General features: G+C 73.1%; 51 protein-coding genes (1 of these 51 only partly in view). 11 read left to right on the top strand and 40 right to left on the bottom strand.

Going from position 1 to position 57,453, the window contains the following annotated elements; all coding sequences use genetic code 11:
- Together BMX65_RS26830 and BMX65_RS26825 are read left to right on the top strand one after the other, a co-directional pair.
- Positions 1-630 carry the end of an MFS transporter gene (locus tag BMX65_RS26830; protein ID WP_075002943.1) on the top strand. 720 nt of this gene lie to the left of the window's left edge, so only the last 630 of its 1,350 coding nucleotides appear in the window; its start codon lies off the left edge, out of view; its stop codon occupies positions 628-630.
- Positions 631-762: 132 nt separating this feature from the next.
- Positions 763-2,145 (top strand): uracil-xanthine permease family protein, encoded by a 1,383-nt coding sequence (locus BMX65_RS26825; RefSeq protein ID WP_075002942.1) that lies wholly within the window; start codon positions 763-765, stop codon positions 2,143-2,145.
- Here the strand turns inward: BMX65_RS26825 and BMX65_RS26820 are convergent.
- Positions 2,127-2,714, bottom strand: a complete 588-nt coding sequence (locus BMX65_RS26820; protein WP_075002941.1) for a GNAT family N-acetyltransferase — start codon at positions 2,712-2,714, stop codon at positions 2,127-2,129. The genes BMX65_RS26825 and BMX65_RS26820 overlap by 19 nt on opposite strands.
- Before the next feature lie 126 nt (positions 2,715-2,840).
- On the opposite strand from BMX65_RS26820, the gene BMX65_RS26815 reads away from it, so the two are divergent.
- Both BMX65_RS26815 and BMX65_RS26810 read left to right on the top strand, forming a co-directional pair.
- A complete protein-coding gene (locus tag BMX65_RS26815; protein ID WP_075002940.1) occupies positions 2,841-3,548 on the top strand; it encodes a DUF5995 family protein in 708 nt (235 codons plus the stop codon).
- Positions 3,549-3,673: 125 nt separating this feature from the next.
- Positions 3,674-4,600: a TIGR03619 family F420-dependent LLM class oxidoreductase gene (locus BMX65_RS26810; protein WP_075003014.1), complete on the top strand. Its 927-nt coding sequence runs from the start codon at positions 3,674-3,676 to the stop codon at positions 4,598-4,600.
- A gap of 43 nt (positions 4,601-4,643) precedes the next feature.
- Here the strand turns inward: BMX65_RS26810 and BMX65_RS26805 are convergent, their stop codons facing one another.
- From BMX65_RS26805 to fmt, 10 genes are all read right to left on the bottom strand, one after another.
- On the bottom strand, positions 4,644-6,365 hold the full coding sequence (locus BMX65_RS26805) for a flavin monoamine oxidase family protein (RefSeq protein WP_075002939.1): 1,722 nt from the start codon (positions 6,363-6,365) through the stop codon (positions 4,644-4,646).
- Between the two features lie 62 nt (positions 6,366-6,427).
- The gene (locus BMX65_RS26800) at positions 6,428-7,207 is read right to left on the bottom strand and encodes a carbon-nitrogen hydrolase family protein (RefSeq protein WP_075002938.1); all 780 of its coding nucleotides are present in this window, start codon (positions 7,205-7,207) and stop codon (positions 6,428-6,430) included.
- Between the two features lie 138 nt (positions 7,208-7,345).
- Complete coding sequence (locus BMX65_RS26795) at positions 7,346-7,801, bottom strand: Lrp/AsnC family transcriptional regulator (RefSeq protein WP_019356172.1); 456 nt, start codon at positions 7,799-7,801, stop codon at positions 7,346-7,348.
- A 221-nt stretch (positions 7,802-8,022) separates the two neighbouring features.
- Positions 8,023-9,459 carry a GuaB1 family IMP dehydrogenase-related protein gene (locus BMX65_RS26790; protein WP_075002937.1) on the bottom strand — a complete coding sequence of 479 codons (1,437 nt, stop codon included), beginning with the start codon at positions 9,457-9,459 and terminating at the stop codon, positions 8,023-8,025.
- Between the two features lie 156 nt (positions 9,460-9,615).
- The gene (locus BMX65_RS26785; RefSeq protein WP_075002936.1) at positions 9,616-10,887 is read right to left on the bottom strand and encodes a cation:proton antiporter; all 1,272 of its coding nucleotides are present in this window, start codon (positions 10,885-10,887) and stop codon (positions 9,616-9,618) included.
- A gap of 97 nt (positions 10,888-10,984) precedes the next feature.
- On the bottom strand, positions 10,985-11,461 hold the full coding sequence (locus BMX65_RS26780) for a cation:proton antiporter regulatory subunit (RefSeq protein ID WP_075002935.1): 477 nt from the start codon (positions 11,459-11,461) through the stop codon (positions 10,985-10,987).
- 21 nt (positions 11,462-11,482) lie between these two features.
- Positions 11,483-12,484 (bottom strand): sugar-binding transcriptional regulator, encoded by a 1,002-nt coding sequence (locus BMX65_RS26775; RefSeq protein WP_177214355.1) that lies wholly within the window; start codon positions 12,482-12,484, stop codon positions 11,483-11,485.
- A gap of 117 nt (positions 12,485-12,601) precedes the next feature.
- Positions 12,602-13,291 (bottom strand): ribulose-phosphate 3-epimerase, encoded by a 690-nt coding sequence (gene rpe, locus BMX65_RS26770; RefSeq protein WP_075002933.1) that lies wholly within the window; start codon positions 13,289-13,291, stop codon positions 12,602-12,604.
- Between the two features lie 34 nt (positions 13,292-13,325).
- Positions 13,326-14,774 carry an RsmB/NOP family class I SAM-dependent RNA methyltransferase gene (locus BMX65_RS26765; RefSeq protein ID WP_075002932.1) on the bottom strand — a complete coding sequence of 483 codons (1,449 nt, stop codon included), beginning with the start codon at positions 14,772-14,774 and terminating at the stop codon, positions 13,326-13,328.
- Between the two features lie 95 nt (positions 14,775-14,869).
- Positions 14,870-15,823, bottom strand: a complete 954-nt coding sequence (gene fmt / locus BMX65_RS26760) for a methionyl-tRNA formyltransferase (RefSeq protein WP_075002931.1) — start codon at positions 15,821-15,823, stop codon at positions 14,870-14,872.
- A 311-nt stretch (positions 15,824-16,134) separates the two neighbouring features.
- On the opposite strand from fmt, the gene BMX65_RS26755 reads away from it, so the two are divergent.
- Positions 16,135-16,830 (top strand): hypothetical protein, encoded by a 696-nt coding sequence (locus BMX65_RS26755; protein ID WP_075002930.1) that lies wholly within the window; start codon positions 16,135-16,137, stop codon positions 16,828-16,830.
- Positions 16,831-17,076: 246 nt separating this feature from the next.
- Here BMX65_RS26755 and BMX65_RS26750 read toward each other — a convergent pair whose 3' ends face one another.
- Positions 17,077-19,242, bottom strand: coding sequence for a primosomal protein N' (locus BMX65_RS26750; RefSeq protein ID WP_075002929.1), 2,166 nt, complete (start codon positions 19,240-19,242; stop codon positions 17,077-17,079).
- Positions 19,243-19,700: 458 nt separating this feature from the next.
- Here BMX65_RS26750 and BMX65_RS26745 point away from each other — a divergent pair, with 458 nt between their 5' ends.
- From BMX65_RS26745 to BMX65_RS26730, 4 genes are read left to right on the top strand one after another with little or no spacing between them, the layout of a single operon-like run.
- A complete protein-coding gene (locus BMX65_RS26745) occupies positions 19,701-20,990 on the top strand; it encodes a helix-turn-helix domain-containing protein (RefSeq protein ID WP_075002928.1) in 1,290 nt (429 codons plus the stop codon).
- Between the two features lie 52 nt (positions 20,991-21,042).
- Positions 21,043-21,783: a toll/interleukin-1 receptor domain-containing protein gene (locus BMX65_RS26740; RefSeq protein ID WP_075002927.1), complete on the top strand. Its 741-nt coding sequence runs from the start codon at positions 21,043-21,045 to the stop codon at positions 21,781-21,783.
- Positions 21,780-23,714, top strand: coding sequence for a hypothetical protein (locus BMX65_RS26735; protein ID WP_075002926.1), 1,935 nt, complete (start codon positions 21,780-21,782; stop codon positions 23,712-23,714). Before BMX65_RS26740 ends, BMX65_RS26735 begins: the two co-directional genes overlap by 4 nt.
- A gap of 47 nt (positions 23,715-23,761) precedes the next feature.
- Entirely contained in the window at positions 23,762-24,889 is a 1,128-nt protein-coding gene (locus BMX65_RS26730) for a hypothetical protein (protein ID WP_143081892.1), read from the top strand.
- Positions 24,890-25,004: 115 nt separating this feature from the next.
- Here the strand turns inward: BMX65_RS26730 and metK are convergent, their stop codons facing one another.
- The 13 genes from metK to pyrR form a co-directional block, all read right to left on the bottom strand.
- A complete protein-coding gene (gene metK, locus BMX65_RS26725) occupies positions 25,005-26,213 on the bottom strand; it encodes a methionine adenosyltransferase (RefSeq protein ID WP_075002924.1) in 1,209 nt (402 codons plus the stop codon).
- A 371-nt stretch (positions 26,214-26,584) separates the two neighbouring features.
- Positions 26,585-27,838 carry a bifunctional phosphopantothenoylcysteine decarboxylase/phosphopantothenate--cysteine ligase CoaBC gene (gene coaBC / locus BMX65_RS26720; RefSeq protein ID WP_075002923.1) on the bottom strand — a complete coding sequence of 418 codons (1,254 nt, stop codon included), beginning with the start codon at positions 27,836-27,838 and terminating at the stop codon, positions 26,585-26,587.
- 104 nt (positions 27,839-27,942) lie between these two features.
- Positions 27,943-28,221, bottom strand: coding sequence for a DNA-directed RNA polymerase subunit omega (rpoZ, locus tag BMX65_RS26715; RefSeq protein WP_019356160.1), 279 nt, complete (start codon positions 28,219-28,221; stop codon positions 27,943-27,945).
- 68 nt (positions 28,222-28,289) lie between these two features.
- Positions 28,290-28,886 (bottom strand): guanylate kinase, encoded by a 597-nt coding sequence (gene gmk / locus BMX65_RS26710; RefSeq protein WP_075002922.1) that lies wholly within the window; start codon positions 28,884-28,886, stop codon positions 28,290-28,292.
- A 37-nt stretch (positions 28,887-28,923) separates the two neighbouring features.
- Entirely contained in the window at positions 28,924-29,247 is a 324-nt protein-coding gene (locus tag BMX65_RS26705; RefSeq protein ID WP_019356158.1) for an integration host factor, read from the bottom strand.
- 317 nt (positions 29,248-29,564) lie between these two features.
- Entirely contained in the window at positions 29,565-30,434 is an 870-nt protein-coding gene (pyrF, locus tag BMX65_RS26700; RefSeq protein ID WP_075002921.1) for an orotidine-5'-phosphate decarboxylase, read from the bottom strand.
- Complete coding sequence (locus BMX65_RS26695) at positions 30,431-31,546, bottom strand: quinone-dependent dihydroorotate dehydrogenase (protein ID WP_075002920.1); 1,116 nt, start codon at positions 31,544-31,546, stop codon at positions 30,431-30,433. Before BMX65_RS26695 ends, pyrF begins: the two co-directional genes overlap by 4 nt.
- A gap of 163 nt (positions 31,547-31,709) precedes the next feature.
- On the bottom strand, positions 31,710-35,030 hold the full coding sequence (gene carB / locus BMX65_RS26690) for a carbamoyl-phosphate synthase large subunit (RefSeq protein WP_075002919.1): 3,321 nt from the start codon (positions 35,028-35,030) through the stop codon (positions 31,710-31,712).
- Positions 35,023-36,177 carry a glutamine-hydrolyzing carbamoyl-phosphate synthase small subunit gene (gene carA / locus BMX65_RS26685; protein ID WP_075002918.1) on the bottom strand — a complete coding sequence of 385 codons (1,155 nt, stop codon included), beginning with the start codon at positions 36,175-36,177 and terminating at the stop codon, positions 35,023-35,025. The genes carB and carA overlap by 8 nt, the downstream gene beginning before the upstream one ends.
- On the bottom strand, positions 36,177-36,776 hold the full coding sequence (locus BMX65_RS26680) for a PH-like domain-containing protein (protein ID WP_075003013.1): 600 nt from the start codon (positions 36,774-36,776) through the stop codon (positions 36,177-36,179). Before BMX65_RS26680 ends, carA begins: the two co-directional genes overlap by 1 nt.
- A gap of 14 nt (positions 36,777-36,790) precedes the next feature.
- Positions 36,791-38,086, bottom strand: coding sequence for a dihydroorotase (locus tag BMX65_RS26675; RefSeq protein ID WP_075002917.1), 1,296 nt, complete (start codon positions 38,084-38,086; stop codon positions 36,791-36,793).
- Position 38,087: 1 nt separating this feature from the next.
- On the bottom strand, positions 38,088-39,143 hold the full coding sequence (locus tag BMX65_RS26670) for an aspartate carbamoyltransferase catalytic subunit (protein ID WP_075002916.1): 1,056 nt from the start codon (positions 39,141-39,143) through the stop codon (positions 38,088-38,090).
- A 183-nt stretch (positions 39,144-39,326) separates the two neighbouring features.
- Positions 39,327-39,977 carry a bifunctional pyr operon transcriptional regulator/uracil phosphoribosyltransferase PyrR gene (pyrR, locus tag BMX65_RS26665; protein WP_075002915.1) on the bottom strand — a complete coding sequence of 217 codons (651 nt, stop codon included), beginning with the start codon at positions 39,975-39,977 and terminating at the stop codon, positions 39,327-39,329.
- A gap of 239 nt (positions 39,978-40,216) precedes the next feature.
- Between pyrR and bldD the strand changes: the two genes are divergently transcribed.
- The gene (gene bldD, locus BMX65_RS26660; protein WP_019356149.1) at positions 40,217-40,717 is read left to right on the top strand and encodes a transcriptional regulator BldD; all 501 of its coding nucleotides are present in this window, start codon (positions 40,217-40,219) and stop codon (positions 40,715-40,717) included.
- Positions 40,718-41,093: 376 nt separating this feature from the next.
- Here bldD and nusB read toward each other — a convergent pair whose 3' ends face one another.
- From nusB to rpsD, 14 genes are all read right to left on the bottom strand, one after another.
- Entirely contained in the window at positions 41,094-41,519 is a 426-nt protein-coding gene (gene nusB, locus BMX65_RS26655; protein ID WP_075002914.1) for a transcription antitermination factor NusB, read from the bottom strand.
- A 2-nt stretch (positions 41,520-41,521) separates the two neighbouring features.
- Entirely contained in the window at positions 41,522-42,088 is a 567-nt protein-coding gene (gene efp, locus BMX65_RS26650; RefSeq protein ID WP_075002913.1) for an elongation factor P, read from the bottom strand.
- Between the two features lie 84 nt (positions 42,089-42,172).
- The gene (locus BMX65_RS26645) at positions 42,173-43,330 is read right to left on the bottom strand and encodes an aminopeptidase P family protein (RefSeq protein ID WP_075002912.1); all 1,158 of its coding nucleotides are present in this window, start codon (positions 43,328-43,330) and stop codon (positions 42,173-42,175) included.
- 190 nt (positions 43,331-43,520) lie between these two features.
- Positions 43,521-44,504 carry an AAA family ATPase gene (locus BMX65_RS26640; protein ID WP_075002911.1) on the bottom strand — a complete coding sequence of 328 codons (984 nt, stop codon included), beginning with the start codon at positions 44,502-44,504 and terminating at the stop codon, positions 43,521-43,523.
- A 235-nt stretch (positions 44,505-44,739) separates the two neighbouring features.
- The gene (aroB, locus tag BMX65_RS26635) at positions 44,740-45,840 is read right to left on the bottom strand and encodes a 3-dehydroquinate synthase (RefSeq protein WP_075002910.1); all 1,101 of its coding nucleotides are present in this window, start codon (positions 45,838-45,840) and stop codon (positions 44,740-44,742) included.
- Entirely contained in the window at positions 45,837-46,370 is a 534-nt protein-coding gene (locus BMX65_RS26630) for a shikimate kinase (RefSeq protein ID WP_075002909.1), read from the bottom strand. Before BMX65_RS26630 ends, aroB begins: the two co-directional genes overlap by 4 nt.
- Positions 46,367-47,551 carry a chorismate synthase gene (gene aroC / locus BMX65_RS26625; RefSeq protein WP_075002908.1) on the bottom strand — a complete coding sequence of 395 codons (1,185 nt, stop codon included), beginning with the start codon at positions 47,549-47,551 and terminating at the stop codon, positions 46,367-46,369. Before aroC ends, BMX65_RS26630 begins: the two co-directional genes overlap by 4 nt.
- Before the next feature lie 178 nt (positions 47,552-47,729).
- Positions 47,730-48,614 (bottom strand): shikimate dehydrogenase, encoded by an 885-nt coding sequence (locus BMX65_RS26620; RefSeq protein ID WP_075002907.1) that lies wholly within the window; start codon positions 48,612-48,614, stop codon positions 47,730-47,732.
- Positions 48,614-50,482: an endolytic transglycosylase MltG gene (mltG, locus tag BMX65_RS26615; RefSeq protein WP_075002906.1), complete on the bottom strand. Its 1,869-nt coding sequence runs from the start codon at positions 50,480-50,482 to the stop codon at positions 48,614-48,616. Before mltG ends, BMX65_RS26620 begins: the two co-directional genes overlap by 1 nt.
- A 140-nt stretch (positions 50,483-50,622) precedes the next feature.
- A complete protein-coding gene (ruvX, locus tag BMX65_RS26610; RefSeq protein WP_075002905.1) occupies positions 50,623-51,120 on the bottom strand; it encodes a Holliday junction resolvase RuvX in 498 nt (165 codons plus the stop codon).
- Positions 51,120-53,795, bottom strand: a complete 2,676-nt coding sequence (gene alaS, locus BMX65_RS26605; RefSeq protein WP_075002904.1) for an alanine--tRNA ligase — start codon at positions 53,793-53,795, stop codon at positions 51,120-51,122. Before alaS ends, ruvX begins: the two co-directional genes overlap by 1 nt.
- Positions 53,795-54,208, bottom strand: coding sequence for a DUF6167 family protein (locus BMX65_RS26600; protein ID WP_075002903.1), 414 nt, complete (start codon positions 54,206-54,208; stop codon positions 53,795-53,797). Before BMX65_RS26600 ends, alaS begins: the two co-directional genes overlap by 1 nt.
- 6 nt (positions 54,209-54,214) lie before the next feature.
- On the bottom strand, positions 54,215-54,655 hold the full coding sequence (locus tag BMX65_RS26595; protein ID WP_075002902.1) for a DUF948 domain-containing protein: 441 nt from the start codon (positions 54,653-54,655) through the stop codon (positions 54,215-54,217).
- Between the two features lie 248 nt (positions 54,656-54,903).
- Positions 54,904-55,515: a 30S ribosomal protein S4 gene (gene rpsD, locus BMX65_RS26590; protein WP_075002901.1), complete on the bottom strand. Its 612-nt coding sequence runs from the start codon at positions 55,513-55,515 to the stop codon at positions 54,904-54,906.
- A 55-nt stretch (positions 55,516-55,570) separates the two neighbouring features.
- Here rpsD and BMX65_RS26585 point away from each other — a divergent pair, with 55 nt between their 5' ends.
- On the top strand, positions 55,571-56,374 hold the full coding sequence (locus tag BMX65_RS26585) for a DUF2470 domain-containing protein (RefSeq protein ID WP_239501875.1): 804 nt from the start codon (positions 55,571-55,573) through the stop codon (positions 56,372-56,374).
- Positions 56,375-56,566: 192 nt separating this feature from the next.
- Here the strand turns inward: BMX65_RS26585 and BMX65_RS26580 are convergent.
- A partial coding sequence (locus BMX65_RS26580; protein ID WP_075002900.1) for an AAA family ATPase occupies positions 56,567-57,453 on the bottom strand: 887 nt, incomplete at its 5' end.

Here is a 57,453-nt window from a genome sequence, read left to right as displayed (position 1 = left end):
ACCCCGGACCGGGAACCGCCCGGACAACCGGAGAGCGCTCGGGTGGGCAGCGCGAAGCGCGAGGACGAGGCGCCCCCGCGCTTCGCGCCGCCCACCCGCGGGGTCGTGGCGATCGGGCTGCTCGGCTTCTGCGCCGTCTTCGCCGAAGGCGCCTCGATGGACTGGTCCGGCATCTACCTGGCGGACGTGACCGGGGCCGGGCCCGGGCTCGCCGCCTCCGCCTACACGGCGTTCGCCTGCACGATGGCGCTGGCCCGGCTGTCGGGCGACGCCGTGGTGCGGCGGTTCGGGCCGGTGGCCACCGTACGCGCGGGTGGGGCGCTGGCGGCGGCGGGCGGCGCCCTGGTGGTCGCGGCACACACGCCGCCCGCGGCCGTCGTCGGGTTCGCACTGATCGGGGTGGGGATCGCCGTGGTGGTCCCGCTGTGCTTCGCCGCCGCGGGCCGCACCGCGGCGGCAGCCCCCGGGCAGGCCATCGCGGGGGTGGCCACCCTGGCCTATGCGTCCGGCCTGGCGGCGCCCGCCGCGGTCGGCTGGATCGCCGAGTCGACCACCCTGTCGGCCTCCTTCGGCGTCGTCACCGTCCTGCTGCTGGGGCTGGTGGCGGGGGCGCGGGTGCTGCGCACCTGAGGGCCGGGCGGATCCGGCGCGGTGCGGCGCCCGGTCCCGGGGGCGTCGAGGGAGCCGTACAGAGGCACCGCGCTGGTCGAACTAGTATGTGGGCCGATCAGAATCAGCCAGGCAGCGAGCGGGAGTGAACACATGGGCGGCGGGCTCGGCGTGCGGTGGAAGGTGCACGGCGACGGTCGGGTCCCGGCGCCCGGCGCGGTGGTACGGCCCGACGAACGGCTCTCCTGGCCGCGGACGGCGGGCCTGGGCGCCCAGCACGTGGTGGCCATGTTCGGCGCCAGCTTCGTGGCACCGGTCCTCATGGGGCTGGACCCGAACCTGGCGATCATGATGTCCGGCCTGGCCACGATGCTCTTCCTGCTGGCCACCCGCGGCCGGGTACCGAGCTACCTGGGATGCAGCCTCTCCTTCGTCGGAGTGGCCGCGGCCATCCGCGGCCAGGGCGGCGGCAGCGCCACGGTGACCGGGGCGATCCTGGTGGTCGGGGCCGTGCTGCTGCTCGTCGGGCTGGCCGTGCAGAAGTTCGGCGCACAGATCATCCACGCGGTGATGCCGCCCGTGGTGACCGGCGCGGTCGTCATGCTGATCGGCTTCAACCTGGCGCCCGTCACCGCCTCGACCTACTGGCCCCAGGACCAGTGGACGGCGCTGCTGACCATGCTGCTGACCGGTCTCGCCGTGGTGTGCCTGCGCGGCTTCTGGTCCCGGATCGCGATCTTCCTCGGGCTGGTCGCCGGCTATCTGATGTCCTGGGCGTTCGACACGCTCTTCGGCCGGATCCACTCGCCGGACGCGAGCGGCAGGACGGTCGACCACTGGCGGCTGGACCTGTCCGGCGTGGGCCGGGCCGACTGGTTCGGGCTGCCGTCCGTGCACGGCCCCGACTTCTCCTGGTCGCCGGTGCTGGTCGCGCTCCCGGTGGTGATCGCGCTGGTGGCCGAGAACGCGGGGCACGTCAAGGCCGTCGGCGAGATGACCGGCGATCCGCTGGACGACAAGCTGGGCACGGCGATCGCGGCGGACGGCGCGGGCAGCGTCCTGTCGACGGCCTTCGGCGGTCCGGCCACGACGACGTACTCGGAGAACATCGGCGTCATGGCCGCGACCCGGGTGTACTCCACGGCCGCGTACTGGGCCGCGGCGTGCTTCGCGCTGCTCTTCGGGCTGTGCCCCAAGTTCGGTGCCGTCGTCGCGGCGATCCCCGGCGGAGTGCTCGGCGGCATCACCGTGATCCTCTACGGCATGATCGGCCTGCTCGGGGCGCAGATCTGGATCAACAACGCCGTCGACATGCGCAATCCGCTCAACCTCGTCCCGGTCGCGGCGGGCATCATCATCGGCGTCGGCGGCGTCACCCTGAAGGTCACCGACGACTTCGAACTCGGCGGCATCGCCCTGGGCACCCTCGTCGTCCTCACCGGCTACCACGCGCTCAAGGCGCTGGCCCCGCCGCACCTCAAGACCCAGCAGCCGCTGCTGGACGAGGGCACCAGCGGCTACGACGAGCCGAGCTGATCCGCACCGGGAGCCGCGGCCGGTGCGCCGGGGCCGGTCGTACGTCCACCAGGGGCCGCGCAGGCGCCGGGGGCCGTCGCCGCGAAGTACCGGACCCGGTGGTCCTGTCCCACCGGCCGCATCCCGGCCGCCGCCATCACGTGCTGCGAGGCCAGGTTGTCCAGGTCGGCGTCGGCCTCGACCCGGGCGATGCCCTGTGACCAGGCGAAGGCCAGCAGCGCGCGCAGCGCCTCGGCGGCATACCCCTTGCCGCGAGCCGAGGCGTTGAGGCCGTACCCGACGGTGACGGCATCCGCGGCACCCGACGCCCGGTCGAGGCCGATGCCGCCGATGGCGCGGCCGTCGTCGCGCCGCCGGATCTCGTAGTTGCCGACCGGCCGGTGACCGCCGTCGGTGCCGGACGCCTCCAGCAGGACCTGGGCGCCCCGCACATCCATCGCGTCGGGATACTCGGGCCCCCATCGGTCCCCGGCTGCGGGCCTGCGCCGCACGACGCGTTCGGCCTCCTCCCGCGTCATCGGGTGCAGCACGAGCCGCTCGGTGTGCAGGTCCGCCCTCTCGATGGTCATGGACGGAGTATCGTGCCGCCCGGTCCGCGGTGCACGGGAATTGAACGAGGGCACACGTCCTCCGTCCGGGGGCTGCCGGGGCCGCGCTGCCCGCACCGGGGGCCGGCGGCTGTCAGGCTGCCCGGCATGACCTCCCTCGAGCAGGTGCCAGCGCAGCGCGCGGCGACGGCCGCGCCCATCGCCGATGTGACGGCCCGGATGCGCGAGATCGGCGCCATACTGCCCCGCCAGGACGGGGTGGCCGTGTTCAACCGGGTGTACCTGTCGGTGACCGAGGAGCTGGAACGACGGCTGTCCGACGGGCACTTCCGGGACCGGGCCGCCACCGGGGAGCTGGGCAGCCGGTTCGCGCAGCGCTTCCTGGACGCGGTGGATGCCGAGGCGGCCGGGCTGCGGATGCCCGCGTGCTGGCGGCCGCTCTTCCGCTTCCGGCGCCATCCCTCCGTCCATCCGCTGCAGTTCGCGCTGGCGGGCATCAACGCGCACATCGGCCACGATCTGCCACTGGCGCTGGTGGACACCTGCCGGGCGCTGCACGCCGTGCCCGCGGAGCTGGAGACGGACTTCGAGCGGATCGGCGAACTGCTGACGGGGCTGGAGGAGCGCATCCGGGAGGACCTGATGCCCGGCCCGGACCTGCTGGACGTGGCCGATCCGCTCACCCACCTGGTCGGTTCCTGGAGTCTGGAGCGGGCCCGCGCGGGCGCCTGGGTGTCGTTCCGGGCGCTGTGGGGGCTGCGCAGGTGCGGCGAACTGCTGGCGGAGACGGCCGAGGGGATCGACGCGACCGTCGGCATCGCGGGCCGCTGCCTGCTGACGCCGCTGTGGCACTGAGCGCAGCGGGACAAGGCGCGGCATTGCCTGGAGCGCGCTCGAAGGCGTAGGCAGGAGACGGACGACACCCGTGCCGACGACGAGACGTGACGGGTGATCAGCTCGACGAGGCGCCGGAGGGTGAGATGGCACTGCGACTGGGGCTGGGGTTGCCGCAGACCGGAACGTACGACCTGAGCGGCGATGTGACAGCCGTGGCCCGCGCGGCCGACGAGATGGGCTACGACAGCGTCTGGGTGCTGGAGCGGATCATGCGGCCCGAACAGCCCGTGGACGACATGTACCTGGTGCCCGGGTTGCCGTGGTCGGGGTACTTCAGGTCGGTCGCCGACCCGCTGGTCACCCTGTCGCTGGCCGCAGCCGTCACCGAGCGGGTCCGGCTGGGCTCGGCCGTGCTCGTCGGCCCGCTGCACCAGCCGTTCCTGCTGGCCCGTGCGCTGGGTTCGCTCGATGCGGCCAGCGGCGGCCGGCTCGTCGCCGGGCTGGGCACGGGCTGGTCCCGCGACGAGTTCGCCGCGGCGGGCGTCGACTACGCCTCGCGCGGCGCGGCGCTGGACGAGCTGCTGGACGTGTGCGCCGCCGTCTGGGGCGCCGACCCGGCCGTCTACCAGGGCGAACGCACCCGCTTCACCCCGTCCGCCGTCGGACCCAAGCCCGCGTCCCGGATCCCGGTGCTGCTGGCGGGCGGCAACGACCGTGCGCTGCGCCGGCTGGTGCGGCGCGCCGACGGGTGGCTGCCGTCGCTGGTCGCCAACGACCAGGTGGTCGCCACCCGCGCCCGCATCGCCGAGCTGGCCCACGAACACGGCCGGGATCCGGCGGAGCTCACCATCACCCTGCGGGCCTCCGTACGGCTCACCGACCGTCCCGTCGACGCAGGGCGCAGCCCCTACCAGGGCACCGTCGAGCAGATCGTCGAGGACTTGGCGGGCGCGGTGCAGGCCGGAGTGGACGAGGTACTGCTGGACCAGCAGCTGGCGTGCCGGGACGCACGGGAGCTGATCGAGTCCGCGAAGCTGCTGCGTGAGGCGGCGACGGACGCGGGGCTGTAGGCGCAGGCCCCTTCGCGGGCTCCCCGCCTCCGTCGCCGGTTGCTCAGTCCTCCGGGAGCCGCACCGGCTCGATCTCCTCGAACACGTCCCCCGGGCCGGGGTTGGCCGGGTCGGTGGTGCCGCCCAGATGGTGCATGACGCCCCACACGGCGTTCAGCGCGGTCTGCACGGCGCCCTCGGCCCAGCCCGCGGTCCAGGAGATGTCGTCCCCGGCGAGGAAGAGCCCGCGCCGGTCGGCGGGCAGCTCCTCCTGCATGAAGTGGGTGAACAGCCGCCGCTGGTAGCGGTAGTGGCCCGGCAGGTTGGCCTTGAACGCGCCGAGGAAGTACGGCTCGTCCTCCCAGGAGACGGTGAGCGGGTTGCCGGTGATGTGCTTGCGGATGTCGACGCCGGGATAGATCTCGCCGAGGGACTTGAGCATCACCTCCATCCGCTCGTTGGCGTCCAGCGGCAGCCACTTGAGGCTGTCGTCGCACCACGTGTACGACAGGCAGATCACGGCCGGCTTGCCGGGGCCGTCGTCCAGCAGGTAGGTGCCGCGCGTCATCCGGTCGGTGAGGGTCATGCTCATCGTGTCCCGGCCGGTCTCCGGGTCCTTGTCGAGCCAGAACGGCCGGTCGACGGGGACGAACAGCTTGGAGGACTCCATGTAGTGGGTGCGCTCCACCGCGGTCCAGTGGTCGATGGGCAGCAGCGCGTCGTCGCAGTCGATCCGGCTCAGCAGCAGCCAGGACTGGGCGGTGAAGACCGCCGCGCGGTAGGTGCGGATGTCCCCGTCCGCGTCGGTGACCGTCACCCGGTTCCCGGCCGTGCGGTGCAGCCTGGTGACGGCGGGGCGGTGCGCACCGCCGGGGTGCAGCGAGCTGAGGCTGGTGCCCTGCGGCCAGTGGACGAGCTTGTCCGGCTGGTGCTCCCACAGCCGCAGCGGAAGCTGCTGGCAGCCGCCGACGATGCCGCGGTGGTCGTCGTCCGCGCCGGTGTAGACGACGCGCAGGATCTCCAGGATCGAGTTGGGGAAGTCGGTGTCCCAGCCGCCGGTGCCGAATCCGACCTGCCCGAAGATCTCCCGGTGCCGGAAGGAGGAGAAGGCCGCGGAGTCGCACAGGAAGCCGTAGAAGGTCTGGTTGTCCAGCTTCTCCACCAGCCGGGACCAGATCTCCCGGATCCGGGGGACGTCCCGCTCGCGTATCGCCTCCTGCATCGCGGAGAAGTCGGCGCCCTCCTCCAGGCAGGCGTTCCACGCCTCCATCACCTGGTGGTAGACGGGCGGCAGGTCCTCCAGGGTGCGCGCGTAGTGCGGCTCGCCCTTGAGGTCGACCACGGTGGAGGGGGTGTCGGGAGCCAGCGGGTTGGGGAACGGCTCGGTCTCCAGGCCCATCAGGTCGATGTAGTGCTGGAACGCGGTCGAGGACGGCGGGAAGCGCATGGCGCCCATCTCGGCGCGCAGCGCCGGGTCGCCGCCCTCGAAGGTCGCCGTACGCAGCCGGCCGCCGAGCTGGTCGGCCTCGTGGACGACCGGCTTGAGCCCCATCTTCATCAGCTCGTACGCCGCCACCAGGCCCGAGAGGCCGCCGCCGATCACCGCGACCTCGGTGCCGTGTTCGGTCGGCGGGACGGCGCCCAGGCCCGTCGGGTGCGCGAGGAAGTCGTCGTAGGCGAACGGGAAGTCGGGGCCGAACATGGTCAGCGGACCCTGGGCCGGCTGCTGCCCGGCGGTGCGCTGCTCGTCGTGGTCGTGGGCAGCGGTGGGCACGGTGGAGGTCATGCGGATGTCGCTCCTGGGAGTACGGGACGGCTGCGCGGGGGCCCGCGGCCGTCCTGGAGGGGTCAGTGCGCGTAGAGCTCGGGGCGGCGGTCGGCCAGATACGGGTTGCGGTCGCGGGAGGCCCGCAGCACCTCGGGGTCGACGTCGCCGATCAGCAGCGCCGGCGCCCGGCCGTCGGCCCGCACCGGCACGGTGCCGTCGGGCGCGGCCAGACAGCTCAGCCCGGCGAAGTCGAACGCGCCCTCGGGGCCGACGCGGTCGGCGTAGGCGACATAGAGCTGGCTCTCCACCGCACGCGCCGGGACGAGGGTCGTGGCGACGGTGTCGTAGGGCCGCATCAGCGCGGTGGGCACCAGCAGCAGGTCGGTACCGGCCAGGGCGTGCGCGCGGACGGCCTCCGGGAACTCCACGTCGTAGCAGATCAGCAGACCCAGCCGGAGCCCGTCGAGTTCGGCCTGGACCGGCAGCCGGGTGCCGGGGGTGTAGTGCTCGGCCTCGTAGGTGCCGTACAGGTGCGTCTTGCGGTAGTCGGCGAGTGCCGCGCCGTCCGGGCCGACCAGGCGGACCGCGTTGTGGACGGCACCGTCCTCGCCCGCCTCGGGGTACCCGTAGACGACGGCCACTCCGTGCTCGCGGGCGATGCGGGAGACCGCCGCCGCAGCGGGTCCGTCGGCAGGCTCCGCGACCTCGGCCGGGTCCTCCAGCGCATAGCCGGTGAGCGAGAGTTCCGGCGTGACCAGCAGCCGGGCGCCGCGCGCGGCGGCGTCCCGTGCGGCGGCGTCGAGCGCGGCCGGCCCGCGGGAACCGGGCTGGTCCTGGGTCTGGAGAAGAGCGATACGCACGCATTCGAAGCTACGGGCGCGCCCGGTGCGCCACAAGCAGCGGATCTTGCGGAAGGACCCGCACTTCGTTGCGCACTTCCGCGCCGGATCGGCGATGTGTTGCGCCGGGTGTCCTGGCTCACAGCCGGGACACCCGGATCACAGCGGCGGCCCGGCGGTGTAGCGCCGGAGCAGCGGGGAGAGCACCAGGACCGACTTCGTCCGCTCGACGAACGGCTCCCCGGCGATCCGCTCCAGCACGGCCTCGAAGTGCCGCATGTCCGCGGCGAAGACCTGCACGAGCGCATCGGCCTCGCCGGTGACGGTGGAGGCCGCCGCCACCTCCGAGTAGTGCGCCAGCGCCCGGTGGATGTCCTCCGGCGAGGTGCGGGAGCGGCAGTACATCTCGATGAACCCCTCCGTCTGCCAGCCCAGCGCCGAGGGGTCGACCCGCACCGTGAACCCGGTGATGGCACCCCGCTCCCGCAGCCGGTCCACCCGGCGTTTGACGGCGGGAGCCGACAGGCCGACCTCGGCTCCGATGTCGGCGTACGTACGGCGGGCATCCTCGGCGAGGGCGTGGACGATGCGTTCGTCGAGATCGTTCAGTGGCACGGCGACAGTAGAACACGGCGCGGGGACCGGTCCGGCGCGGCGGATACGGCGGGCGCCGCGCCGGGGCACCGGGAGCGCCCGCCCTGGTCACGGGCGACCGGCGACTCCGAGGCGCACCGTCCGCGGCGCGGCGGGCGTCCCGGGGCCGCGCCGCGCGGTCCGGCCGGCGCCAGGAGGCGGGACACTGCCACGGGGCGGGCCCCCGGCGCGGGCCGGCCGGGTCACCAACTGGCGTGCAGGGGCTTGCCCTCCGCGTAGCCCGCGGCGCTCTGCACGCCGACGACGGCGTTCCCGGCGAACTCCGCCAGCGTCGCCGCGCCCGCGTAGGTGCACGCGGAGCGCAGACCCGCGATGACCGAGTCGATCAGGTCCTCGACGCCGGGGCGGGCCGGGTCCAGGAACATCCGGGAGGTGGAGATGCCCTCCTCGAACAGCCCCTTGCGGGCCCGGTCGTAGGCGGACTCCTCGGCGGTCCGGTTGCGCACGGCGCGTGCCGAGGCCATCCCGAAGGACTCCTTGTAGAACCGCCCGTCGGCGGACTGCTGGAGGTCGCCCGGGGACTCGTGGGTGCCCGCGAACCAGGAACCGATCATCACGTTGGAGGCTCCGGCGGCCAGCGCCATGGCGACGTCGCGGGGGTGCCGCACTCCGCCGTCGGCCCATACGTGCTTGCCGAACCTGCGGGCCTCGGCCGCACACTCCAGCACGGCCGAGAACTGCGGCCTGCCGACGCCGGTCATCATCCGGGTGGTGCACATGGCGCCGGGACCGACGCCGACCTTGACGATGTCGGCGCCCGCCTCGACGAGATCGCGCACTCCTTCGGCAGCTACCACGTTGCCGGCCGCGATCGGCACGGCCGGGTCCAGCGCGCGGACGGCCCGCAGGGCCTCGAGCATGCCCTCCTGGTGGCCGTGCGCGGTGTCCACCACCAGGGTGTCGACCCCTGCGGCCAGCAGGGCCTCGGCCCGGGCCGCGACCTCGCCGTTGATACCGACGGCGGCGGCGATCCGCAGCGATCCGCCGGAGTCGACGGCGGGGGTGTAGAGCGTGGCGCGCAGCGCGCCCTTGCGGGTGAGGATGCCCACGAGCTTCCCGTCGGCGTCGACGGCGGGCGCGAACTTGCGGTGGGCGGCGTCGAGCCTGTTGAACGCCTCGCGCGGGTCGATGTCCGCGTCGAGCACCGTCGGCTCGGCCGTCATGACCTCGGAGAGCTGGGTGAAGCGGTCGACGCCGGTCAGGTCCGACTCGGTGACGACGCCGACGGGCCGGCCGTCGCGGCAGACGACGCCCGCCCCGTGCGCCCGCTTGGGCAGCAGCGAGAGCGCGTCGGCCACCGTCTGGGTGGGCGCGAGGGTGATGGGGGTGTCGAGGACGTGGTGCCGCTGCTTGACCCAGCCGATGACCTCGGTGACGACGTCGATCGGGATGTCCTGCGGGATCACCACGAGCCCGCCGCGGCGGGCCACGGTCTCGGCCATCCGGCGCCCGGCGATGGCGGTCATGTTGGCGACCACCAGCGGGATGGTGGTGCCCGTGCCGTCGGGCGAGGAGAGGTCGACGGCCTGCCGGGAGCCGACCGCGGAGCGGTTGGGCACCATGAAGACGTCGTCGTACGTCAGGTCGTACGGGGGCCGCTGATCATTGAGAAAACGCACGTACTTCAGTCTCCCACGTCCGCTCACCCGGGCGAGGGCGGACGATCCACCGGAGTAGCGGAATCAGGCTGGTGGGATCGTACGAGGCCGTGACAAGGAGCCCGGCGGATCCGTACAGGGAGTGACCGCAGCCGGGGGCCGGGGAGGGCGCTCCGCTCAGGACGGGTGCCCGGTGCCGCCGACCGGGTCCGCTACCCCCTCCGCGTCCGGGAGCGCCGCCTCCTCGCAGCGCACCGCGTCGGGGCCGGTCGGATCCCGGCGGGTACGGCGGGCGTCCACCAGCCGCTTGAGTCCACCGACGGCCGGTTCGGTCCAGCGGGCCGTCAGCGGACCGAGGATCACCATGATCATCACATAGGAAGTGGCCAGCGGGGTGATCCGGGGATCCGTGCCCGCGGCCAGCCCCGCGATGACGATGGAGAACTCGCCGCGCGCCACCAGCGCCCCGCCGGCCCGCAGCCTGCCCCTGCTGCCCACCCCGGCCCGGCCCGCCGCGTACCAGCCGGTGAGCACCTTGGTCACGACGGTGACCGCGGCCAGCGCCAGCGCGGGCAGCAGCACCGGGGGGATCTCGGCGGGCGCGGTGTTGAGCCCGAAGAAGACGAAGAAGACGGCCGCGAACAGGTCGCGCAGCGGGGTGAGCAGGCTGCGTGCGTTCTCCGCCGTCTCGCCGGAGAGCGCGATGCCCACCAGGAAGGCGCCGACGGCGGCCGAGACCTGGAGCTTCGCGGCGATCCCGGCGATCAGCAGGGTCAGCCCGAGGACGACGAGCAGCAGCATCTCGGGCGTGTCGGAGCTGACGGCACGGCTGATGTGGCGGCCGAACCGCAGCGCCGCGAAGAGCACGATGCCCACGGTCCCGACCGCGACGATCATCGCGAGGCTCGTCCCGGCCAGGCCGAGCCCGGCCACCAGCGCCGTGAGCAGCGGCAGGTAGAGGGCCATGGACAGGTCCTCGATCACCAGTACGCCCAGGATCACCGGTGTCTCCCGGTTGCCGAGCCTGCCCAGGTCGGTGAGGACCTTGGCGATGACGCCCGAGGAGGAGATCCAGGTGACGCCCGCCAGCGCCACGGCCGCCACCGGGCCCCAGCCCAGCAGCAGGGCGGCCACGGCGCCCGGCACCGCGTTCAGCGCGAAATCCACCATCCCGGACGGGTACTGCGTCTTCAGGCTCGTCACCAGCTCCGAGGCGCTGTACTCCAGGCCGAGCAGCAGCAGGAGCAGAATCACCCCGATCTCGGCGCCGACCTCGATGAACTCCTCGCTGGCGGTCAGCGGGAACAGACCGCCCTGCCCGAACGCCAGGCCGCCCAGCAGATACAGCGGGATCGGGGAGAGGCCGATGCGGCCCGCGAAGCGGCCCACCAGTCCCAGGCCCAGGATGACGGCGCCGAGTTCGATCAGCAGAACGGTGGTGTCGTGCACAGAGGGCCTTTCAGTCGTCCGGCGGCTGTCCGTGGTCGGGCGGCTGTCCGGGGCGGCGCACGGCCCCGGCGGGACCGGACCGCGGAAGCGGTGCTGCTCAGGTACCGGCGATGATCCGGGTCAGCTCGTCCACGCCCTCCCGGGTGCCGACCGCGACCAGGGTGTCGCCCGCCTCCAGCCGGAAGTCGGGGGTCGGCGAGGGCACCGCGCCGGTCCGCCGCAGCACCGCGACGATGGACGCGCCGGTGCGGGTCCGCGCCTGGGTCGCCCCCAGCGGCTCCCCGCTGTAGGGGGACTGCCCCGACATCGGGATCCGGACGGTGACCAGGTCGATCTCCATCTCGCAGGTCCCCAGCCGCGGGCTCTCCCCCGGGGCGAGGATCTCCGCGAGGGAGGCGGCCTCCTCGTGGTCGAGCTGCACCGTGGCCTGGCAGGCGTCCGGGTCGTCCTCCCGGTAGAAGCCGAGGAACCTGCGGCCGTCCTGGTGGGCCACCACCGAGATGTGCCGGCCGGTCCGGGTGGTGATGTCGTACTGCTTGCCCAACCCCGGCAGCTTGGTGCTCTTGGTCGTCATGGCTGGCTGCCTTTCGCGAACCTACTGGGAAGCGGCGGTACTGTCCGGGTCCGTACGTTCCAACGCGGGGCGCGGCCCCGGTTGTTCCTCGTTCAACAGCCAGTCGGCGGCCGCGGTGTCGGTGACCAGGCTGGTGACCAGGCCGGAGCGGAGCACCGCCCCGATGGCCGCGGCCTTGCGGTGCCCCCCGGCGATGGCGACGACCTCCGGGATCCGGCGCAGCCGCTCGGCCTCCACGGTGATGCAGCGCTCCCCCAGGTCCCGGCCGATCCGGCGGCCCTGCACGTCGAAGAGGTGCGCCGACATCTCCGCCGCCACCCCCAGCGACGAGTAGTGGTCCCGCTCCTGCGCGCTGAGCATGTCGTGCACCGTGGAGATCCCCGGCTCCCAGGAACCGATGGAGACGGCAGCCACGGTGACCTTGTCGAAGTACTCGAAGGCCCGGGCGATGCCCGTCTGGTTGCGCAGCGCGGCGGCGGTGGCGCTGTCCGGCAGCAGCATCGGCGCGTAGACCGGGTGCGCCTCCCCGCCGGCCACCTCGGCCGCCCGCCGTACGGCCTCCACCGAGCCGCGGTCGGCCGTACCGGCGTCGTAGACCCCGGTCAACTGCACGACGGTGCAGGGCGGCAACTGGCGTAGGGCGGTCGCCATGTGGATGGTGGAACGGCCCCAGGCCAGCCCCAGCACATCCCCGTCGGTGACCAGCTCGCCGAGCAGATCCGCGGCGACCTCGCCGAGGTTCTCCGGGTCCGCCGCGTCGTCCACGGCCTCGGTGGGCGACTCGACGACGACCGCGTGCCGCAGGCCGAAGCGGGCGCGGAGCGCGTCCGAGCGCTCGGCGTCCAGCTCGGCCGGGACCCGGATCTCGATGCGTACCAGGTCACGTTCGAGCGCGGTCTCCAGGACCCGGGCCACCTTGAAGCGGCTCACCCCGAACTCGTCGGCAATCTGGATCTTGGATTTGCCCTCCAGGTAGAAGCGGCGCGCCATCGCCGCGGCCTGCATGAGTTCGGCGGGTCCCATTCGCGTGGATCGCCCCGACGACACCGCTCTCACCTCACTGTCTTGCTGTGTCCGCGCTGCCGGCGCTCACGCGCCGCGCGTTCATCCTTGCAGATCCCCGGCCCATGGTGACCGTCCTCACTCCCGGCCCTCCCCGGCGGGCCCCGCCGCCGCTGCCGCCTGCCGCCGCAGCGCCCGGACGGCCGCCGCCGGATCCTCGGCCCCGTAGACGGCCGAACCGGCCACGAACACGTCGGCACCCGCCTCCGCGCACCGCTCGATCGTGGCGGCCGAGACGCCGCCGTCCACCTGCAGCCACATCTGCAGCCCGTGCTTGTCGATGAGCTGCCGGGTCCGGCGGATCTTCGGCAGCATGATGTCCAGGAACGCCTGCCCGCCGAAGCCCGGCTCCACCGTCATGACCAGCAGCATGTCCAGTTCCGGCAGCAGATCCTCGTACGGCTCGATCGGGGTGGCCGGCTTCAGCGCCATGGAGGCACGCGCGCCCTTGGCCCGGATCTCGCGGGCCAGCCGCACCGGTGCCGCCGCGGCCTCCGCGTGGAAGGTGACCGAGCCGGCGCCGGCCTCCACGTAGGCGGGCGCCCAGCGGTCGGGCTCCTCGATCATCAGATGGCAGTCCAGCGGGATGTCCGTGGCCCGGCCCAGCGACTCGACCACCGGCGTGCCCAGCGTCAGGTTGGGCACGAAGTGGTTGTCCATCACATCGACGTGGAGCCAGTCGGCGCCGTCCGCGCCCTCGACCCGCCGCGCCTCCTCGGCGAGGCGCGCGAAGTCTGCCGACAGGATGCTGGGGTTGATCTGAGCCATGACTACCAGTATTCCGTGTGTGCGTTCGAGGTGATCACGCGGTGCGGCGCAGCAGCGCCAGATACATCGCGTCGGTGCCGTGCAGATGCGGCCAGAGCTGGATGTCGGGGCCCGCGCCCAGGTCCGGGACGCCGGGCAGCAGCGGGCGCGCGTCCAGTCGCTCGGCGGCCGTCGCCCCCTCCTTGGCCAGCTCCCGCAGGACGTCGTCCACCACGGCACGGGTCTCGGCCAGGTGCGGCGAACAGGTCACGTACGCGACGACGCCTCCGACCCGCGCCGCCTCCAACGCCTGGCGCAGCAGCGCCCGCTGCAGCGGCGCGAAGCCCGCCAGGTCCTCCGGGCGGCGCCGCCAGCGCGCCTCGGGCCGGCGCCGCAGCGCCCCCAGCCCGGTGCAGGGCACGTCGACCAGCACCCGGTCGAAGCTGCCGGGCCGCCAGGCGGGGCGGGTGCCGTCCGCGGCGACCACGGCCCAGGGGCCCGGGTTGCCCCGCAGGGCACGCTCCACGAGCCGGGCGCGGTGCGGCTGCTTCTCGGACGCGAGCAGTGCGGCGCCCCGCTCGGCCGCCAGCGCGCCCAGCAGCGCCGCCTTGCCGCCGGGGCCCGCGCACGCGTCCAGCCAGCGCGCGTCGGCACCGTCCACGGGCGCCTCGGCCAGGGCCAGCGCGACGAGCTGGCTGCCCTCGTCCTGGACTCCGGCCCGGCCCTCGGCCACGGCCTCCAGCGCACCGGGCTCACCGCCCTCGGCCAGCCGTACCGCGTGCGGCGACCAACGGCCGGGCACGGCCTCGCCGGTGGCCCGCGCGGCGCTGTACAGCTCCTCGGTGGTGGCCCGCCCCGGCCGGGCCACCAGGGTGACCTCGGGCCGTTCGTTGTCCGCCTCCAGCAGCGCGGTGATCTCCTCGCGTCCGCCGCCCAGCGCATCCCACAGTGCGGAGACCACCCAGCGCGGGTGCGCGTACCGCAGTGCCAGGTGCTCCTCCGGGTCCTCGTCGTAGGGCGGTGCGATGCGCTCCAGCCAGCCGTCGAGGTCGTGCGCGGTCAGTCGCCGCAGCACCGCGTTGACGAATTTCGCCCGCCCGTCGCCCAGCACCACCCGGGCCAGCTCCACGGTGGCGCTCACGGCGGCGTGCTGCGGGATGCGGGTGCCGAGCAATTGGTGGGCGCCCAGGGAGAGGACGTCCAGCACCGGCGGGTCGACCTCGCGCAGCGGCCGGTCGACGCACTCGGCGATGATCGCGTCGTAGGTGCCCTGGCGGCGCAGCGTTCCGTAGACCAGCTCGGTGGCCAGCGCGGCGTCCCGCGCGTCCAGTCCGCCCTGTGCCGGGTCCTTCTCCCTGGCCCTGCGCAGCAGTGGCGGCAGGACGAGATTCGCGTAGGCGTCCCGCTCGTCCACCGCGCGCAGCGCCTCGAAGGCGAGGATGCGGACGGGGTCCTTGCGGGGGCGCCGGTACCGGTTGCCGCCCCGGCGGGGTTGAGTGCTCACAGGTGAAGGTGCTCCGCAAGATCAGGGTGTCGAGACCCCCACCCTACGGCCCGGCCGGGGAAGGGCGGCGACGGGTCGTGCTCGGCGTCCCCGGCTCAGGGAACCGGGGCGTCGAAGCGGGCGCCCTGCTCGATGCGGCTGCCGCGGGCCCAGTCGGCCGCCCGCATCGGCTTCTTGCCCTGCGGCTGCACCCACTCCAGCTCCACGGGGTGCGAACCCGTCCCGACGTGTACCGCGTTCTTGCCGACCCGCAGTTCGCCGGGGGCGAGCGCGGCGGCTCCGGAGCCGGCACCGCTGTCGGGCAGCAGTGACCGGACCTTCAGCCGCTCTCCGCGGAAGGCGGTCCAGGCGCCGGGCGCGGGCGAGCAGGCGCGCACCACCCGGTCGACCCGGAGCCCGGGCGCCGCCCAGTCGATCCGGGCGTCCTCCACGGAGATCTTCGGCGCGAGGGAGACGCCCTCCTGCGGCTGCGGCACCGCCTGCAGCGTGCCGTTCTCGATCCCGTCCATGGTGGCGGCCAGCAGACCGGCGCCCGCGAAGGCGAGCCGGGTCAGCAGGTCGCCGCTGGTGTCCCGGGACCGCACCTCCTCGGTCACCACCCCGTAGACCGGCCCCGAGTCCAGTCCTTCCTCGATGAGGAAGGTGCTGGCGCCGCTCATCTCGTCCCCCGCGAGCAGCGCGTGCTGCACGGGCGCGGCGCCACGCCAGGCGGGCAGCAGCGAGAAGTGCAGATTGACCCAGCCGCGGGCGGGCACATCCAGCGCCACCCGGGGCAGCAGCGCGCCGTAGGCGACGACGGGGCAGCAGTCGGGCCCGATCTCGCGCAGCCTGGCCAGGAAGTCCTCGTCCCGGGGGCGCGCGGGCTTGAGCACCTCGATGCCCTCCTCCTCGGCGCGCTGGGCCACGGGGCTGGGCACCAGCTTCCGGCCCCGCCCCGCACGCGCGTCGGGCCGGGTGACCACCGCGGCGACCTCGTGCCGTGCGGAGGCGATCAGGGTGTCGAGCGCGGGGACGGCGACCTCGGGAGTGCCGGCGAAGACGAGCTTCATCAGTGGCGAACTACCTCTCACATGGGGAAAGACAGCACAGTTTACGGTCAGCGGCGACGTGATGCCCCGGGGGGCGTGCGGGCTTCCGCGCGCCCTGCCGGTACGACCTCCGCGCCCCCGGAGCGTGACCAGAGAGCCCATCGCGGCGTTGGTCAAGTCAGATTGACCGAACCGAGCGCCGCCCCGCCACCGCGCCGCGGCCTCGCTCCCCCCTCTTCCGCACAGCCAGCCCCACTCTTCCGCACAGCCAGTCATCCTCTCCAGCTCCGTAGCTGGACGCCCCCATGTCAACAGGTCCGAGAGGCTTCTTCATGGCCGACCACGCAACCCACGACGCCCAGGCGCGGGCCAGCCTGCATCTTCTGGTGCGGGACATCGAGCGGGTCCGCCGGCAGGTGGACGCGCTGCGCACCCTCACGGCGCAGTTGGGCAACGTCTATCGTCCGCGGCGCACCGGCCCGGCCGCGGGCTTCGTCGTCTACGGCCGCGCACCAGCGCCGACCGTCCGACTCGCCCAGGAACTACGTGACAGCGTCGAGACCTTGGTGACGGCGGCGGTGGACTTCGACCGCTCCCTCGGCTTCTCCTGGGACGCCGTGGGCTCGGCTCTGGGCGTCACCAAGCAGGCCGTGCACCGCAGGTACGGCTCCTCCCGGCGCGGCACCGCGGCCGGCGCCGCCGAGAACGCCGAGGCTCCCGCTCCCACCTCCCCGTCCTCCCCGACCGGCGCGCCGTCCACGTCCCCCTCGCCGGTGCCCCGGCAGCCCGAGGCCGTACCCGCCGCCTCCCGGTCGCTTCCGGCGGCGCCCGGTGCCTCTCCGGCCCACCGGCCGGCGTCGGTACCGGCGGCCCGCTCGATCCCGCCGCAGCAGCCCCCTGCCCAGCAGCCGTACGACGCCCGGCACGAGCCGCGGCACGACGGGCGCCAGGACGGCCGCCAGGACTCCTACCGGGAGATGCGGAAGGAGCCGCGTACAGGGGCGTTGCCCGCACCCCGCAACGGCTGAACCGGCGGCCGGCCGAGCCCGTGCGGCGCGCGCCGCCACCGCGTGCCGCGTTCGCCTCCGGACCCGGTCCCGCCAGAGGGCTTTCGCACCCCCGCCGCACATCCGTACCCCGCCGCTGTCCGGTGCCGCCCGCACCGGACAGCGCGACATGTCCGCCCCCTGCACCGCGGCGGCTCCGGAGCGGCGCGCGGCGCGCGGACGTCCGACCGGCACCCAGGCGCCGAACTGCGGCCCGCCCGCCCTGCCTCACCCGATGTCCAGCGGATCGACCCGCACCTGCGCGACCGGCCCCTCCCTGCGGGTCAACCGGCCCACCTGCGCCGTCTTCAACGCCGCGGCCAGCGCTGCACCGCTGCCGCGCGGCACCCGCACCAGCGCCCGCTCCCACTGCTCCCCCGGCGGCGGGTCCCCCGGGTTGCGGGGCCTTCCGGGCTCCGGCACCGGAAGGGGCACCGGGCCGAGCACCTGGGCACCCTCGGGCAGCCCGGCATCCTGCGCCGCGGCCAGCAGTCCGGCGACCGCCTCGGGCGGACCGGTGACCGCAGCCATCCGGGACACCGGTGGAAAGCCCAGCTCCGCGCGGTCGGCCAGCTCGCGCAGCGCATGTCCCGCGGGGTCCCAGCGCACCAGCGCCTGCACCGGCCGCACGGACTCCTCCGCGACCACCACCACCGTCCCGCCCTCGCCCTGCGGACGGACCAGCGAGGCGGCACCCAGCCAGCGGCGCAGGGCCTCCTCGCCCGCACGCAGATCGGGGCGGCTCAGCAGCGCCCAGCCGTCGAGCAGCAGCGCGGCCGCGTACCCCTCGCCGCCCTCCGGCACCGGCTCCGCACCGGGAGTCGCGACGACCAGCGCGGGACGACCCGGCACCGACTCCAGCACGTGGGTGCCGCCCGAGGTCCGCACCGGCACCGCGGGGAACGCGCGCCCCAGCTCCTCCGCCGTGCGGCGGGCGCCGATCACACTGCCGCGCAGCCGCGTCCCGGAGCACATGGGACAGCGCCACTGCGGGGTCTCCCGCGCGCACCAGCCGCACCGCAGCGCCGTGCCCTCCGCGGCCGCCTCCAGCGGACCCGAGCAGTGCGCGCACCGGGCCGGCTCGCGGCACCGCTCGCAGACCAGCCGCGGAACATAGCCGCGGCGCGGCACCTGCACCAGCACCGGGCCGCGCTCCAGCGCGTCCCGCGCGGCGCGCCAGGCCAGGCTCGGCAGCCGGGCGCTGCGGGCTGCCGGATCACGGCCGGCGTCGCCCTCGGCCGCCGTACGGACCCGGGGCATGACGGCCCGTACGGTGTCCCGGTCGGCGGCCAGCGGCCGCGCGAAGCCTGATTCCACGAGCTGCGCGGCCTCCACCGTGCAGCCGTGCGCACCCAGCAGGAACGCCGCCTGCTCGGTGACCGCGCGCTGCAGCAGCACCTCGCGGGCGTGCGGCTGCGGGGCCCGCTCCTCGCTGTGGTTGCTGTCGCCGTCCTCCCAGACGACGGCCAGCCCCAGGCGGCGCACCGGGGCGAACATCGCCGCCCGGGTGCCGACGACGGCGCGCACCGCACCGCGGCTGACCGCGAGCCACCGCCGGTAGCGCGGCTCGGGTCCGGCGTCCGCGGTCAGCAGCACATGCTGCCCCTCGCCCACGAGCGCCGTCAGCGCGGCGTCCACCCGGGCCGCCGACTTCCCGTCGGGCAGCACCGCGAGCGCCCCCCGGCCCGCGGCGAGGGCGGTGGCCATGGCACGGGCCAACTCGTCCGCCCAGCTCTGCGGGCCGGGCAGCGCGGTCCACACCGCACGGGGCGCGGCCTTCTCGGCGACGGCCCGCAGGAACGCGGGCCCTTCGGGATAGCGCGCCCACCCGCCGGGCTCCGGCGCCGCGGGCTCGGGCGGGCGGCGCGGCGAGGGCTGCTTCTCCGCTCTGGCGCGGCGCGGCGGCACGGCGAGCTGGACCACGTCGGCGAGCGATCCCGCGTACCGGTCGGCAACCGCCCGGCACAGTCCGAGCAGTTCGGGCGTGAGCACCGGTTCGGGCGAGAGCACTTGGGCGAGCGGGGCGAGCCGCCCGGTGAAGTCGGTATCGGCCCGGCGCTCGACGATGAACCCGTTGATGAGGCCGCCTCCCTCGCGGCGGCCCTCCCGCTCCCCCGCGCCGAAGCGCACCCGTACCCGCACACCGGGCTGGGCCTCCTCGTCCATCGCCGCGGGAACGGCGTAGTCGAAGAACCGGTCGAGGTGCACCAACCCCTTGTCGACCAGCACCCGCGCCACGGGCAGCCGCTCCGCCATCTCGGCCCCCCGCCAGGTACGCGGCTTCGCCCTGGGCTGTCTGGCCTTGCGCTCCCGCACGGTCTCCCGGATCAGCGCGAGCTGCTCCGGCGCATGCGGCTGACGCTCCCCTGCATCGCTGCCGTCACCCCTGCTCACAGCCTCAGTCTCGCAAACGGCTCGGACAGCCGCCGCCCACCGGACCGGGCCCGCGCCGCCGCCCGGCATGGTCGCCGCTGCCGCCGCCCGGCCGGGCGGCGGACCTGAGCCGTCCCGGTGAGGCCCCGGCCCTGGCCTCGGACTGCCCGGACGGGTGCGGCCGGGCAGCCGCCGGCCACGCTCACCCACGCCTCCAGCGCAAGGAGTGAGCACGCGCTCCGCCGCTGAGAGGAATGCTCACGCCGAGTGTCGTCCTCTCGACTCGCCGTCCTCCCACTGCTTGCCTCGTTCCGGGGGCTGCCGGGGCCGCGAGGGACCCGCCCCCGGATCGGTGGGGCGGAAGGCGACGAAGGGAAACGGGAAACGCCCCACGCGCCTTGTCGACCCGGGCGTGCACGGCCAAAGCTGGGGATCCGGCGAGGGCCCCCTGCCCGGAAGGAGAGACTCGGAGGTCTTCAGTGCCACAGCCGGCCCACCAGCCGCCCCGCTTCGGTCCCGAACTCCGCAGGCTGCGCCTCGCGCGGGGATTCACACTCGGCCACCTCAGCCTTCTCGTCCACTACAGCAAGAGCCAACTGAGCAAGGTCGAACGCAGTCTCAAGTCCCCCTCCACCGAACTCGCCCGGTTGTGCGACTCCGCCCTCGGCGCCGAGGGCGCCCTCGCCGCACTCGCTCCCCCGCCCCGGGAGACACCGCCCGCCCCCACACCCGATTCCGGTTCCGATGGCGACGACATCTGGATGATGCAGATGGACCCCGATGGAAGCACATCCTTCGAACCCGTACCCCGCAGGGCGGTGATGGCCGCCGGTGCGGCGACTGTCATCCCGCTGGGCCAACCCGCCCCCCAGGCGGACAGTGCGGCGCTGCTCCGCACCGCCCACTCGCTCTTCGCCCACTACCGCCGCCTGGGCCAGAGCACGGGGCCCCAGCTCGTACTGCCGCCACTCATCGCACAGACTCACAGCCTCCGGGCCTCAGCCAGGCACGCGGGCCGCCACAGGGCCGCCCTGCTGTCCTTGGCCTCCCGTTACGCGGAGTACATCGGCTGGCTCGTACAGGAGAGCGGAGACGACCGGGGTGCCTTGTGGTGGACGGATCGCGCTGTGGAACTCGCCGCATCGGGCGGCGACCCGGAACTGGCCGCCTACGCTCTGGTCCGCCGTGGGCTGATCACGCTGTATCGGGGCGATGCGGCGCAGACCGTGGAATTGGCACAGCGGGCCCGGCAACTGGCGGACAGCGACCGGGTGCGCGGGCTGGCCGCCCAGCGGGAGGCGCAGGGGCACGCACTCGCCGGCGGTCACCGCGACTGCATGCGCCGCCTCGAGGAAGCTCGGACCCTGTTGGCCACTGCCGGCGCCACGCCCGCGGACAGCTCACCTCCCGGTGCACCGGTCATCGGCACCAGCACCCTCACCGATCCCGTGTCGATGATCACCGGCTGGTGTCTGCACGACCTCGGTCGGCCCGGCGAGGCCGCCGAAGTGCTGGACCGCGAGACGGCTGAACTCCCGCCCGACGCGCTCAGGTCGCAGGCCAGGTACGGGGTACGCCGCGCCCTCGCCCATGCCGCCGCGGGCGAGATCGACCATGCGTGCGCCCTTGTGCAAGCCCTCACGGCTGCGACAGATGCCGTCGCGTCCGCAACCATCACAACCGATCTGCGACGCCTTGCCATCACCTTGCGTCGACACCCGACCACGGCCGTCCAGAACCTTCTGCCCTGGCTGGCCTCGTACGTCTGATCCCTGCGCCCAGCGCTGTCTGAACATGACCCACCGGACAAGGAGCCCCGCCATGCCGCATGTCTTCGTCAACTACCGCACGGGAGACGGCGAACAAGCTGCCACCACCATCGCCCGCGACCTGACGCAGCGGTTCGGCGACGGACTGGTCTTCCGCGCCGGCGAATCGATCAGGCCCGGGCAGCTCTATCCCGACGAGCTGCTCGCTGCGGTGCGCCGCAGCGACGTCCTGCTGGCCCTGATCGGCCCACGGTGGGCCGAAGCGCCTGACACGGCTCATCCGGACCGCAGGGCTCTCGACAACGAGAAGGACTGGGTGCGCACGGAGCTGCTGGAATCGTTCTCCCGCCAGATCCCGGTGGTCCCCGTACTGCTCGGCAGGCGTTCCGAACGCCTCAGCGCCTCCGCCCTCCCCCGCCCGCTGACCCGCCTCGCCTATGTGCAGTCCCTCCGTTACGACAACCAGCAGGCATCCGGCGACCTGGGACGCATCGCCGAGGTCGTCTCCGAGTTGGTACCAGGACTGGTCGACCGCACAGCCCAGGACTCCCCCGCCGATCCCCTGCCCGGCGGAGTGGCGAACACGATGCACTCGGACGGCGACGGCAACATCCAAGCGCGCGACGTCACAGGCGGTCTCACCTCCACCGTCATCCACGATTCGCGAGGACCCGTCAACACCGGTCCCGGACCGCAGAACGTGCATCAGCCCCACATCGAGGGCGACGGCGCCACCTACACCGGCGGCGACCACAGGGGGGACGTCAAGCACCGGTTCGGGAAGCGTCGATGAGGGGACCCGTCACACACTTCGAAGGTTCCCACGGCCCGGTCAACTCCGGCGCCGGGGCCCAGCACATCTCGATCTACCAGGAGATCCGGGACTCCGCAGCGCCGGACCGGAGCGGCCGGAACCCGCGCCGGGCAGCCGCGCAGGAACTGCGCGGGCTCAGGCGACGGTTCGCACCCACCCCCGGCTGCGCCCGTGCCCGGCAGGTGCTGGAGGAGCAGCGCACGGTGCTGCTGAGTGCCCGGCCCGGACACGGAGCCTGCACGGCGGCCATGGCGCTGCTGTGCGAGCTGCCACAGGGTGCGGAGCGGTTCCGCGAACTGGTCGATCAGGCCGAAGAGGAGCATGGCACGGACCAGGCGCTCGATCCCGCACAGGTGGAAGAAGGCGCGGCCTTCCTGCTCGACCTGTCCGGCACGACGCGGCGCCGCTACACCGCATTCATGGCCGAGTTGCCGGGCTTCGTCCAAGTCGTACGGGATCGCGACGCGTGGCTCGCCGTCGTGCTGCCGCAGGAGTGGCAGACCGGATTCGACCCGCTGCTCCAGAGGCTGACGGCAAGGCTGGAACGCCCCGACCCGGTGCAGGTCCTGGGGGCGCACCTGCGCGAGTGCGGCATCCGGCCCGAACCCTCGCAACTGTCCGGGAAGGAATTGGGGCACCTGCTGGCAGGAGCCACCCTCGCCGAGGTGGTGGAACTGAGCGAGGGGATCAGGGCGGCTCGCGAGACGGCACCCGGCGAGAGCGGCTTCTCCGCCTGGCTCGACGTCGCCATGGCCGCCCGCGCACCCGAACTGCGGGACGTCGACAACCACATGGACAACCTGGAGAGCGGAGCACAGCGGGCTCTGCTGCTGGCCACTGCCCTGCTGCACGAGGCGCGGGCCGACACGATCCACGAGGCGGCGATCCGGCTGCTGCACGTCACGGAGCACCCACAGGTGACCACGCCGCCTCTCCAGCAGCGCACCTTGACCGCCCGGCTACGCGAGATCAGGGCCACGCGAGGGGCGGACGGACGGGTTCGGTTCGACGCGAGCGGATACCAGGAGCGGGTGCGCGCGTGGTTCTGGGACAACTACCCCCAGCTCCGCGCCCCGCTCGGCAACTGGATGGACGAAGCGGCAGACCTCCCGGCGCTGGGCACGGCCGACCGGTTGGCGCTCGTCACACGCTTCGCACGCGAGTGCCTGCGCACCGGGCCGCCGGAAGTCCTCAGCGGCCCAGCCGAACGCTGGACCCGGGCCGGCGCTTCCGCAGAGACACTGTCCATGGCGGCACGGGCGCTGGCGGAAGGAGTGGTGGATCCCCGGCACGGCAGCGCCTTCCGGCACCGGCTCTACGTCTGGTCCCAGGATGCGGCGCTGCCGACGTCGCGTGCACATGTCCTGATCGGGGTGTGCTCCGAGGTGCTGTCGCGTCGCTTCCCCGACCGAGCAATGGTCAGACTGCGCCATCTGAGCCGCCACCAGCACCCGGATGTGCGCAGGACCGCTCGTGAGGCCCTGTCACGCATCACGGCCTCGGACGACCGACTCTACAGAAGCCTGCTTCGCAGGCTGCGGGTCGCACACGACACTCGGGGGCGGCGCGATCTGGCCGTCTTCTTCCAGGTGGCCGATCCGTCGCGGCTGCCGGACGACGTCCCCTGGCGCACCCTGCTCGCCGACCACTGGGCAACAGCATTCGCCGCTCTTCCCCCTGGTGCCTGGGAAGAGTCACTGCGCGGCTGGCTGAATCAGGTCTGCTCACAACCGGCGGCGAGCAGGTTGGCACTCAGCAGCCTGGCCGCGGCATGCGCACGGCACCGGGCGGCCTTCGGGACCGTCTACGCCATCGCCTGCGCCTGGGCCGGTGGCGTCCCGGAACGTGTGCGCACCGTGGATGCGCTGTGGGCTTCCTGCCGGTCCGTGGCCGCCTCGCCCGCGGGCTGAGAGCCGCGCGCCGCCTCCGCACCACACCCGACGTTCGAGGAGACTTCATGAGCTCTGGTCACAAGACGGTGGCCGGATTCTGCACCGTTCTGCTGAGCCTCGTTCTGGTCATCACCGGCCTCGCCATGCGCTGGCCCGCGTGGGGCTGGGGCACGGCAGCGGCGCTCCTGGCAGTCGCCGTGGCCGTTGTGCCACGTCTCACCGCACCGGCCGTCGACCCGCTCTCCGCGGAGTTCACGACCGAGCCCGACCGGCCCACGGACCCACCCGAGCGCCGGGAACAGCGCGTGACGGATGCGGTGCTTCCGTCCGCCGCAGAGGACTACGACTTCCGTTTCTCGGCCACCGTGCGCTGGTGTCCGCAAGAAGCGCCGAAGGGCAGCGCACCGTTCTCGCCGTCGGGCGTCGCCATCGGCGCGGTGCTGGAGCGAGCGCGCGAGATCACTGAGACCTGCCGGCCGCAGCGAAGCTCACTGGCTCAGCACCGGTTGGTCGGCGAGCTGGCGGTGATGCTCCCGGATCCCGGGGGCAGGCTTCTCGTCATGGCGGAGGAGGTGACCCTGACGCTGACGGAGCCGGACACGGCGCGCCTGCGCAAGCTCTCCACCGTCCGCAAGGACGAAGCGCTGTGGTCGCACGAGCGCAGGTACGAGCAGGACCGGCGCGACTACCTGGGCAAGGACGTGCTGCAGGACACCGGAACCGCCGTGGTGTGGTGGCTGGCGAAGAACGAGGACCAGATCCACAAGGCCGTCGGTGACCTGGGAGTGCTCGCGCAGCTCTCCGCAGCCGCCAACGACCGGGATGTCCCGGAGCGCTACGCCCACTGGGTGCCGGCGCAGCCGGAGGGCCACCAGGCGCACGGTCCGGCACCGGACGGCGACGCACCGCACTCGAACCACCCGTTGGAGGTACCTGGAGCAGTGGGGCCGGGTACCCCGCCGGTGAACGCCTTCGAACGGCTCCTGGACGCGTTGGGGGTACCGGCCGGTCACGAAGACGCGGGGGTTCTTGCCCGCGCGCTCCACGAGGGGGCGGTCCAAGTGGGCCGGGAGGGCGCGATCGAGAGCGTGCGGCACCGATTCGACCCGGCGACGGTCGAGGTCCCGGGTCTCGACACGGCCCCGGAAGTGCAGGAAGAGGGCAGCGGACAGGAGGGCAGGCCCGGGAGCTGACACCCCGGCCGCAGACGTCCGGACGCGCCGGAGGCCCGGCACCCCGCCAGCATGGGGTGCCGGGCCTCCGACGGTCGAACGGAGGGATTGCTGACGATACCGACGCGGCGGTGGGTCAGAGCCCGACTGCCTTGCGCAGGGCGTCGACCCGGTCGGTGCGCTCCCAGGTGAAGTCGGGCAGCGCCCGGCCGAAGTGCCCGTAGGCGGCCGTCTGCGAGTAGATGGGACGCAGCAGGTCGAGGTCGCGGATGATCGCGGCCGGGCGGAGGTCGAAGACCTCGGAGATGGCCTGCTCGATCTTCTCGTGGTCCACCGCGGCGGTGCCGAAGGTCTCCACGAAGAGACCGACCGGCTCGGCCTTGCCGATGGCGTAGGCGACCTGGACCTCGCAGCGGGTGGCGAGGCGGGCGGCCACCACGTTCTTGGCGACCCAGCGCATCGCGTAGGCGGCGGAGCGGTCGACCTTGGACGGGTCCTTGCCGGAGAAGGCGCCGCCACCGTGGCGGGCCATACCGCCGTAGGTGTCGATGATGATCTTCCGGCCGGTGAGTCCGGCGTCACCCATCGGGCCGCCGATCTCGAAGCGGCCGGTCGGGTTGACCAGCAGCCGGTAGCCCTCGGTCTCCAGCTTGATGCCCTCGTCCACCAGGGCCTTCAGCTCGGGCTCGACGACGAACTCGCGGATGTCGGGTGCGAGCAGCGAGTCGAGGTCGATGTCGGCTGCGTGCTGCGAGGAGACCACGACGGTGTCCAGCCGCACGGCCTTGTCGCCGTCGTACTCGATGGTCACCTGCGTCTTCCCGTCCGGGCGCAGGTAGGGGATCGTGCCGTTCTTGCGGACGGCGGAGAGCCGCTCCGAGAGCCGGTGCGCCAGAGTGATCGGCAGCGGCATGAACTCGGCGGTCTCGTCGCAGGCGTAGCCGAACATCAGGCCCTGGTCGCCGGCGCCCTGCTCGTCGAGCTCGTCCTCGTCGCCCTCGACGCGCTTCTCGTAGGCGGTGTCGACGCCCTGCGCGATGTCGGGCGACTGGGCGCCGATCGACTCCGAGACGCCGCAGGAGGCGCCGTCGAAGCCCTTCTTGGAGGAGTCGTATCCGATCTCGAGGACCTTGTTGCGCACGAGGGTCGAAATCGGGGCGTATGCCTTGGTCGTCACCTCTCCGGCCACGTGCACGAGACCGGTGGTGATCAGTGTCTCGACGGCGACCCTGGAGTGCGGGTCTTCCTTGAGGAGGGCGTCGAGGATGGTGTCGCTGATCTGGTCAGCGATCTTGTCAGGGTGACCCTCGGTCACAGATTCCGAGGTGAACAAGCGGCGCGACACATCGCTCCCTGGGGTTGCAGCGGCTGCTGGCTGAGCATGGGCGGACCGGTCGGGGGCTGCGCCCAAGCACGGTCCGCGGCCAGTTTATCCATCTCCACCCGCATCCAATCACGGACTCTCGAACTACGAGACGACCATGACCTGCTCGATCCGGACTTCAGGAGCACCGGAAGGGCACGGGAGATCTGGATATGTCAGGGCGTGTCGGACAGCGAAGATGCTGGTCAAGAGCGCCGTTCCAGCCGCGTTCGACGGCTTCCGGCCCACTCGGTCACCCTGTCGACATTTCCGGTGCGCCCGCGGCGGAAGCGATGATTCCGCGTCCACTCCTCGGGACAGCCACCCCGCCGCACCGGACCGGGCGTCCCGGCTCAGTCCTCGGAGAGCCCCGGAAACCGCTCGGCGATCAGGTCCCACACCGTCTCCGCGAGCGCCTCCTTCGGCCCGTGCGGAACCGGCGTCTCGCTACCGTCGGTGCCCAGCACCACGGCCTCGTTCTCCTCCGAGCCGAAGGTCCTGCTCTCCCCCACCTCGTTGACGACCAGCAGGTCGCAGCCCTTGGCGGCGAGCTTGGCGCGGCCGTGCTCCAGCACCCGGTCCGTCTCGGCCGCGAAGCCGACCACGAGCTGGCCGGGGCGGGGCCGGTGCGCGGCGAGCTCGGCGAGGATGTCGGGGTTCCGGGCGAGCGCCAGCGGCTCGGGCTCCTGACCGGCCTTCTTCTTGATCTTCCCGGTGGCGTAGGCGGCCGGGCGGAAGTCGGCGACCGCTGCGGCCATCACCACGGCGTCCGCGTCGGCGGCCGCCGCGGTCACGGCGGTCCGCAGCTCCTCGGCGCTGCCCACCCGCACCAGGTCCACGCCTGCCGGGTCCGGCAGCGCGCTGTTGGCGGACACGAGCGTCACCCGCGCCCCGCGGGCCGCGGCGGTGCGGGCGAGCGCGTACCCCTGCTTGCCGGAGGAGCGGTTGCCCAGGAAGCGCACCGGATCGAGCGGCTCGCGGGTGCCGCCCGCGGTGACGACGACATGGCGTCCCGCGAGGTCGGGGCCGACTCCGGCCGCTCCGCGCTGCAGCACCCGCCGGCACACCTCGAAGAGCGCTTCCGGGTCCGGCAGCCGGCCCTTGCCGGTGTCCTTCCCGGTCAGCCGGCCGACGGCGGGCTCGACGACCAGGGCGCCACGGCGCCGCAGCGTGGCGACGTTCTCCCGGGTGGCGGGGTGCTCCCACATCTCGGTGTGCATCGCGGGGGCGAAGACGACGGGGCAGCGCGCGGTGAGCAGGGTGTTGGTGAGCAGGTCGTCGGCGAGTCCGTGCGCGGCCTTGGCCAGCAGGTCCGCGGTCGCGGGGGCGACGACGACGAGGTCGGCGCCCTGACCGGTCCGGACGTGCGGCACCTCGTGCACCGTGTCCCACACCTCGGTGGCCACCGGGTGGCCGGTCAGCGCCGACCAGGTGGCGGCGCCGACGAAGTGCAGCGCCGAGGCAGTGGGCACCGCCTGCACGTCGTGCCCGCTCTCGGTGAGGCGCCGGGCCAGCTCGCACGCCTTGTAGGCGGCGATGCCGCCGCTCACTCCCAGCACGACCCTCGGCTTGCCGGCTGCCGTCCGGCCGTCCCACTGCTGCGTCACTCGTCTCTCCCCACATGCCCGTACACGTGCCGTCCTGCCCTTATGACACACCAGGGGCCCGGCAGCCGCGCTGCCGGGCCCCTGGTGGAAGTGGTGCCGACCGGCTACGGGACGACCGGCGGAGCCTCCACGGGCTCGGAGGTGAGAAGTCCGGCGTTGATCTCGCGGAGTGCGATGGACAGCGGCTTCTCGTGCACGTGGGTGTCCACCAGCGGGCCGACGTACTCCAGGAGGCCCTCACCGAGCTGGGAGTAGTACGCGTTGATCTGACGCGCGCGCTTGGCGGCGTAGATGACGAGGCTGTACTTCGAGTCGGTGGCCTCGAGCAGCTCATCAATCGGCGGGTTGATGATGCCCTCGGGCGTGGTGATGGAAGAGGACACTCTCTGCCTTCCGAAGGGTGGATGGAGCGGGAATCGACGCACGGGCAGCGCGCCGGGCGCGCTGGAGGTCAGCCGATACGCATCAAGGCTAGCAGCTCAGCGCTTACCTCCTCGACCGAGGTGTTGACCAGGGTCCGGTCGAACTCGGACTCGGCCGCCAGCTCGGTGCGGGCCGCCTCCAGCCGGCGCTCGATGACCTCGGGCGCCTCGGTGCCCCGGCCGGTCAGCCTCCTGACCAGCTCCTCCCAGCTCGGAGGGGCCAGGAAGACGAGCTGCGCCTCGGGCATGGACTGCTGGACGAGCCGGGCGCCCTGCAGGTCGATCTCCAGCAGGACGGGCTCCCCCCGTTCGAGGTGCTCCAGTACCGCTCCCCGGGGGGTGCCGTAGCGGTTGCCCGCGAACTCCGCCCATTCGAGCAGGTCGCCGTTGGCGATCAGCTTGTCGAACTCCTCGTCGTCCACGAAGAAGTACTGCACACCGTGCCGCTCGCCCGGACGGGGCCTGCGGGTGGTGGCGGAGACGGAGAGCCAGACCTCTGGGTGCGCCTTGCGCAGGTGTGCGACGACCGTGCTCTTGCCGACCCCGGAGGGGCCGGAGAGCACGGTCAGTCGCGATGTGCCGACCGGGGGTGCCGGGGTCTCCCCCCGGGGAACTGCAGAACTCATGCAGTGATTATCCCGGTTTACGGGAGTGCCCGGGACCTCAGGCGTTGGCGCCGCCGAACTCGCGCTCCAGCGCGGCGATCTGGTTGGACCCCAGACCGCGGACCCGGCGGCTCTCGGAGATCCCCAGCCGCTCCATGATCTGCTTGGCGCGGACCTTGCCGACGCCGGGCAGGGACTCCAGGAGCGCGGAGACCTTCATCTTGCCGATCACGTCGTTTTCCTGGCCCTGCTTGATGACCTCGTGCAGGGACGCGCCGGAGTGCTTGAGCCGGTTCTTGACCTCGGCGCGCTCCCGGCGAGCCGCGGCGGCCTTTTCGAGCGCGGCTGCGCGCTGTTCAGGGGTAAGGGGCGGAAGAGCCACGCCTGCGTCACCTCGGATGTCGAACTGTCGGATACGGATCGGTGAGGAACCTAGTAGGCCCGCACCTGCGGAGCAACGAGCAACGCGCCTGTTGGCGGTGCTCTGGACGGAGACTAGCGGGCATGAGCCCCGGAGTCAGCGAGAACAGACGAAAAGTCCAGGTCAGCCTCTGCCGACCCGGACTTTTCGGGACATAATTGGCGCGTTTTCAGCTCTCAGCGTGGGATCTTGGAAGCCGCGCGGCCCGAGCTGCACCGGGACCCGGCACGGAAAGCGGCCCGATCCGGTGCGCGGAGCGCCCCCGAAACCACGACGGCTCAGGTCACGGCAGCACGGACCGCGTCCGCGAACGCCGCCGCGGAATTTCTCAGTCCGGTTTCGTCGGGCCCGTGCCGGAGCACACCCCGGCTGACGCTCGGCACCACGTTGCCGACCGCGTCCCCGAAGACCGCGGGCAGGTCCGCCGGGGTCGCCCCCTGCGCCCCGATGCCCGGCGCGAGCAGCGGGCCGTTCACCGCCAGGTCGAACGCCGACAGATCACCGAGCGTGGCGCCGACGACCGCGCCGAAGGAGCCCAGCGGCTCGGCGCCCGCGTTCCGCTCCGCCAATCGGCGCAGCACTGTCGCCGCGACCGTGGAGCCGCCCTCGCCGACCGCGCGCTGCACCTCCCGCCCCTCCGGGTTGGAGGTGAGCGCCAGCACGAAGAGCCCCGCACCGCCGGCCGCGGCCGCCTCGGCGGCCGGGGCCAGCGCGCCGAACCCCAGGTAGGGGCTCACGGTGAGCGCGTCGGAGAAGAGCGGGCTGCCCGGGTCGAGGTAGGCCGCGGCGTAGGCGTCCATGGTGGAGCCGATGTCGCCGCGCTTGGCGTCCATCACGACCAGCGCCCCGGCCTCCCGGGCCTCGGTCACCGTGCGCTCCAGCACGGCGACGCCGCGCGAGCCGAAGCGTTCGTAGAACGCCGACTGCGGCTTGAGCACGGCCACCCGGTCGGCCAGCGCCGCCACGACGGTGCGGCTGAACCGCTCCAGCCCCGCGACGTCGTCCGCCAGGCCCCAGGCGTGCAGCAGGGAGGCGTGCGGGTCGATCCCCACGCACAGCGGCCCCCGGGTGTCCATGGCGCGGCGCAGTCGCGCCCCGAAGGGCTCCGGGACCCCGAAGCCTCCGGCGGCCGTCCCCTGAGCTGTCATGCGGCGCCCTCCTGGCGGCGGTGTTCGGCGCCGACGGCCTCGGCGAGAGTGGCGTACGGGCTGGCCGCCAGCAGGCGGGCCAGTCCCCGGTGCATCCGGCGCATCCAGAACGGGCCCTCGTACAGGAACGCCGTGTACCCCTGCACCAGGGTGGCGCCCGCCAGAATGCGGCGCCAGGCGTCCTCGGCGGTGCCGACACCGCCGACGCCGACCAGTACCAGCCGGTCGCCGACCCGCGCGTAGAGCCGCCGCAGCACCTCCAGCGAGCGGTCGGCGACCGGTGCGCCGGACAGCCCGCCGGTCTCGGCTGCCAGCTCCGGGGCGCAGGTGAGGCCGAGCCCGTCCCGGGCGACCGTGGTGTTGGTCGCGATGATCCCGTCCAGGCCCAGTTCGACGGCCAGGTCGGCGACGGCGTCGATGTCCTCGTCCGCCAGGTCGGGCGCGATCTTGACCAGGAGCGGGACGCGCCGCGCGGGCACGGCGCGGTCGGCCGCCTCCCGTACGGCGGTCAGCAGCGGCCGCAGGTGCTCGGTGGCCTGCAGGTTCCGCAGGCCGGGAGTGTTGGGCGAGGAGACGTTGACGACCAGGTAGTCGGCGTGCGGCGCCAGCGCCTCGGTGGAGGTCACGTAGTCGGCGACCGCCTCGGACTCCGGAACGGCCTTCGTCTTGCCGATGTTGACGCCCAGCGTCGGGCGGAAGACGGGCTGCCGGGCGGCCAGCCGCGCGGCGACGGCGGCCGCGCCCTCGTTGTTGAAGCCCATCCGGTTGATCAGCGCGCGGTCCTCGACCAGGCGGAACAGCCGCTTCTTCGGGTTGCCCGGCTGGGCGCTGCCGGTGACGGTACCGACCTCGACGTGGTCGAAGCCGAGCATGGCGAGCCCGTCGATCCCCTCCGCGTTCTTGTCGAACCCGGCGGCGAGGCCGAACGGGCCGTGCATGCGGCGGCCCAGCGCCTCGACGCGGAGGCGCCGGTCGCGCGGGGCGAGTGCCGCTGCCGCGAAGGTGCGGAGCACGGGGGTGGCCGCCGCCCTGCGGATCCAGGAGAAGGCCAGGTGGTGGGCCCGCTCGGGGTCCATGCGGCAGAAGACGGTACGGAAGAGGAGTCTGTACATGTGGGAGGGGTTCCTGTGAGGGGAGCCGGGCGGCCCGCCCGTCCCGCCCCGGGACCGTGCGGGACGGCGCCGCAGGGCCGCCCGGACGCGGGGGTCCGGGCGGGGTCCGGCTCGGCGGGCGCCTCCGGGGCTCCGGACGGGGACGGGACGGACGGGACCGGGGTCAGCTCCTGCGGGAGGCGACCAGGTGCCGGGCGTGCTCTTGCAGCGAGCGCACGCTGACCTCGTCGCGGGCCATCGCGTCGATGCCCTGCACGGCGGCGGCCAGTGCCTGCACGGTCGTCAGGCAGGGAACCGCCCGGGCGACGGCCGCCGTGCGGATGTCGTAGCCGTCCAGCCGGCCGCCCGTGCCGTACGGCGTGTTCACGATCAGGTCGACCTCGCCGTCGTGGATGAGCTGCACGATGGTCGGCTCCCCGGCCGGGCCGGTGCCCTGGCTCTGCTTGCGGACCACGGTGGCGTTGATCCCGTTGCGCTTGAGGACCTCCGCGGTACCGGAGGTCGCCAGCAGCTCGAAGCCCATGGCCACCAGCTCCCGCGCCGGGAAGATCAGCGAGCGCTTGTCCCGGTTGGCGACCGAGACGAACGCCCGGCCCTTGCCCGGCAGGGCCCCGTACGCAGCGGCCTGGGACTTGGCGTAGGCGGTGCCGAACACCGAGTCGATGCCCATCACCTCGCCGGTCGAGCGCATCTCCGGGCCCAGCACGGTGTCCACGCCGCGGCCCTGCACATCGCGGAACCTGCTCCAGGGCATGACCGCCTCCTTGACGGAGATCGGCGCGTCCAGCGGCAGGTCGCCGCCGTCGCCCTCGGCCGGCAGCAGGCCCTCGGCGCGCAGCTCGGCGAGGGTGGCGCCCAGCGACACCCGGGCCGCGGCCTTCGCGAGCGGAACGGCGGTGGCCTTGGAGGTGAACGGCACCGTGCGGGAGGCGCGCGGATTGGCCTCCAGCACGTAGAGGATGTCGCCGGCCATCGCGAACTGGATGTTGATCAGTCCCCGCACCCCGACCCCGCGGGCGATGGCCTCGGTGGAGGCGCGCAGCCGCTTGATGTCGTAGCCGCCGAGGGTGATCGGGGGCAGCGCGCAGGCGGAGTCGCCCGAGTGGATGCCCGCCTCCTCGATGTGCTCCATGACGCCGCCGAGGTAGAGCTCGTGGCCGTCGTAGAGGGCGTCCACGTCGATCTCGATGGCGTCGTCGAGGAACCGGTCGATGAGGACCGGATGCTGCTCGATCAGCCCGGCGTGCCGCTCCAGGTAGGACTCCAGCGACGCCTCGTCGTAGACGATCTCCATGCCGCGGCCGCCCAGCACGTAGGAGGGGCGGACCATGACGGGGTAGTTGATCTCGGCGGCGATGCCCTTGGCCTGCTCGAAGGAGAAGGCCGTGCCGTACTTGGGGGCGGGCAGTCCGGCCTCGGTGAGCACCCGGCCGAACGCGCCGCGCTCCTCGGCCAGCTCGATGGCCTCCGGCGAGGTGCCGACGATGGGCACGCCGTTGTCCTTGAGCGCCTGGGCGAGCCCCAGCGGGGTCTGGCCGCCGAGCTGGACGAGCACTCCGGCGACCGGGCCGGCCTGCTGCTCGGCGTGGACGACCTCCAGGACGTCCTCCAGGGTGAGCGGCTCGAAGTAGAGCCGGTCGGAGGTGTCGTAGTCGGTGGAGACGGTCTCCGGGTTGCAGTTGACCATCACGGTCTCGTACCCGGCGTCGCCCAGCGCGAAGGAGGCGTGGACGCACGAGTAGTCGAACTCGATGCCCTGGCCGATGCGGTTGGGCCCGGAGCCGAGGATGATCACCGCGGGCTTCTCGCGGGGTGCGACCTCGCTCTCCTCGTCGTAGGAGGAGTAGAAGTACGGCGTCCGGGCGGCGAACTCGGCCGCGCAGGTGTCCACGGTCTTGTAGACGGGGCGGATGCCCAGCGCGTGCCGCACCTCGCGCACCACGTCCTCGCGGAGCGAGCGGACGGCGGCGATCTGCGCGTCCGAGAAGCCGTGCCGCTTCGCCTCTGCGAACATCGCCGGGCTCAGCTCGGGGGCAGCGGCGATCTCGTCGGCCGTCTCCTTGACGAGGAAGAGCTGGTCGATGAACCAGGGGTCGATCTTCGTCGCGTCGAAGACCTCCTGCGCCGTGGCGCCGGCCCGGATGGCGGCCATCACGGTGTTGATCCGGCCGTCGGTGGGGCGCTCGGCCTCGACGAGCAGCTCGGCCTTGTCGCCGAGCTCGGCGACCGGGGTGGCGAAGTCGAACTGGCTGTCCTTCTTCTCCAGCGAGCGCAGCGCCTTGTTCAGCGCCTCGGTGAAGTTCCGGCCGATGGCCATGGCCTCGCCGACCGACTTCATGGTGGTGGTCAGCCGGGAGTCCGCGGCGGGGAACTTCTCGAAGGCGAACCGGGGGGCCTTGACCACGACGTAGTCGAGCGTGGGCTCGAAGGAGGCCGGGGTCTCCTCGGTGATGTCGTTGGGGATCTCGTCCAGCGTGTAGCCCACCGCGAGCTTCGCGGCGATCTTCGCGATGGGGAAGCCGGTGGCCTTGGAGGCGAGCGCCGAGGACCGGGAGACCCGCGGGTTCATCTCGATGACGACGATGCGGCCGTCGGCGGGGTTGACGGCGAACTGGATGTTGCAGCCGCCGGTGTCGACGCCGACCTCGCGGATGACCGCGATCCCGATGTCCCGGAGGATCTGGTACTCGCGGTCGGTGAGCGTCATCGCGGGCGCGACGGTGATCGAGTCGCCGGTGTGCACGCCCATCGGGTCGAAGTTCTCGATGGAGCAGACGACCACGACGTTGTCGTTGTGGTCGCGCATCAGCTCCAGCTCGTACTCCTTCCAGCCGAGGATGGACTCCTCCAGGAGCACCTCGGTGGTGGGCGAGAGGGTGAGGCCCTGTCCGGCGATGCGGCGCAGCTCCTCCTCGTCGTGGGCGAAGCCGGAGCCGGCGCCGCCCATGGTGAAGGAGGGGCGTACGACGACCGGGTAGCCGCCGAGTTCCTCGACGCCGCTCAGCACGTCGTCCATGGAGTGGCAGATGTAGGAGCGCGCGGACTCGCCGTGCCCGATCTTGCCGCGGACGGCCTCGACGACCTCCTTGAACCGGTCCCGGTCCTCGCCCTTGTTGATGGCGTCGACGTTGGCGCCGATCAGCTCGACGCCGTGGGCGTCCAGGGTGCCCGCCTCGTGCAGGGAGATCGCGGTGTTGAGCGCCGTCTGGCCGCCGAGGGTGGGCAGCAGCGCATCGGGGCGCTCCTTGGCGATGATCTTCTCGACGAAGTCGGGAGTGATCGGTTCGACGTAGGTGGCGTCGGCGATCTCCGGGTCGGTCATGATCGTGGCCGGGTTGGAGTTGACCAGGATCACGCGCAGGCCCTCGGCCTTGAGCACGCGGCACGCCTGGGTGCCGGAGTAGTCGAACTCGGCGGCCTGCCCGATGACGATCGGTCCTGAGCCGATGACCAGGACGGACTGGATATCGGTGCGCTTAGGCACGCTGGTCCTCCATGAGCTTGACGAAGCGGTCGAACAGGTAGGCGGCGTCGTGCGGTCCCGCTGCCGCTTCGGGGTGGTACTGGACGCTGAAGACGGGCCTGTCGAGGAGCTGCAGCCCCTCGACCACGCCGTCGTTCAGACAGACGTGCGAGACCTCGGCACGTCCGTAGGGGGTCTCGGTGACGCGGTCGAGCGGCGCGTCCACGGCGAAGCCGTGGTTGTGCGCGGTGACCTCGACCTTGCCGGTCGTACGGTCCTGTACGGGCTGGTTGATCCCGCGGTGGCCGTACTTGAGTTTGAAGGTGCCGAACCCGAGGGCGCGGCCGAGGATCTGGTTGCCGAAGCAGATGCCGAACAGCGGGGTGCCGCGGTCCAGGACCTCGCGCATCAGGGCCACCGGGTGCTCGGCGGTGGCCGGGTCACCGGGGCCGTTGGAGAAGAAGACGCCGTCGGGCGCCACGGCGTAGAGGTCCTCGGCCGTGGCGGTGGCGGGGAGCACGTGCACCTCCGCACCGCGCTCGGCCATCCGCTGCGGGGTCATGCCCTTGATGCCGAGGTCGACCGCCGCCACGGTGAAGCGCTTCTCGCCGACCGCGGGGACCACGTACGCCTGCCGGGTCGCGACCTCGCCCGCGAGGTCGGCGCCCTTCATCGCGGGCGCTTCCCGCACCCGGGCCAGCAGCTTCTCCTCGCCGTCCGCGCAGGCCCCGCCGGAGAAGATCCCGACGCGCATGGCGCCGCGCTCGCGCAGGTGGCGGGTGAGGGCGCGGGTGTCGACTCCGCTGATGCCCACCACGCCCTGGTCGCGCAGCTCCTGGTCCAGGGTGCGGGTGGCACGCCAGTTGGAGGGGGTGCGCGCGGGGTCGCGGACGACGTAGCCGGCCACCCAGATGCGGGCCGACTCGGGGTCCTCGTCGTTGACGCCGGTGTTGCCGACGTGCGGGGCCGTCATGACGACGACCTGGCGGTGGTAGGAGGGGTCGGTGAGGGTCTCCTGGTACCCGGTCATCCCGGTGGAGAACACGGCTTCGCCGAAGGTCTCCCCCACGGCCCCGTAGGCGCGCCCGCGGAAGGTGCGGCCGTCCTCCAGGACGAGAAGGGCGGGTTCCGCCGTGGTTCCGGTCGCTCCCCTGGTGGAGGTCGTCATCATGCGCCTTCCTTGTGCTGCTGCATTGCCGCGACGCCGTTGTCGCCGCACATTGTGTTGATCTTCTCGACCCATCGGACCTGGTCGGCCGAGTGGTCGAGGCGGAATCCGGAGTCCAGCCGCCGTCCGCCGTGCTCCCAGGTGACGACCAGCAGGCCGCCCTCGGTGAGCACCTTGCCGGCGATGCCGGTGTCGAGGCGGGCGCCGCGCAGCCGGTCGGCGGGGACGAAGAAGTCCTGCGCCGCGGGCCGGAGGGCGTCCAGTCCCCGCGCGGTGAGCGTCAGCTCGGCGCGGCTGCGGGTGCCCAGACCGTGCGCGACGATCCGGTCGAGCCACTGGCCCGCGCTCGTGGAGCCGTGGTAGCGGCCGGTGGCGGTCAGCAGCGGCTCGCCGGTGTGCTCGGGCCGCTGCGGCAGCTCCGGCAGGTCGCCCTGGAGGGTGCCGCGCCACTTCCAGCCCTGCCGCATCAGCCAGTAGAGGAGCGCGATGAACAGGAGGAGGCCCACGACCCAGCCGATCCGGGCGGCCCAGTCGGTGACCTGCTGCGACTTCTGCTCGGCGGCGAGGCCGAGCAGGGGGAGGTTGGTTGTTGCACTCACACCGCTCACACTGCTCACACGAGGTTCCCGTCGACGACCGTCGGCCGACCCCGCAGCCAGGTCCGGATGACGCGGCCGGGCAGCTCACGCCCCTGGTAGGGGGTGTTGGCGCTGCGGGAGGCGAAGCCCGCGGGGTCCACCTGTCCACGGTAGTCCGCGTCGAGAAGAACCAGGTTCGCCGGCTCACCGGGTGAGACGGGGCGGCCGTGGCCCGCCAGGCGGCCGATGGCGGCGGGCCGGTGGGACATCCGGTCGGCGACCTGCGCCCAGTCCAGCAGCCCGGTGTCGACCATGGTGTGCTGCACCACGGACAGCGCGGTCTCCAGGCCGACCATGCCCATGGCGGCCGCACCCCACTCGCAGTCCTTGTCCTCGTGCGGATGCGGGGCGTGGTCGGTGGCGACGCAGTCGATGGTGCCGTCGGCCAGCGCCTCGCGGAGCGCCAGCACGTCGGCCTCGGTGCGCAGCGGCGGGTTGACCTTGTAGACGGGGTCGTAGGACCGGACGAGTTCGTCGGTGAGCAGCAGATGGTGCGGGGTGACCTCGGCGGTCACGTTCCAGCCCTTGGACTTGGCCCAGCGCACGATCTCCACGGAGCCGGCGGTCGACAGGTGGCAGATGTGCACCCGCGAGCCGACGTGCGCGGCGAGCAGCACGTCCCGGGCGATGATCGACTCCTCGGCGACCGCGGGCCAGCCCTGCAGACCCAGCTCGGCCGAGACGATGCCCTCGTTCATCTGGGCACCGGCGGTCAGCCGCGGCTCCTGGGCGTGCTGGGCGACGACGCCGTCGAACGCCTTCACGTACTCCAGCGCACGCCGCATGATCACCGCGTCGTCGACGCACTTGCCGTCGTCGGAGAAGACCCGCACCCCGGCGGCGGAGTCGTGCATGGCCCCCAGCTCGGCGAGCTGCTTGCCCTCCAGGCCGACGGTGACGGCGCCGACGGGGCGCACGTCGCAGTAGCCGTACTCCTTGCCGAGCCGCCACACCTGCTCGACCACTCCGGCGGTGTCGGCGACGGGGAAGGTGTTGGCCATGGCGTGCACGGCGGTGTAGCCGCCCTTGGCGGCGGCCCGGGTGCCCGTCAGCACGGTCTCGGAGTCCTCGCGGCCGGGCTCGCGCAGATGGGTGTGCAGATCGACCAGGCCGGGCAGCAGCACGGCGCCGCCGGTCTCGACCACCTCAGCGCCGGCCGTCTCCAGCCCCGGTCCGACACCGGCGATCTGCGTGCCCTCGATCAGGACGTCCTGCGGCTCGCCGCCGAGGACCTTGGCACCGCGCAGCAGCGTCTTCTTCTGCTCAGTCATCTCAGTTGTCCTCCTCGGTACGGGCTGCCCCGGTGCGGGCTGCCGCGGTGGATGCGGCCTCGGCGGGCACGGCTTCGGGGGGCGCGGCCTCGGTGCGGCTCTCCTCGGAGCGGGAGAGGGCCGGTTCGGCGCCGCCGAGCAGCAGGTACATCACGGCCATCCGGATGCTGACGCCGTTGGCGACCTGTTCGACCGCGGTGCAGCGGGGCGAGTCGGCCACCTCGGCGGTGATCTCCATACCGCGGTTCATCGGCCCGGGGTGCATCACCACGGCGTGCTCGGGCATCCGCGCCATGCGCTCGCCGTCGAGGCCGTAGCGGCGGGCGTACTCACGCTCGGTGGGGAAGAAGGCCGCGTTCATCCGCTCCCGCTGGACGCGCAGCATCATCACGGCGTCGGACTTGGCCACGACGGCGTCCAGGTCGTAGGAGACCTCGCACGGCCAGCGCTCCACGCCGATGGGCAGCAGGGTGGGCGGCGCGACGAGGGTGACCTGGGCGCCCAGGGTGCTGAGCAGATGGACGTTGGAGCGGGCCACCCGGCTGTGCAGGATGTCGCCCACGATCGTGATGCGCCGGCCGTCGAGGGCGGCCCCCTCCCGGCCCACCAGCCGGCGGCGCACGGTGAAGGCGTCCAGCAGTGCCTGGGTGGGGTGCTCGTGGGTCCCGTCACCGGCGTTGACGACGGAGCCGCCGATCCACTCGGAGGTGGCCAGCCGGTGCGGGGCCCCGGACTCGTGGTGCCGGATGACCACGGCGTCGGCCCCCATGGCCTCCAGGGTCAGCGCGGTGTCCTTGAGGGACTCGCCCTTGGAGACGGAGGAGCCCTTGGCGGAGAAGTTGATGACGTCGGCGGACAGCCGCTTGGCGGCCGCTTCGAAGGAGATCCGGGTGCGGGTGGAGTCCTCGAAGAAGAGGTTGACGATGGTGCGGCCGCGCAGGGTGGGCAGCTTCTTGATCGGCCGGTCGGCGAACCGGGCCATCTCCTCGGCGGTGTCGAGGATGAGGACGGCGTCGTCGCGGGTGAGGTCGGCGGCCGAGATGAGGTGACGCTTCATCTGTTGCCTTGGGCCTTCCGTGGGTGGGATGTGAGGTCGTCGCGAGAGCTCGCGCGCGGGCGCGCCGGGGCAGCGTGCGCGTGCGGGCAGACCGGGGAGAGCGTGCGCCGTGGCGCGCGGTGGTGTGCCGCGCGTGGCGGCATGCGCACCCGCGCGGGCGCGTGCGGCGGGACGAAGCGGGCGCTAGCCCGCCGGGGCGGTGCCGGGGCGCGCGCCTGCCGTTCTTCCGGCGCCGGACGCCGCCTCGGACGTCGCGCCGGACGCCTCGGACACGGGGGACCGGGTGCCGAGCAGGACGCCGTCGTGCCCGTCCTCTTCGGTGAGCTGGACCTTGACGGTCTCGCGCTGCGAGGTGGGCAGGTTCTTGCCGACGTAGTCGGCGCGGATCGGAAGCTCGCGGTGACCGCGGTCCACGAGGACGGCCAGTTGCACCGCTCGCGGGCGGCCGATGTCACCCAGGGCATCCAGAGCGGCACGAATGGTGCGGCCGGAATAGAGCACGTCGTCGACGAGCACGACGAGCCGTCCGTCGATCCCGTCGGCCGGGATCTCGGTGTGCGCGAGGGCCCGCGCGGGGCCGAGGCGGAGATCGTCCCGGTACATCGTGATGTCGAGCGAGCCGACCGGGACCGTGCTGCCGGTGATCTCCTGGAGCTTGGCGGCCAGCCGCCGGGCGAGGAAGACGCCGCGGGTGGGAATGCCGAGAAGTACCACGTCGTCGGCGCCCTTGGCGCGCTCGACGATCTCGTGGGCGATGCGGGTGAGCACCCGCATGATGTCCGGGGCCTCCAGCACGGGTCGCGCCGGATGCAGGCTCGGAGTGTGGTCGTCCATGAAGAATCGGACCTCCTTCCCCGCCTCACGGGACGGGCCTTAAAGGACGTCTTGCTGTTGCCCGTCAACGCTACCAGGGCCCGCTCACCGGTCCGTGCGAGGGGGCGGAGCCAGCCGTTCGGCCCCCCTCGGCTTGACGCGGCACATTACGCTGCGTAACCTCACAGTGAGTTACGAAGCGCGCGGCGCAGCGAACCGCATGGCGCAGCCGCTCAGCGAAACAGCGTCCGGGGAGCCATATGTCCAGCGAATACGCCAAACAGCTCGGAGCCAAGCTCCGCGCCATCCGTACCCAGCAAGGTCTCTCCCTCCACGGTGTCGAGGAGAAGTCCCAGGGCCGCTGGAAGGCGGTCGTGGTGGGCTCGTACGAGCGCGGCGACCGGGCCGTGACCGTGCAGCGCCTCGCCGAGCTGGCCGACTTCTACGGAGTGCCGGTGCAGGAGCTGCTGCCGGGCACCACTCCGGGCGGGGCCGCCGAGCCGCCGCCGAAGCTGGTGCTCGACCTGGAGCGCCTGGCCCACGTACCGGCCGACAAGGCGGGTCCGCTCCAGCGGTACGCGGCGACGATCCAGTCGCAGCGCGGGGACTACAACGGCAAGGTCCTCTCCATCCGCCAGGACGACCTGCGGACCCTGGCCGTCATCTACGACCAGTCGCCCTCCGTGCTGACGGAGCAGCTCATCGGCTGGGGCGTGCTCGACGCGGACGCCCGCCGGGCCGTCTCGCACGAAGAGGTCTGACCCCTCGGCGAGGAGGCGCACCCCCTCCGTCCCGTCGGGGGTCCGCCCCTCGACGTCGGGCAGCACATCCGTCCGCGCCGGGCTCCCTGCCCGCCGCGCGACGGCGATCCGCTCCGCGGCGCAGACCGGCGGTGCCGGACCGGCCCCACCCGTCCTCGGACGGATCCTGGTCGGTCCGGCACCGCCGGTTCGTTTCACGCGGCCGCTCTCCCGGCCGCCGCGGCCGCTTCTCCCCGGCCTCCGGGCCGGGATACTGCTGCCTCCGGGCCGGGATGCCGCTGCCCTCGCCGGATACACCGCTGCCCCCGGCCACCGGGCCGGGACACCCCCTGCCGGCGGGAAGAGCGGAAACTCTCCCCGTCGCGGCGGGCGGGTGTCAGCGCAGGAGCGTCGGCTTGAGCTCCTTCAACCGGCCGAGCAGGCCGTTGATGAAACCGGGCGACTCGTCCGTCGAGAACTCCTTGGCGAGCTGAACGGCCTCGTCGATCGCGACCGCGTCGGGTACCTCGTCCACCCACAGCAGCTCGTAGAGGCCCAGCCGCAGGATGCCCCGGTCCACATCGGGCATCCGGTCCAGGGTCCAGTCGACCGCGTAGGTGGACAGCAGCTCGTCGATACGCGCGGCGTTGCCCGCGTAGCCCTCGACGAGGGTCATCGTGTACTCGGAGACCGGCGGCTGCCGGGAATCCGTCCGGGCGAGCCGCAACCAGTCCGCGAGCACGGTGCGCACGTCGGCGCCGCGCTGGTCGGCCTCGAAGAGGATCTGGAAGGCGCGCTTGCGGGCCTTGTTGCGTGCGGCCACGGTTAGCTGTTCACCCGGCCGAGGTACTCACCGGAGCGCGTGTCGACCTTGATCTTCTCATCGGTGGTGATGAAGAGCGGCACCTGGATGCTGTAGCCCGTCTCCAGCTCGGCGGGCTTGGAGCCACCGGTGGAGCGGTCACCCTGGACGCCCGGTTCGGTGTGCTTGATCTTGAGCTCGACCGCGGCGGGCAGCTCCACGTAGAGCACCTCGCCCTCGTGCTGCGCGACCGTGGCGTCGAAGCCCTCGATCAGGTAGTTGGCCGCGTCACCGACGGTCTTGCGGTCGATGTGGAGCTGATCGAAGGTCTGCATGTCCATGAAGACGAAGTAGTCGCCGTCCATGTACGAGAACTGCATGTCCCGTCGGTCCACGGTGGCCGTCTCGACCTTGGTGCCCGCGTTGAACGTCTTGTCGACGATCTTGCCGGAGAGGACGTTCTTCAGCTTCGTACGGACAAAAGCCGGCCCCTTGCCGGGCTTGACGTGCTGGAACTCGACAACGGACCAGAGCTGGCCGCCGTCGAGCTTGAGCACCATGCCGTTCTTGAGGTCGTTCGTGGATGCCACGGTTGCGGAATCTCCTGAGACTGCTGCGGAGACCAGGGCGACTGCCACGCCTCCGACGGCCCGTGGGCTGAGCCCCCGCGGGGGCTAGAGGGCGAGCAGCTCCTTGGTCGTGATGGTGAGTAGCTCGGGTCCGCCGTCCGCCTGTGGGCGGACGACGAGTGTGTCGTCGATCCGGACACCGCCCCGGCCCGGGAGATGGACCCCCGGTTGGACGGTGACCGGCACACAAGCGTCCAGTTTACCCACGGCCTCGGGCGACAGCCGAGGGTCCTCACCGATTTCCAGGCCGACCCCGTGGCCCGTCGATTCCCCCAGCGCCGCCCCGTGCCCCGCCGCCGCCAGCACCTGGCGCGCGGCGCGGTCCACCTCACGGCACTCGGTACCCGGCCCCAGCGACTCCCGGGCAGCCCGCTGAGCGGCGAAAACGGTGTCGTAGAGCTCGATCTGCCAGGTCTCGGGCGCCGTGCCGATGACGAAGGTACGGCCGATCTGGCAGCCGTAGCCGCGGTAGCGGGCACCCAGCCGGACGGCGAGGAAATCCCCCTCCTCCACCCGCCGGTCGGTCGGCCGGTGACCGGGCAGCCCGGAGTTGGGGCCGGCCGCGACCGAGGTGGGGAGCGCGGCGCCCTCGGCGCCGTGGTCGATGAGCCGGCGCTCCAGCTCCAGCGCGAGATGCCGTTCGGTGCGACCCACCAGGATCGACTCCAGCAGCTCACCGAGGGCCTGATCGGTGATCTCGGCGGCGACCCGCAGCGCGGAGATCTCCTCCTCGTCCTTGATCACCCGTTGCTGCTCCACCGCCAGCCCGAGGTCCGCGAGCCGCACCGAGGGCGCGACGGCCGCCAGCGCCCGGTGCCGCGCGACGGTCAGATGATGCTCCTCCACGGCCAGCGCACCGGCACCGCTCCGTTCGGCGATCCCGGCGGCGGCCACGGCGGCGTCGTACCCGGCGGCACCGTGCGCCTCGGCGGACTCCGCCCCGCTCGGCACCTCCAGGGTGAGCTCGCGCAGGTCGTCGGCCGGATGGGCACCGTTCGCCGGGCCCTCTCCCGGAGCCGACACCAGGGTGTCCGCGCCGTCCGGACCCAGCAGCAGGACGCTGCCGGGCGCGGCACGGCCGGTCAGGTACCGGACATTGGCGGGACGGGAGATCAGCACCGCGTCGGCGGGACCGTCGTGGGCGGTGCTCGCCGCGCAGCGGTCACGCAGCCGGGCACGGCGGGAGACATGCACCTCGGACATATGCCGAGGGTACGCAGCGCCCGGCCGGACGGCCGCCCGGACACGGCCGTGCGGGCGACCCGGGAACGATCGTCAGCTCACCTGCCGAACGGCGGGGCGGCCGCCGGGAGCGCCGGGCCGCTCCGGGCCCGGCGGCCACCTCGGGGAGCGCCCGCGGGAGAGGTCCGCACAGCAGTGCTGCCGTCGCCGGTCACCAGCTCACCGGGCTGGCCAGGCTGCGGGCGACCACGTTGTCCAGCATGTGCGCGGTGCTGGCCACGTCCTGCCGGGAATTGTCGATGATCGGCAGCCCGGAGCTGTACCAGCCCGCCATCCGGCCGTGGATGTGCGCCACCTCCTCGTCGGAGAGCCGCCGGTTGCCGGAGCGCTCCGCGTTCCGCTCCAGGACGATGTCCAGTCCGGGCAGCAGCACCACGGGGATGAGGCCGGGGCCCACGTGCCGCTTCCAGCCGCCGAGCCCGATGACGGGCCAGTCGGGGAAGACCGCGTCGTCCAGGATGCAGGAGATGCCGTTGGCCAGGAAGTTGCGGGCCGCGAAGCCGCAGGTCCGCCGGGCCAGGCGGTACTGGGCCTCGGAGTTCTCGTTCCAGCCCGTCTGCGGGTCGGCGAAGCCCGAGTGCACCCACTCGCGTACGTCGTCGAGGCTGATGTGGGCCGTGGGGACCGCTCGGTGCCCGGCCCAGTAGCGGGCGACCGTGGTCTTGCCCGCACCAGCCGGACCGATCAGCAGGACGGCGACCGCGGCCCGGGTGGCGTCCAACTGGGCCGGGGTGGCGCCGGGGGCCGGGACCTCGACCGGCGCGCCCGGGGGCAGCTTGACGTGGCCCGTCGACTCTCCCCCGGGCGGCGCGCTGCGCGGCTGCGGGGGTGCGCCCGCCGGGGGCGCGGGCGGCGCGGACTCGGCCGGAGCCCGGTCCGGAACGGGGCGCGTGTGCTGCTGGGGCGGCTGTGCGGGCTGCGGCGGCTGCGCAGGCTGGGGGGCCGGGGCCGCCGGGGCATGAGGGTGAGGAGGCTGCGGCGGAGGGGCCTGAGGGTGCGGTCGCGGCGGTGGCGCCTGCGGATGGGGGTGCTGCGGCACCGGTTCCGGTGCCGAACGGGCACCTGGGGCCGGCGGGGGTGCGGGCCACTGCGCCCCGTAGCCTCCGTAGGCGCCTTGGGCACCGTTGTGCTGCATCCGGACCCCAACTCCGTCCCGCGTGTGAAGGCGTTGCGGCGCAACGCCGAGTGTTGTGCGAATACTGACGGTACCTTCCCCGCCCGTCTCGGTGTGAACGGCCGGGTCCGCTCCCGAGTGCCCGACGCGCGCGCCGGGTCCCCCGGTTCCCGCGCGACCGGCCGCCTCCGCCCCGCCCGGTGGGCGGGGCGGAGGCCCCGGGCCGCCCGGGGCGGCGCCGGTTCCGGACAGGATGTCAGGCGGCGATCTCGGCGTGCGCCGCCAGCAGCATCGCGGGGTCGGGGCTCTCCAGGACGGCCGGCTTGGCCGGTCCTTCGAGCACGATGAAGCGCAGCCGGTCGCCGCGGGACTTCTTGTCGACCTTCATGGTCTCCAGCAGCTTGGGCCATTGGTCGCCGCGGTAGCTGACGGGCAGCCCGACCGACTCCAGCACCGCGCGGTGCCGGTCGGCCGTCGCGTCGTCGAGACGGCCGGCGATCCGGCCGAGTTCGGCGGCGAAGACCATGCCGACCGAGACGGCCGCACCGTGCCGCCAGTCGTAGCGCTCGTTCTTCTCGATCGCGTGGCCGAGGGTGTGCCCGTAGTTGAGGATCTCGCGGCGGCCCGACTCCTTCAGGTCCTCGGAGACCACCTCCGCCTTCACCCTGATCGAGCGTTCGATCAGCTCGGCGGTGTGCGGGCCCTCGGGCGTCCGCGCGGCCGCCGGGTCGGACTCGATGAGCTCCAGGATGGCCGGATCGGCGATGAAACCCGCCTTGATGACCTCCGCGAGGCCGCTGACGTAGTCGTGCACCCCCAGCGACTCCAGCGCCGCGAGGTCGCACAGCACCCCGGCGGGCGGATGGAAGGCGCCCACCAGGTTCTTGCCCTCGGCGGTGTTGATACCGGTCTTGCCGCCCACCGCGGCGTCCACCATGCCCAGCACGGTGGTCGGCACCGCGACCCAGCGCACCCCGCGCAGCCAGGTGGCCGCGACGAAACCGGCCACGTCGGTGGTGGCCCCGCCGCCGACCCCGACGATCACGTCGGTACGGGTGAATCCGGTCTGGCCCAGTGCCTTCCAGCAGTAGGCCGCGACCTCCGCGGTCTTGGACTCCTCGGCGTTGGGCAACTGGACGGCGATGGCCTCGTACCCCTGGCCCGCCAGGTCCTCGCGCAGCGCCTCCCCGGTCGAGGCCAGCGCCTCGGGGTGCAGGACGGCGACCCGCTGCGCGTCGGCGCCGATCAGAGCGGGGAGTTCGCCGAGGAGCTGCCGTCCCACGAGCACGTCGTAGGGGTCGGTGCCCGCCGAGCCGCGGACGGCGATCCGGGTGACGGCGGAGTCCTGGGTTGTCATTGCTGCTTCTCCGGCTGGGTGGACGGTAGCTGAAGGGCGGTGAGGATCTCGTCGGCGACCTGGTCGGGCGTGCGGTCCTCGGTACTGACGACGACGCGGGCCACCTCGGTGTAGAGCGGTCTGCGCTCCTCCATCAACCTGCGCCACTGCTGCCGCGGGTTGATGACGAGCAGGGGGCGCGGAGCGTCCAGCCCGACACGCTTGACGGCCTCGGTCAGCCCCATCTCCAGGAACACGACCGGCCGTCCGGCCAGCAGCGCCCTGGTCTCCTCGGCGAGGACGGCGCCGCCGCCGAGGGCGAGCACTCCGCGGTGCTCGCTCAGCGCGGCGGCCACGGCCGCCCGCTCCAGCTCGCGGAAGTGCGGCTCGCCCTCCTCCAGGAAGAGGTCCGAGACGGACTTGCCCGCCTGCTCCGCGACGTCCCGGTCGGTGTCGCGGCAGGTCACACCGAGCCGCTCGGCGAGGATCGCGCCGACGGTCGACTTGCCGACCCCCATCGGGCCGACGAGCACGACGAGGGGCCCGGTCACCGGATCTCCAGGTTGTCGAGGAAGCCGCGGACGTTGCGGCGGGTCTCGGTGACGCTGTCCCCGCCGAACTTCTCGGCCACCGCGTCCGCGAGCACCAGCGCGACCATGGCCTCGGCCACGATCCCCGCCGCGGGCACGGCGCACACGTCGGACCGCTGGTGGTGCGCCTTGTCGGCTTCGCCGGTGCGCACGTCGACGGTGGCCAGGGCACGCGGCACGGTCGCGATCGGCTTCATCGCGGCGCGTACCCGCAGCAGCTCGCCGGTGGACAGACCGCCCTCGGTGCCGCCACTGCGCCCGGAAGCCCGGCGGATGCCGTCCGGGCCCGGGACGATCTCGTCGTGCGCCTGGGAGCCGGGCACCCGGGCCAGGGCGAAGCCGTCGCCCAGCTCCACGCCCTTGATGGCCTGGATCCCCATGAGCGCCCCGGCCAGCCGCGAGTCCAGCCGCCGGTCCCCGTGCACGTGCGAGCCCAGGCCGACGGGTACGCCGTGCGCCACGACCTCGACGACGCCGCCGAGGGTGTCGCCGTCCTTGTGCGCCTGGTCGATCTGCGCGACCATCGCCTCGCTCGCCGCGGCGTCCAGGCAGCGCACCGGGTCGGCGTCCAGCCGGGCCACGTCACCCGGCTCCGGGACGGTGCCGTACGGCGCCTGCGCCGCGCCCAGTTCCACCACGTGCGAGACGATCTCGACGCCGGTGGTCTCCCGCAGGTACGAGCGCGCCACCGTGCCGAGCGCGACGCGCGCCGCGGTCTCGCGGGCCGAGGCGCGCTCCAGGATCGGCCGGGCCTCGTCGAAGCCGTACTTCTGCATCCCCGCGAGGTCAGCGTGGCCGGGCCGGGGCCGGGTGAGCGGGGCGTTGCGGGCCGACTGCTCCAGCTCCGCGGGGTCGACCGGATCGGCCGCCATCACCTGCTGCCATTTGGGCCACTCGGTGTTGCCCACCATGACCGCCACCGGCGACCCGAGGCTGAGGCCGTGCCGTACGCCGCCGAGGAAGGTGACCTCGTCGCGCTCGAACTTCATCCGGGCGCCGCGGCCGTAGCCCAGGCGGCGCCGGGCCAGCTCGTCGGCGACCATGTCGGTGGTCACCGGGACGCCGGAGGGCAGCCCCTCCAGGGTCGCCACGAGTGCGGGGCCGTGCGACTCCCCCGCGGTCAGCCAGCGCAACCTGCTCAACGGTGCTCCTCTCGGCCGCTTCGCGGCCCGTCCACGTTCCTGCGCACGATCCTCCCATGCCGCCGCTGAGGCGCTTGCCCCAAGCCCGTACCGTCCCGCCATGTGGGCAGCGCCCGCGGCTGCCGGAACCGGCCTGTGGCCCCCCGGGGACCGGCCGGGCGGCCCGACGGCCGCCGGGTCATCCCGCGCGGGCCGCCAGCTCCGCCTCGCCGGCCGCCCGCATGGCGGCGAGCGGTGCGGGTCCTCGGCCGGTCATCAGCTCCACCTGGAGCACGGCCTGGTGCACCAGCAGGTCGAGGCCGCCCAGGACGGGGCCGTTCCAGGCGGCGGCCAGGGCGGTCGGCCACGGGTCGTAGAGGACGTCGAAGAGGGTGCCGCCCACGGCGGGTGCGGCGGCGGCGAGCCCGTCGGTGGCGCCGGCGGGAGTGGTGGAGATGACCAGCGGCGCCCCCAGCCCCTCGGCGGCCCGTGCCCAGTCGGCCGTCCGTACGGCCACTCCGAGCCGCTCCCCCCAGCCCCGCATCTCACGGGCGCGCTCGGCGCTGCGCACATAGACGGTGATCTCGCCGATCTCGCCGATCTCACCGGTCGTGCCGCTCCCGCCCCCGCAGACCTGCACGAGGGCGGCCAGCGCGGAGGAGGCGGTGGCGCCCGCGCCCAGCACGGTGGCGCTCTCGACGGTGCTGATGCCCCGCTCCCGGAGCGCGGCGACCATGCCCGGGACGTCGGTGTTGTCCCCGGTGCGGCGCCCGTCCTCGGTGAAGAGCACGGTGTTGACGGCTTCCACGGAGGCGGCCGTCGGGCTGATCCCGTCGAGAAGCGGGATGACGGCCCGCTTCAGCGGCATGGTCAGGGACAGCCCCGCCCATCGGCCCGCCCGGTCGTCCAGGCGGGCGAGGAAGTCGCCGATGCCCTGCTCGTCCACCTGATACCGGTCATAGGTCCAGTTGCCGAGGCCCAGCTCGGCGTAGGCGGCCCGGTGCAGCACCGGCGAGAGGGAGTGGGCGACCGGTGATCCGAGGACGGCGGCACGCCTGGCCTCCTGCCCGGTGGTGGCCGGCATCAGCCCCCCGCCTCCTTCTTCTTGCGCTGTTCCTCGTTGAAGTCTTCGACGTTCTTCTGGTGTTCCTGCGCGCTGTCGGTGAAGCGGGTGTCGCCGGGCTTGACCGTGACGAAGTACAGCCAGTCGCCCTCGGTCGGCTTGAGTGCCGCTTCTATCGCCTGGTGCCCGGGGTTGCCGATCGGGCCCGGCGGGAGCCCCTTGTGCAGGTAGGTGTTGTACGGCGAGGGGTATTTGGTGTCGGCGACCGAGGTGTTCAGGGTCGAGCGCCCCATCGCGTAGTTGATGGTGGAGTCGAAGCCCAGTCGCATGTCCTCGTCGAGGCGGTTGCTGATGACGCGGGAGACCTTGCCGAACTCGTGGTCCTGCTGGGCCTCGGCCTGGACGAGCGAGGCGATGGTGAGGATCTCCCGCGGCGTCCTGCCGCTCTTCTCGGCCTTCTCCTCCAGCCCGGTCCTGGCGTACTCGGACTCGGCCCGCTTGACCATCTTGCGCAGCACGTCCCGCGGCTTGCTCGCTTTGCCGATGCTGTACTTGGAGGGGAAGAGGAAACCTTCCGGCTTGCCGTCCGCCCAGTCGGGCAGGCCGATGTCGCCGGACTCGGCCGCCTTCTTCGTGGTCCCCTCGGCGACGTCCAGCTTCTTGTCGATCTCGGCGTAGATCTTCGAGGCACGCCAGCCCTCGGCGACGATGAGGCCGTTCTGACTGGCCGGGTCGAGCATCATCGCCACGGCGTCCGCGCCGGACATCCGCTTGCGGAGGGTGTAGGTACCGGCCTGGATGCTCTGGGCCTTCTCGTTGCCCTCGGCCGCTTCCACAAAGGCACCCGGGCTCTTGACCACGCCCCCCTTCTTGAGGACCTGCCCCATCTCGGCGAGCGAGGCGCCCGCCGGGATGTCGACCATGACCTCGCCGGAACCGCTGCCCGAGTAGTCGGGAGCCGCCCCGAAGTGGCTCTGGTAGAAGTCGTGGCCGACGTAGCCGACGACCCCCACCCCGGCCACGAGCGCGACGGCGATGACCAGCCCGCAGCCGCGCCGGCGCTTGGTCCTGCCGCCGCGCTCCCGGCCCCGGCGGCCCCGGTCGTCGTGCCCGTCGTAGTGATCGTCTTCGTCGTAGTCCTCGTCGCGGTCCGCGAAGAAGGCGTGCTCGCCCTGGTCCGGGCCCGGGTCCCAGCCCGTCTCCGGGTCCGGTTCCGGCGCCTCCCGCGGCCGGGGCACCGGCTGCTGCTGCGGGTCCGCGGGGGCGGGCGGGTAGCCGCCCTGGCCGCCGTAGTGGCCGGGCTGCGGTTCGGCGGGGTACGCACCGGTCGGGTATTCGCCGGTCGGGTATTCGCCGGTGTGGTGGCCCCCGGGGTACGGGCCGGAGGGGTACTCACCGGGCGCGTACGGAGCGCCGGAGTACTGCGGGTGGAGGCCGCCGACGGAGTGCTCGCCCGTGCCGTGGCCCGCGGCGGGGTAGGCACCGGCCGGATGGCTCCCGGCCGGGTATCCGGCCGGATACCCGCCGGTGGCGTACCCACCGCTCGGGTACTCGCCCGTGGAATGACCGCCGGCGCCGTATCCGTCCGCGGCGTAGGGATCCGCGTAGTGCCCGGCATGCGGGGGCGCCGGGTGTCCGGGGACGTACCCGGGTCCGCCGGCAGGGGCCTGCTGTCCGGTGCCGTCCCAGCCGCCGGGTGCGTACTGCTGCGGGTACTGCTGCTCGGCGTACGGGGGCCCGGGGTGGCCGGAATACTGCCCCTGCTGCGGAACCTGGTGCCAGCCGTCCTGGTACCCGGCCTGCTGGGCCGCGTTCCACTCCTGGTCCCCGTAGAGGGGGTCGTCAGGGTGCCACGGTTGGGAGCCATGGCCCTGGTCGTACTCAGTCATCGATCCCCTTGCCACGCGAGAGCGGCAGCCGGTGACGCGCACCGGAGCTGCCCCGGGACCCGCACGGACGCACTGCGTCCGGGCGCGCCGGGTGGTGCAGTGGCGGCTGCCGTGTCGCGCGGAACGTTACCGTACAGCGATCAGACAACCACTTCGACGCACTGCCCCGGAGGCCGGCCGGAGGTCCGCTCGGTCTCCAGCGCGCTCTGCAGGATCACCACGGCGGCCGCCTGGTCGATACGTGAACGTCCCTTTTTGGCACCGACTCCGGAGGCCCGCATCCCCTGCGCGGCCGTGACCGTCGACAGCCGTTCGTCGACGAGCCGGACCGGAACGGGTGTGATGTTTTTCGCCAACTCCTGCGCGAATTCACGGACCTTGGCGGCCGCCGGGCCCTCCCCGCCGTGCAGCGAACGCGGCAGCCCGACGACGACCTCCAACGGCTCGTACTCCGCGACCAGCGCCGCCAGCCGGCGCCGGGCGGCCGGGACGTCCCGCCCCGGAACCGTCTCCACCGGGGTGGCCAGGACCCCGTCGGGGTCGCTGGAGGCGACCCCGATCCTGGCGTCCCCGACGTCCACGGCGAGCCGCCGGCCGCGCCGGAAGGGCGCGGCCTCCTCGGACGCGCCGGGAACCATCAGGCGTTGCCCCCGGCCTCGGCGACCAGCCGCTCCACCGCGGCCACGGCCTCGTCCACGGCCTCCGGGTTCTGGCCGCCCCCCTGCGCGACGTCCGGCTTGCCGCCGCCACCGCCCCCGAGCGTCTTGGCGGCCGCGCGCACCAGGTCACCGGCGCGGAGCCCGGACTCCCTGGCCCCCTCGTTGGTGGCGATGACGGTGAGCGGGCGCCCGCCTGTGACGGCGAACAGCGCGACGACGGCGGGACGGCTGCCGAGCCGCTGGCGGACGTCCAGCACCAGGGTGCGCAGGTCGTCGGCCGCGGTGCCGTCCGGCACCCGGGCCGCGGCCAGCGCGGTGCCCCGCACGTCCTTGGCGTCCCCGGCGATCCCCGCGGCCGCCTGCAGCACCTTCTCGGCGCGGAACCGCTCGATCTCCTTCTCGGCGTCCTTCAGCCTGCCCAGCATCCCGGAGACCCGCTCGGGCAGGTCCTCGGAGCGGCCCTTGAGCAGCTCGGTCAGCTGGGAGACGACGGTGTGCTCGCGGGCGAGGAACTTGTAGGCGTCCACCCCGACCAGCGCCTCGACGCGGCGCACACCCGAGCCGATGGACGACTCGCCCAGCAGCTTGACCAGGCCGAGCTGCGCGGTGTTGTGCACGTGCGTGCCGCCGCACAGCTCCTTGGAGAAGTCGCCGATGGTCACCACGCGCACGGTCTGGCCGTACTTCTCGCCGAACTCGGCCAGCGCGCCCTGCTTCTTGGCGTCGTCGATGCCCATGTACTCGGCGTGCACGTCGAGTTCCCGGGCCAGCACCTCGTTGATCTTCTGCTCGACGTCGGTGAGCACCGTGCCGGGTACGGCGGCGGGCGAACCGAAGTCGAAGCGGAACCGCCCCGGGGCGTTCTCCGAACCGGCCTGCGCGGCCGTCGGACCGAGCGCGTCGCGCAGCGCCTGGTGAGTGAGGTGGGTGGCGCTGTGCGCCCGGGCGATGGAGCGGCGCCGGTCCCCGTCGATCTCCGCGTAGGCGGACGAGCCGACGGTGACCTCGCCGACCTGCACCGAGCCCTTGTGCACGCTGACACCGGGCACCGGCTGCTGGACGTCGCGCACCTTCACGACGGCGCCGCCCTCCAGCCGGATGCGGCCGGTGTCGGCGAGCTGGCCGCCGCCCTCAGCGTAGAACGGGGTGCGGTCCAGGACGACCTCGACCTCGTCGCCCTCGCCGGCGGCGGGTGCGGAGATCCCGTGTACCAGCAGGCCGACGACCGTGGCCTCGCCGGAGGTGCCGGCGTAGCCGGTGAAGTCGGTGGACCCGGCGGTGTCGGCGATCTCGCGGTAGGCCGACAGGTCGGCGTGGCCGGTCTTCTTCGCCCTGGCGTCGGCCTTGGCGCGCTCCCGCTGCTCCTTCATCAGCCGGCGGAAGCCCTGCTCGTCCACCGACAGGCCCTGCTCGGCAGCCATCTCCAGGGTGAGGTCGATGGGGAAGCCCCAGGTGTCGTGGAGCTGGAACGCCTTGTCACCGGGCAGCACGGTGCTGCCCGCCGTCCGGGTCTCGGTGACGGCGGTGTCGAGGATGTTGGTACCGGCCCTCAGCGTCTTGAGGAAGGCGGCCTCCTCGGCGAGCGCGACGGCCTCGATGCGCTTCCGGTCGGTGATCAGCTCCGGGTACTGCCGGCCCATCGTCGTGATGACGACGTCGATCAGGTCCTCGACGACCGGGCCGGTGGCGCCCAGGATGCGCATGTTGCGGATCGCGCGGCGCATGATGCGGCGCAGCACATAGCCGCGGCCCTCGTTGCCGGGAGTGACCCCGTCACCGATGAGCATGACGGAGGTGCGGATGTGGTCGCAGACCACGCGCAGCGACACGTCGGTGTCCTCGGCGGCGCCGTAGGCGACCCCGGTCAGCGCGGTGGCCTTGTCGATGACGGCGCGCGAGGTGTCGATCTCGTACATGTTGTGCACGCCCTGCAGGACCATCGCCAGGCGCTCCAGGCCGAGCCCGGTGTCGATGTTCTTGCTGGGCAGCTCGCCGAGGATCTCGAAGTCGGTCTTGGTGGTGCCCTCGCCGCGCTCGTACTGCATGAAGACGAGGTTCCACAACTCGACGTAGCGCTCGTCGTTGACGGCGGGGCCGCCCTCGGGGCCGAACTCGGGGCCGCGGTCGTAGTTGATCTCCGAGCACGGTCCGCACGGGCCGGGTACACCCATGGACCAGTAGTTCTCCTCCATCCCCAGGCGCTGGATGCGCTCGGGGGGCACGCCGACGACCTCGCGCCAGATGCGCTCGGCCTCGTCGTCCTGCTCGTAGACGGTGATCCACAGCCGCTCGGGGTCGAGCCCGTAGCCGCCCTGCTCCGGCGAGGAGGTCAGCAGCTCCCAGGCGAGCTTCGCGGCCCCCTCCTTGAAGTAGTCCCCGAAGGAGAAGTTGCCGCACATCTGGAAGAAGGTGCCGTGCCGGGTGGTCTTGCCGACCTCTTCGATGTCCGGCGTCCGCACGCACTTCTGCACGCTGGTGGCCCGCTGCCAGGGCGGGGTGACCTCGCCCAGGAAGTACGGCTTGAACGGCACCATGCCGGCGGGGACCAGCAGCAGCGTCGGGTCGTCCGCGATCAGCGACGCCGATGGCACCACATGGTGCCCCCGCTCCTCGAAGAAGCGCAGCCAGCGGCGGCGGATTTCAGCCGACTCCATCAGTGGTCCTCATTCCGGTCGTTCGGGTGGTTGGGGGTGGACTGGTGGCCCTGGTGGTCCGGGCGGGCAGGGAGCGCGCCGCCGGGCGGCCGTCCGGCCTGCCCGCGCAGCACGGTCCGCTCCTGCTGCCGCGGGAGCGGGGTGGCGGGCCCGGCCGGGAGCTCCCGGTACCGGTCGGCCTCCTCGGGGGCCGACAGGCCGAGCGCGTCCTTGAGTTCGCCCTCCCGCTGGGCCATGCCCGCGCGCACGTCGAGTGCGAACTCCCTCAGCCGGTGGCCGCCTTCGACGGCCTTGTCGGCGGCGCGCAGCGCCAGCGCGTCCGGCGCGAGGCTGCGGATCTTGCGCTGGACCTTGGTGGTGGCCCAGACACCGGCTGCGGCGCCGGTGGTGAACCAGAAGGCACGGCGGATCATCCGGACTCAGCCCCTTCCACGCTTGCGGCCGCCGCGGCGGGCGGCGGGTACGGTGCGGCCGACGACGACGCCGCGGCCCGCGCGCTGCTCCTGTGCCGGCCCGTCCTTGCGCCCCAGGGCGCGGCGCACGCCGTAGCCGAAGGCGGCGACCTTGACGAGCGGGCCGCCGAAGGTGCTCGAGACGGTGGAGGAGAGCGCCGAGGCGTTGGAGGTGACCTCCTGGACGTCCGTCGCGATGGCGTCGACGCGGTCGAGCTGGGTCTGCGCGGAACGGACGGTCGCCGACGCCTCTCCCAGGAGGGGGACCGCCTGTTCCGTCACACCTGTCACCAGCTTGGTCGCCGCCTTGAGCGTCTGCGCGAGCCTCACCAGCACGACGGCGAGGAACGACACCAGGATCGCCCAGAAGACGGCCACGAGGAGGCCGGCCACTTCTCCACCGGACACGCTGCACCGCTTCCCTTGAGGTCATGGGGGTCGGCCGCCGCTCGCCGGGTGGCCGACCGCGGCGGCGTACGCGGTGACGACCCTATCGCGCCGGACCGCCGCGTCCGTACCGCATTCCGGGGCGGCGGAGGCGCATCGCCCCGGCGCGCCCGCGCCGCCGGGCGCCCGGGAACGCCGCAGCCCGCCGTGCCCGTACCGGGAACCGGCGCCGGGCAGGCGGGCTGGCGGGGCTGGGCCGCAGCGGACGGTCAGCGGGCGTAGTACTCGACCACGAGCTGCTCGTCGCAGATCACCGGGATCTCCTTGCGGTTGGGGTCCCGGTCCAGACGGAAGGCGAGCGCCTGCAGGTTGACCTGGAGGTAGCGCGGGGTCTCGCCCTCGCCCGCGTAGCCGCCCTCGCGGGCGACCTGGAAGGGGTGCTTGCTGCGGCTGCGCTCGCGGACCATCACCACGTCGTCGGGACGGACGCGGAAGGAGGGCTTGTCGACCTTGCGGTCGTTGACCGCGATGTGGCCGTGCACCACCATCTGCCGGGCCTGGTAGATCGTGCGGGCCAGGCCGGAGCGGAGCACGAGCGCGTCCAGCCGCCGCTCCAGCTCGATGACCAGGGCCTCACCCGTCTTGACCTCGGTCTTGCGGGCGCGCTCGTAGGCGCGGCGCATCTGGCTCTCGCTGATGTCGTACTGGGCGCGCAGGCGCTGCTTCTCCAGCAGCCGGACCTTGTAGTCACTGTTCTGCTTGCGGCCCCGGCCGTGCTCCCCGGGCGGGTACGGGCGCTGTTCGAAGTACTTGACGGCCTTCGGGGTCAGCGCGACGCCCAGGGCACGCGACTTCTTGACCTTGGGACGCGACTGGTTCACGTTGAACGGACCTCCGTGTAAGTTAGGTGAGCCTTACCTTAGCCGAGGAGTACGCATGTTTCGACCTGGGATCCCCCTGCCCGGCACCGACGCCGAGGAGGAACAGCCGCGTCCCGTGGAAGACGCCCGGCGGCCGACCGCCGCCGAACGTGTACGAACCCTCGCACAATCCAGCGTATCCGCCCTGCTGACCATTCCCGGAGCCGAGCCCGACCTGCGGGAACCCGGCTCGGGCGTCCCCCAGGCCCATGCCGTCACCCCGGAGGGCGACGTCCTGCTGCTGGTCGCCGCGGACGCGCCGGAGGCCCGGGTGAGCGCGTACGCGCAGGACGACGACCTCACCGCGGTGATGGAGATCACGGATGTGGCACCCGTCTCCGTACCGCACCGGGTGCGGGGCCGCGCCTGGATCGCCGGCTGGCTCACCCCGGTGCGCGGCGAGGACCGCGCCATCTGCGCCCGGCTGCTCGCCGAAGCGGCCCCCTCGGCTCCGGTCGCGGGGACCTCGCGGCGGATGCTGCGGCTGGAGGTCGGCGAATGCTGGATCGACGACCTGTGGGGCGCGGAGTCCGTGGAACCCGACGCCTTCGCCGCCGCCGCGCCCGACCCGCTCGCCGTCCACGAGGCAGAGCTGCTGCAGCACCTGGCCGCCGCCCACCAGGAGCAGGTGCACGGGCTGTGCGCCTGCCAGGGGTGGGAGCAGGCGGTGCCGGTGGCGCTCGACCGGTTCGGGCTGCGGGTGCGGGGCTGGAGCGCGCAAGGAGCCTGCGCGGACGTCCGCTTCGAGTTCGCCGAACCGGTCGGCACGGTGGCCGAACTGCGCCGCGCGATGCACGGGTTGTTCGCCGCGGGCGGCTGACGGCCGCGCCCGCGGGCTGCCCGGGAACGGCCCGGCGCCGTCCGCGGTCTGCGCGGCGCCGGTCCCGGACCCCGCCGTCGGCGCGGTCGGCGTCCGGGACCCGGAGCGGACCCGCGGACGGGGCGGGCTGTCGGCGGGCTGCGGCGCATCGGCCGGGTGCCGCACCGCGGCGCGCCCGTCCCGCCCTGCGGCTCAGTCCCCCTCGCCGCGCAGCCGGGCGCGGACCCGGTCGGCGATGTCGGCGTAGCGGGCCTCGGCGCCGTAGCGGGTGGGTTCGTAGTACCGCCGCCCGTGCACCGCGTCGGGTGCGTACTGCTGCGCTGCGATCCCGCCCGGCAGGTCGTGCGGGTACTGGTAGCCCGCGCCGTGGCCGAGCTTCTGCGAGCCCTGGTAGTGACTGTCCCGCAGGTGCGCCGGTACGGGTCCGGCCAGCCCCGCGCGGACGTCCGCCAACGCCGCGTCGATCGCCAGGTAGGCCGCGTTCGACTTCGGTGCCAGGGCGAGCGCCACCGTCGCCTGGCCGAGGGTGATCCGCGCCTCGGGGAAGCCGATCAGGGCGACGGCCTGCGCCGCGGCGACCGCCGTCTGCAGCGCCGTCGGATCCGCCAGCCCGATGTCCTCGCTCGCGGAGATCATCAGACGCCGTGCGATGAACCGGGGGTCCTCGCCGGCCTCGATCATCCGCGCGAGGTAGTGCAGCGCGGCGTCCACGTCGGAGCCCCGGATGGATTTGATCAGCGCACTGGCCACGTCGTAGTGCTGGTCCCCGGCACGGTCGTACTTCACCGCGGCCCGGTCGACCGCCTCCTCCACGGTGGCCAGCGAGATCGCGGACTCGCCCTTGGCGAGCGCCGCGCCGGCGCCGGCCTCCAGCGCCGTCAGCGCCCGCCGGGCGTCGCCCCCGGCGATCCGCAGCAGATGCCCCTCGGAGTCCTCGGGCAGCGTCACCTCCCCCGCCAGGCCCCGCTCCTCGGCCAGGGCGCGGTGGAGCAGCCCGCGGATGTCCTCGTCGGTCAGCGGCTCCAGGGTCAGCAGCAGCGAACGGGAGAGCAGCGGAGAGATCACCGAGAAGTAGGGGT

It is taken from the genome of Streptomyces qinglanensis (genome assembly GCF_900111245.1).
Taxonomy (GTDB): Bacteria; Actinomycetota; Actinomycetes; order Streptomycetales; family Streptomycetaceae; genus Streptomyces; species Streptomyces qinglanensis.
This window is presented reverse-complemented; position numbering and strand designations above follow the sequence as displayed.

Excerpts from the sequence above, each read along its gene's own strand:
- alaS (WP_075002904.1), bottom strand. The coding sequence starts at position 53,795 with ATGGAGTCGGCTGAAATCCGCCGCCGCTGGCTGCGCTTCTTCGAGGAG.
- BMX65_RS26755 (WP_075002930.1), top strand. The coding sequence starts at position 16,135 with ATGGCCGACCACGCAACCCACGACGCCCAGGCGCGGGCCAGCCTGCAT.
- BMX65_RS26815 (WP_075002940.1), top strand. The coding sequence starts at position 2,841 with ATGACCTCCCTCGAGCAGGTGCCAGCGCAGCGCGCGGCGACGGCCGCG.
- BMX65_RS26640 (WP_075002911.1), bottom strand. The coding sequence starts at position 44,504 with ATGCAGCACAACGGTGCCCAAGGCGCCTACGGAGGCTACGGGGCGCAG.
- BMX65_RS26775 (WP_177214355.1), bottom strand. The coding sequence starts at position 12,484 with ATGGGACCCGCCGAACTCATGCAGGCCGCGGCGATGGCGCGCCGCTTC.
- rpe (WP_075002933.1), bottom strand. The coding sequence starts at position 13,291 with ATGGCTCAGATCAACCCCAGCATCCTGTCGGCAGACTTCGCGCGCCTC.
- gmk (WP_075002922.1), bottom strand. The coding sequence starts at position 28,886 with ATGAGTTCTGCAGTTCCCCGGGGGGAGACCCCGGCACCCCCGGTCGGC.
- BMX65_RS26805 (WP_075002939.1), bottom strand. The coding sequence starts at position 6,365 with ATGACCTCCACCGTGCCCACCGCTGCCCACGACCACGACGAGCAGCGC.
- BMX65_RS26780 (WP_075002935.1), bottom strand. The coding sequence starts at position 11,461 with ATGACGACCAAGAGCACCAAGCTGCCGGGGTTGGGCAAGCAGTACGAC.
- bldD (WP_019356149.1), top strand. The coding sequence starts at position 40,217 with ATGTCCAGCGAATACGCCAAACAGCTCGGAGCCAAGCTCCGCGCCATC.
- mltG (WP_075002906.1), bottom strand. The coding sequence starts at position 50,482 with ATGACTGAGTACGACCAGGGCCATGGCTCCCAACCGTGGCACCCTGAC.
- BMX65_RS26820 (WP_075002941.1), bottom strand. The coding sequence starts at position 2,714 with ATGACCATCGAGAGGGCGGACCTGCACACCGAGCGGCTCGTGCTGCAC.
- fmt (WP_075002931.1), bottom strand. The coding sequence starts at position 15,823 with ATGAAGCTCGTCTTCGCCGGCACTCCCGAGGTCGCCGTCCCCGCGCTC.
- BMX65_RS26620 (WP_075002907.1), bottom strand. The coding sequence starts at position 48,614 with ATGCCGGCCACCACCGGGCAGGAGGCCAGGCGTGCCGCCGTCCTCGGA.
- carA (WP_075002918.1), bottom strand. The coding sequence starts at position 36,177 with ATGACGACCTCCACCAGGGGAGCGACCGGAACCACGGCGGAACCCGCC.
- BMX65_RS26670 (WP_075002916.1), bottom strand. The coding sequence starts at position 39,143 with ATGAAGCGTCACCTCATCTCGGCCGCCGACCTCACCCGCGACGACGCC.
- BMX65_RS26585 (WP_239501875.1), top strand. The coding sequence starts at position 55,571 with ATGTTTCGACCTGGGATCCCCCTGCCCGGCACCGACGCCGAGGAGGAA.
- BMX65_RS26740 (WP_075002927.1), top strand. The coding sequence starts at position 21,043 with ATGCCGCATGTCTTCGTCAACTACCGCACGGGAGACGGCGAACAAGCT.
- BMX65_RS26675 (WP_075002917.1), bottom strand. The coding sequence starts at position 38,086 with ATGACTGAGCAGAAGAAGACGCTGCTGCGCGGTGCCAAGGTCCTCGGC.
- pyrR (WP_075002915.1), bottom strand. The coding sequence starts at position 39,977 with ATGGACGACCACACTCCGAGCCTGCATCCGGCGCGACCCGTGCTGGAG.
- ruvX (WP_075002905.1), bottom strand. The coding sequence starts at position 51,120 with ATGGTTCCCGGCGCGTCCGAGGAGGCCGCGCCCTTCCGGCGCGGCCGG.
- BMX65_RS26810 (WP_075003014.1), top strand. The coding sequence starts at position 3,674 with ATGGCACTGCGACTGGGGCTGGGGTTGCCGCAGACCGGAACGTACGAC.
- BMX65_RS26825 (WP_075002942.1), top strand. The coding sequence starts at position 763 with ATGGGCGGCGGGCTCGGCGTGCGGTGGAAGGTGCACGGCGACGGTCGG.
- BMX65_RS26600 (WP_075002903.1), bottom strand. The coding sequence starts at position 54,208 with ATGATCCGCCGTGCCTTCTGGTTCACCACCGGCGCCGCAGCCGGTGTC.
- pyrF (WP_075002921.1), bottom strand. The coding sequence starts at position 30,434 with ATGACAGCTCAGGGGACGGCCGCCGGAGGCTTCGGGGTCCCGGAGCCC.
- BMX65_RS26730 (WP_143081892.1), top strand. The coding sequence starts at position 23,762 with ATGAGCTCTGGTCACAAGACGGTGGCCGGATTCTGCACCGTTCTGCTG.
- BMX65_RS26735 (WP_075002926.1), top strand. The coding sequence starts at position 21,780 with ATGAGGGGACCCGTCACACACTTCGAAGGTTCCCACGGCCCGGTCAAC.
- BMX65_RS26645 (WP_075002912.1), bottom strand. The coding sequence starts at position 43,330 with ATGTCCGAGGTGCATGTCTCCCGCCGTGCCCGGCTGCGTGACCGCTGC.
- BMX65_RS26695 (WP_075002920.1), bottom strand. The coding sequence starts at position 31,546 with ATGTACAGACTCCTCTTCCGTACCGTCTTCTGCCGCATGGACCCCGAG.
- aroB (WP_075002910.1), bottom strand. The coding sequence starts at position 45,840 with ATGACAACCCAGGACTCCGCCGTCACCCGGATCGCCGTCCGCGGCTCG.